This window comes from Rhabdobacter roseus (assembly GCF_014202275.1).
GTDB classification, from domain to species: Bacteria; Bacteroidota; Bacteroidia; order Cytophagales; family Spirosomataceae; genus Rhabdobacter; species Rhabdobacter roseus.
In genome coordinates this window covers 57,672-115,342 of the sequence record NZ_JACHGF010000003.1, presented here as the reverse complement: position 1 = coordinate 115,342, position 57,671 = coordinate 57,672, and the positions used below count along the sequence as shown (strand labels likewise).

The 57,671-nt window shown below is 53.7% G+C and carries 50 protein-coding genes (2 of these 50 cut by a window edge); 26 read left to right on the top strand and 24 right to left on the bottom strand.

Going from position 1 to position 57,671, the window contains the following annotated elements; all coding sequences use genetic code 11:
• From HNQ92_RS10500 to HNQ92_RS10480, 5 genes are all read right to left on the bottom strand, one after another.
• A protein-coding gene (locus tag HNQ92_RS10500; RefSeq protein WP_184173981.1) for a L,D-transpeptidase family protein crosses the window boundary here: on the bottom strand, nt 1-1,039 show its 5' portion. The gene continues 128 nt to the left of window position 1, outside the view; 1,039 of the gene's 1,167 nt are visible here — the first part of the coding sequence; the start codon lies at nt 1,037-1,039; the stop codon falls past the left edge of the window.
• 182 nt (nt 1,040-1,221) lie between these two features.
• The gene (locus HNQ92_RS10495; RefSeq protein WP_221307431.1) at nt 1,222-2,412 is read right to left on the bottom strand and encodes a L,D-transpeptidase family protein; all 1,191 of its coding nucleotides are present in this window, start codon (nt 2,410-2,412) and stop codon (nt 1,222-1,224) included.
• Between the two features lie 26 nt (nt 2,413-2,438).
• On the bottom strand, nt 2,439-4,622 hold the full coding sequence (locus HNQ92_RS10490; RefSeq protein ID WP_343062983.1) for a carbohydrate binding family 9 domain-containing protein: 2,184 nt from the start codon (nt 4,620-4,622) through the stop codon (nt 2,439-2,441).
• Nucleotides 4,623-4,847: 225 nt separating this feature from the next.
• Nucleotides 4,848-5,144: a DUF3817 domain-containing protein gene (locus tag HNQ92_RS10485; protein WP_184173977.1), complete on the bottom strand. Its 297-nt coding sequence runs from the start codon at nt 5,142-5,144 to the stop codon at nt 4,848-4,850.
• A gap of 69 nt (nt 5,145-5,213) precedes the next feature.
• The gene (locus tag HNQ92_RS10480; protein ID WP_184173975.1) at nt 5,214-5,786 is read right to left on the bottom strand and encodes an immunoglobulin domain-containing protein; all 573 of its coding nucleotides are present in this window, start codon (nt 5,784-5,786) and stop codon (nt 5,214-5,216) included.
• Between the two features lie 676 nt (nt 5,787-6,462).
• On the opposite strand from HNQ92_RS10480, the gene HNQ92_RS10475 reads away from it, so the two are divergent.
• The 4 genes from HNQ92_RS10475 (at nt 6,463) to HNQ92_RS10460 (ending at nt 11,387) form a co-directional block, all read left to right on the top strand.
• Entirely contained in the window at nt 6,463-7,737 is a 1,275-nt protein-coding gene (locus HNQ92_RS10475; protein WP_184173973.1) for an acetyl-CoA hydrolase/transferase family protein, read from the top strand.
• A 1,150-nt stretch (nt 7,738-8,887) separates the two neighbouring features.
• Nucleotides 8,888-9,418 (top strand): nucleoside monophosphate kinase, encoded by a 531-nt coding sequence (locus HNQ92_RS10470; protein WP_184173970.1) that lies wholly within the window; start codon nt 8,888-8,890, stop codon nt 9,416-9,418.
• A gap of 936 nt (nt 9,419-10,354) precedes the next feature.
• Entirely contained in the window at nt 10,355-10,855 is a 501-nt protein-coding gene (locus HNQ92_RS10465) for a DUF6985 domain-containing protein (RefSeq protein WP_184173968.1), read from the top strand.
• A 205-nt stretch (nt 10,856-11,060) separates the two neighbouring features.
• Complete coding sequence (locus HNQ92_RS10460) at nt 11,061-11,387, top strand: hypothetical protein (protein ID WP_221307430.1); 327 nt, start codon at nt 11,061-11,063, stop codon at nt 11,385-11,387.
• A gap of 58 nt (nt 11,388-11,445) precedes the next feature.
• On the opposite strand, the gene HNQ92_RS10455 is transcribed toward HNQ92_RS10460, so the two are convergent.
• Nucleotides 11,446-13,848, bottom strand: coding sequence for an outer membrane beta-barrel protein (locus HNQ92_RS10455; protein WP_184173964.1), 2,403 nt, complete (start codon nt 13,846-13,848; stop codon nt 11,446-11,448).
• Between the two features lie 257 nt (nt 13,849-14,105).
• Here HNQ92_RS10455 and HNQ92_RS10450 point away from each other — a divergent pair, with 257 nt between their 5' ends.
• The 6 genes from HNQ92_RS10450 to HNQ92_RS10425 all read left to right on the top strand — a co-directional run bounded on the left by HNQ92_RS10450 (nt 14,106) and on the right by HNQ92_RS10425 (nt 21,508).
• Complete coding sequence (locus HNQ92_RS10450; protein ID WP_184173962.1) at nt 14,106-14,885, top strand: hypothetical protein; 780 nt, start codon at nt 14,106-14,108, stop codon at nt 14,883-14,885.
• A gap of 45 nt (nt 14,886-14,930) precedes the next feature.
• Nucleotides 14,931-16,133, top strand: a complete 1,203-nt coding sequence (locus HNQ92_RS10445; protein WP_184173960.1) for a DUF6807 domain-containing protein — start codon at nt 14,931-14,933, stop codon at nt 16,131-16,133.
• A 632-nt stretch (nt 16,134-16,765) separates the two neighbouring features.
• Nucleotides 16,766-17,110, top strand: coding sequence for a hypothetical protein (locus HNQ92_RS10440; RefSeq protein WP_184173958.1), 345 nt, complete (start codon nt 16,766-16,768; stop codon nt 17,108-17,110).
• A gap of 433 nt (nt 17,111-17,543) precedes the next feature.
• Nucleotides 17,544-18,338 carry a 2Fe-2S iron-sulfur cluster-binding protein gene (locus HNQ92_RS10435; RefSeq protein WP_184174619.1) on the top strand — a complete coding sequence of 265 codons (795 nt, stop codon included), beginning with the start codon at nt 17,544-17,546 and terminating at the stop codon, nt 18,336-18,338.
• Nucleotides 18,339-18,358: 20 nt separating this feature from the next.
• Nucleotides 18,359-19,366, top strand: coding sequence for an FAD binding domain-containing protein (locus HNQ92_RS10430; protein WP_184173956.1), 1,008 nt, complete (start codon nt 18,359-18,361; stop codon nt 19,364-19,366).
• Between the two features lie 21 nt (nt 19,367-19,387).
• On the top strand, nt 19,388-21,508 hold the full coding sequence (locus HNQ92_RS10425; protein WP_184173954.1) for a xanthine dehydrogenase family protein molybdopterin-binding subunit: 2,121 nt from the start codon (nt 19,388-19,390) through the stop codon (nt 21,506-21,508).
• 37 nt (nt 21,509-21,545) lie between these two features.
• Here the strand turns inward: HNQ92_RS10425 and HNQ92_RS10420 are convergent, their stop codons facing one another.
• The gene (locus HNQ92_RS10420) at nt 21,546-23,009 is read right to left on the bottom strand and encodes a M20 family peptidase (protein WP_184173952.1); all 1,464 of its coding nucleotides are present in this window, start codon (nt 23,007-23,009) and stop codon (nt 21,546-21,548) included.
• 119 nt (nt 23,010-23,128) lie between these two features.
• On the opposite strand from HNQ92_RS10420, the gene HNQ92_RS10415 reads away from it, so the two are divergent.
• Complete coding sequence (locus HNQ92_RS10415) at nt 23,129-23,539, top strand: VOC family protein (protein WP_184173950.1); 411 nt, start codon at nt 23,129-23,131, stop codon at nt 23,537-23,539.
• A 125-nt stretch (nt 23,540-23,664) separates the two neighbouring features.
• On the opposite strand, the gene HNQ92_RS10410 is transcribed toward HNQ92_RS10415, so the two are convergent.
• The 6 genes from HNQ92_RS10410 to HNQ92_RS10385 all read right to left on the bottom strand — a co-directional run bounded on the left by HNQ92_RS10410 (nt 23,665) and on the right by HNQ92_RS10385 (nt 29,681).
• Entirely contained in the window at nt 23,665-24,870 is a 1,206-nt protein-coding gene (locus tag HNQ92_RS10410) for an MFS transporter (RefSeq protein WP_184173948.1), read from the bottom strand.
• Nucleotides 24,871-24,955: 85 nt separating this feature from the next.
• Nucleotides 24,956-27,562 (bottom strand): cytochrome c biogenesis protein CcsA, encoded by a 2,607-nt coding sequence (gene ccsA / locus HNQ92_RS10405; RefSeq protein WP_184173946.1) that lies wholly within the window; start codon nt 27,560-27,562, stop codon nt 24,956-24,958.
• Nucleotides 27,559-27,993 carry a cytochrome c maturation protein CcmE domain-containing protein gene (locus tag HNQ92_RS10400; RefSeq protein WP_184173935.1) on the bottom strand — a complete coding sequence of 145 codons (435 nt, stop codon included), beginning with the start codon at nt 27,991-27,993 and terminating at the stop codon, nt 27,559-27,561. Before HNQ92_RS10400 ends, ccsA (HNQ92_RS10405) begins: the two co-directional genes overlap by 4 nt.
• A gap of 6 nt (nt 27,994-27,999) precedes the next feature.
• Complete coding sequence (locus HNQ92_RS10395) at nt 28,000-28,233, bottom strand: CcmD family protein (protein ID WP_184173933.1); 234 nt, start codon at nt 28,231-28,233, stop codon at nt 28,000-28,002.
• Between the two features lie 57 nt (nt 28,234-28,290).
• Complete coding sequence (ccsA, locus tag HNQ92_RS10390; protein ID WP_184173930.1) at nt 28,291-28,971, bottom strand: cytochrome c biogenesis protein CcsA; 681 nt, start codon at nt 28,969-28,971, stop codon at nt 28,291-28,293.
• Nucleotides 28,972-29,018: 47 nt separating this feature from the next.
• Nucleotides 29,019-29,681, bottom strand: a complete 663-nt coding sequence (locus tag HNQ92_RS10385; RefSeq protein ID WP_184173922.1) for a heme exporter protein CcmB — start codon at nt 29,679-29,681, stop codon at nt 29,019-29,021.
• Nucleotides 29,682-30,044: 363 nt separating this feature from the next.
• Here HNQ92_RS10385 and HNQ92_RS10380 point away from each other — a divergent pair, with 363 nt between their 5' ends.
• Nucleotides 30,045-30,272, top strand: coding sequence for a FeoA family protein (locus HNQ92_RS10380; RefSeq protein ID WP_184174618.1), 228 nt, complete (start codon nt 30,045-30,047; stop codon nt 30,270-30,272).
• Nucleotides 30,273-30,311: 39 nt separating this feature from the next.
• Nucleotides 30,312-32,447 (top strand): ferrous iron transport protein B, encoded by a 2,136-nt coding sequence (gene feoB, locus HNQ92_RS10375; RefSeq protein ID WP_184173920.1) that lies wholly within the window; start codon nt 30,312-30,314, stop codon nt 32,445-32,447.
• A gap of 9 nt (nt 32,448-32,456) precedes the next feature.
• Here the strand turns inward: feoB and HNQ92_RS10370 are convergent, their stop codons facing one another.
• Nucleotides 32,457-32,621 carry a hypothetical protein gene (locus HNQ92_RS10370; RefSeq protein ID WP_184173918.1) on the bottom strand — a complete coding sequence of 55 codons (165 nt, stop codon included), beginning with the start codon at nt 32,619-32,621 and terminating at the stop codon, nt 32,457-32,459.
• A 259-nt stretch (nt 32,622-32,880) separates the two neighbouring features.
• Nucleotides 32,881-34,362, bottom strand: coding sequence for an NAD(P)H-hydrate dehydratase (locus HNQ92_RS10365; protein WP_184173916.1), 1,482 nt, complete (start codon nt 34,360-34,362; stop codon nt 32,881-32,883).
• Between the two features lie 291 nt (nt 34,363-34,653).
• Here HNQ92_RS10365 and rplS point away from each other — a divergent pair, with 291 nt between their 5' ends.
• Both rplS and dapF read left to right on the top strand, forming a co-directional pair.
• Nucleotides 34,654-35,016 (top strand): 50S ribosomal protein L19, encoded by a 363-nt coding sequence (gene rplS / locus HNQ92_RS10360; protein ID WP_184173915.1) that lies wholly within the window; start codon nt 34,654-34,656, stop codon nt 35,014-35,016.
• A 165-nt stretch (nt 35,017-35,181) separates the two neighbouring features.
• On the top strand, nt 35,182-35,961 hold the full coding sequence (dapF, locus tag HNQ92_RS10355; RefSeq protein WP_184173913.1) for a diaminopimelate epimerase: 780 nt from the start codon (nt 35,182-35,184) through the stop codon (nt 35,959-35,961).
• 98 nt (nt 35,962-36,059) lie between these two features.
• Here dapF and HNQ92_RS10350 read toward each other — a convergent pair whose 3' ends face one another.
• From HNQ92_RS10350 to HNQ92_RS10325, 6 genes are all read right to left on the bottom strand, one after another.
• Nucleotides 36,060-36,365: a rhodanese-like domain-containing protein gene (locus HNQ92_RS10350; RefSeq protein WP_184173911.1), complete on the bottom strand. Its 306-nt coding sequence runs from the start codon at nt 36,363-36,365 to the stop codon at nt 36,060-36,062.
• On the bottom strand, nt 36,343-37,572 hold the full coding sequence (locus tag HNQ92_RS10345) for a DEAD/DEAH box helicase (RefSeq protein WP_184173909.1): 1,230 nt from the start codon (nt 37,570-37,572) through the stop codon (nt 36,343-36,345). Before HNQ92_RS10345 ends, HNQ92_RS10350 begins: the two co-directional genes overlap by 23 nt.
• A 129-nt stretch (nt 37,573-37,701) precedes the next feature.
• Entirely contained in the window at nt 37,702-39,438 is a 1,737-nt protein-coding gene (locus HNQ92_RS10340) for a M14 family metallopeptidase (RefSeq protein WP_184173907.1), read from the bottom strand.
• Nucleotides 39,439-39,536: 98 nt separating this feature from the next.
• Nucleotides 39,537-40,013, bottom strand: a complete 477-nt coding sequence (locus HNQ92_RS10335) for a hypothetical protein (protein ID WP_184173905.1) — start codon at nt 40,011-40,013, stop codon at nt 39,537-39,539.
• 77 nt (nt 40,014-40,090) lie between these two features.
• Nucleotides 40,091-40,306 carry a hypothetical protein gene (locus HNQ92_RS10330; protein ID WP_184173902.1) on the bottom strand — a complete coding sequence of 72 codons (216 nt, stop codon included), beginning with the start codon at nt 40,304-40,306 and terminating at the stop codon, nt 40,091-40,093.
• A gap of 147 nt (nt 40,307-40,453) precedes the next feature.
• A complete protein-coding gene (locus tag HNQ92_RS10325; protein WP_184173900.1) occupies nt 40,454-41,545 on the bottom strand; it encodes a lipase family protein in 1,092 nt (363 codons plus the stop codon).
• 180 nt (nt 41,546-41,725) lie between these two features.
• On the opposite strand from HNQ92_RS10325, the gene HNQ92_RS10320 reads away from it, so the two are divergent.
• Nucleotides 41,726-41,947, top strand: coding sequence for a hypothetical protein (locus tag HNQ92_RS10320; RefSeq protein ID WP_184173898.1), 222 nt, complete (start codon nt 41,726-41,728; stop codon nt 41,945-41,947).
• Between the two features lie 358 nt (nt 41,948-42,305).
• On the opposite strand, the gene HNQ92_RS10315 is transcribed toward HNQ92_RS10320, so the two are convergent.
• Both HNQ92_RS10315 and tilS read right to left on the bottom strand, forming a co-directional pair.
• Nucleotides 42,306-44,570, bottom strand: coding sequence for an OmpA family protein (locus HNQ92_RS10315; RefSeq protein WP_184173896.1), 2,265 nt, complete (start codon nt 44,568-44,570; stop codon nt 42,306-42,308).
• A 134-nt stretch (nt 44,571-44,704) separates the two neighbouring features.
• The gene (gene tilS / locus HNQ92_RS10310) at nt 44,705-46,057 is read right to left on the bottom strand and encodes a tRNA lysidine(34) synthetase TilS (RefSeq protein WP_184173894.1); all 1,353 of its coding nucleotides are present in this window, start codon (nt 46,055-46,057) and stop codon (nt 44,705-44,707) included.
• 64 nt (nt 46,058-46,121) lie between these two features.
• On the opposite strand from tilS, the gene HNQ92_RS10305 reads away from it, so the two are divergent.
• The 8 genes from HNQ92_RS10305 (at nt 46,122) to recN (ending at nt 54,456) form a co-directional block, all read left to right on the top strand.
• Nucleotides 46,122-47,798 (top strand): OstA-like protein, encoded by a 1,677-nt coding sequence (locus tag HNQ92_RS10305; protein ID WP_184173892.1) that lies wholly within the window; start codon nt 46,122-46,124, stop codon nt 47,796-47,798.
• A gap of 220 nt (nt 47,799-48,018) precedes the next feature.
• Nucleotides 48,019-48,651: a T9SS type A sorting domain-containing protein gene (locus HNQ92_RS10300; protein ID WP_184173890.1), complete on the top strand. Its 633-nt coding sequence runs from the start codon at nt 48,019-48,021 to the stop codon at nt 48,649-48,651.
• Between the two features lie 73 nt (nt 48,652-48,724).
• Entirely contained in the window at nt 48,725-49,645 is a 921-nt protein-coding gene (locus HNQ92_RS10295; RefSeq protein WP_184173888.1) for an outer membrane protein assembly factor BamD, read from the top strand.
• 55 nt (nt 49,646-49,700) lie between these two features.
• A complete protein-coding gene (locus HNQ92_RS10290; RefSeq protein ID WP_184173886.1) occupies nt 49,701-50,015 on the top strand; it encodes a DNA-directed RNA polymerase subunit omega in 315 nt (104 codons plus the stop codon).
• A 155-nt stretch (nt 50,016-50,170) separates the two neighbouring features.
• Entirely contained in the window at nt 50,171-51,379 is a 1,209-nt protein-coding gene (gene coaBC / locus HNQ92_RS10285; RefSeq protein WP_184173884.1) for a bifunctional phosphopantothenoylcysteine decarboxylase/phosphopantothenate--cysteine ligase CoaBC, read from the top strand.
• Entirely contained in the window at nt 51,376-52,293 is a 918-nt protein-coding gene (gene porD / locus HNQ92_RS10280) for a type IX secretion system protein PorD (RefSeq protein WP_184173882.1), read from the top strand. The genes coaBC and porD overlap by 4 nt, the downstream gene beginning before the upstream one ends.
• Nucleotides 52,294-52,339: 46 nt before the next feature.
• Nucleotides 52,340-52,567, top strand: coding sequence for a hypothetical protein (locus HNQ92_RS10275; protein WP_184173880.1), 228 nt, complete (start codon nt 52,340-52,342; stop codon nt 52,565-52,567).
• 194 nt (nt 52,568-52,761) lie between these two features.
• A complete protein-coding gene (recN, locus tag HNQ92_RS10270; protein WP_184173878.1) occupies nt 52,762-54,456 on the top strand; it encodes a DNA repair protein RecN in 1,695 nt (564 codons plus the stop codon).
• 264 nt (nt 54,457-54,720) lie between these two features.
• Here the strand turns inward: recN and HNQ92_RS10265 are convergent, their stop codons facing one another.
• Entirely contained in the window at nt 54,721-55,308 is a 588-nt protein-coding gene (locus tag HNQ92_RS10265; protein ID WP_184173876.1) for a hypothetical protein, read from the bottom strand.
• A 148-nt stretch (nt 55,309-55,456) separates the two neighbouring features.
• On the opposite strand from HNQ92_RS10265, the gene fabG reads away from it, so the two are divergent.
• Nucleotides 55,457-56,203: a 3-oxoacyl-[acyl-carrier-protein] reductase gene (gene fabG, locus HNQ92_RS10260; RefSeq protein WP_184173874.1), complete on the top strand. Its 747-nt coding sequence runs from the start codon at nt 55,457-55,459 to the stop codon at nt 56,201-56,203.
• Between the two features lie 167 nt (nt 56,204-56,370).
• On the top strand, nt 56,371-57,671 hold the 5' portion of the coding sequence (locus tag HNQ92_RS10255; RefSeq protein WP_184173872.1) for a VWA domain-containing protein. Its footprint extends 778 nt past the window's final position; the window shows 1,301 of its 2,079 coding nt (coding positions 1-1,301); the start codon lies at nt 56,371-56,373; its stop codon lies beyond the right edge, outside the window.

The window sequence follows — 57,671 nt, the reverse complement described above, 5'->3', positions numbered from 1 at the left end:
CGTCGGGATCTTGCAAGAAATCATTTTCCAAGATCTTTTTACCAGCCAGGTAGTTAGCCAGCTCTACGGGCTTCTGAACGCGTACGCAGCCGTGGCTACGCCAGCGCTTGCCGCTATTAAACAGGTAGCGCGCGTTGGTGTCGTGCAGGTAGATGGCCAGCGGGTTCTTTATATCTATTTTTAATAAGCCCAGCGAGTTGTCTTCGCCCGTATCTTGCCGAAACCGGTAGGGGAAATTCTCTTCCGACAGCTCCTCCCAATTGACGCTATAAGGATCTATGCGTTCGCCTTTGGCATCGATCACTTCTATGTTATTACTTCCCAGGTAAGCCATGTTTTGCTTCACGCGGGGCAGCATTTCCTTAGTCGCAATACTTTTTGGTACATTCCAGTAAGGGTAGGTAATGATCTGGGTCGCGTAGGTGTCTATTTGGGGCGTAGGAGTGGTGTTTTTACCGACAATCGTACGCATCCGTATTTCTTCCCGACCCGTGGAGTCCATCCCTATCAGGTACGCGCCCTGGGTGTTTACCAGGATCATGCGCTCGGCTCCCTGGGCCTGGCGGTGGATCCAGCGGTAGGCATTCAGTGTTTCTCCTAAATGCAGCAGACTATCCATTTGATTGCGGGCCACGAAACCAATATGTAGGTTTTTGATGGTCTGATAAGTAGGGAAAGGAGGCTCTACCAGCGCCACTACTTTTTCTATGGCTTCGCCTTCAATGAGCGCCCAGCCCGCCTGCCGCAACCGGACCGAATCCGCCGGCTTTACTTTTTCTAAATGTTTCAGGTTGCTGGGCTGGTGGCCAAAGCCAATCTCTTCCAGCAGCTTAAGTACGGGGGCTTCTCCTTCTTTAACGTCAACCTTGCCTACCCCAATTTTCCGACTATACTCCAGAAGCTGCTCGTAGTAGGGTTTCTCCTGGAGCTGTTTTACTAATTCTGCGTCTGTCTTTTCAACTTCTTTCTGTCTACAGGCCTGTGTTCCCAACAGCAGTATCAATACTACCAGGAAAGCGTATCTTGAAATCAAGGTCATCTATGAAATAGGTTGTTTCTGAGATGTTATGTATTAAATTATTATGCTAGGTACTAGCCAGAAGAATTTTTGCCGAATAAGGGGTTGATTCACTTACGGCTAAGGCCTAAAGGCCTATTTTAGTGTGCAGGCAAAAAGCAATAGTGGCTTTTCTGGGGAACAATATACACAAAATTAACGCATCAAAGCTTCCAATTATAAATATTAGGTGACCATCGAAGATTTCCCTGACGGTCCAGGTCTACCAGCAGGTACATCATAAAGACGGGAAAAGGGCGGTTTAGCGCTAGCGAAGTGGGTTTAGCATCAAGCTGGCATTTCGTCAAAAAATCATCATTCATCCGGTTTTCTCCGAGCATTAGGTTGGCCAGTTCAATGGGTTTTTGGAGGCGAATGCAGCCGTGGCTGAGCCAGCGCGCTTCGCGGCCAAAAAGGCTCCGGGCATTGGTGTCGTGGAGGTAGATGGCGTAAGGACTTTGCAAATCAAATTTGATCAGGCCCAGCGCATTATCACAGCCCGTAGACTGGCGGAGGCGGTAGGGGAAATGCTGGGCGTTGAGTTCCGCCCAGGCTACAGTAGCGGGGTCCACCGGCTGGCCGTCGGCTCCCAGTACCTGGAGGTTCTGGCTTTCCAGGTAGTGGGTACTTCTCTTGATCTTGGGTAGCATTTCGCGCACAGCGATGCTTTGGGGCACGTGCCAGTAGGGGTAGGTGATGATCTGTGAGCAATACGTAGCAAAAGAAGGAGTCTGATGGGTTTTAGTGCCTACAATGACCCGCATCCGGAGTACTTCGCCCGTATCGTGCAGCACCACCAGCTCCGTCGCCGGAATCGAAACAACCGCGTAGGGCTGGCCATCGGTGAAGCGGCTCATCCAGCGGTAGGCATTCAAGGTTTCGCGCAAGGCGGCAAGGCTATCGGGCTGGCCCGTCTGGCGTAGGCGCTGGTAGTGGCGCAGCAGCTGGCGGTAATGGGCCGATGGGGGCTGAGGTACTGCTTCCGCCAGGGGAGGCGCAAAGGTAAGTAGTTGCTGGTGCGCCGTCCGTAGGGTTAGCGTATCAAGATGTTCCTCCAGGCCCAGGTACCTAAGGTACTTCGGTGGGTGGCCGTACCGGATCTCACGCAGCAGCGCGCGGATCGAATCGGCTCCGGCAGGTACCTGAAAGGTACTCGTATCCACGCCCACCGAATCGGCGAAGGCCAGGAGTCGGGTCCGGAGAGTCGGACCGTTAGCAGGGGTACTTGGCGCGTCCTCGACAGACCCGCCAAGGTCGGCTCGTTCGGCTTGGCGGCAGGAAACCCAGGGCGCGACCAAGACTAGTAGACTCACTAAAAAACCAACGTTGAACATAGCGTCGGCAAGGTACTTCAAAAGGTACTTTCAGGTTATGACCATCATCATACATTCCACCAATAGGTGAACTTAAGCACGATGGCGCGGTTCTTGACCCGGAAATTTTCGGGTAGGTAGTTGTCGGTATACACAATAAAAAGATCCGACGCGGGCTTGTAGCGCCACTGTAGGCGGGTATTCAGGTTGACGTTCTCGGCCTGGTTGTTGTACTGCAAGAAGGTCGTCAAAAACAGGTTGTTGCGGAAGGTGACGTCTACCCTAGGGCCCACCAGCCAAAACTCCGTGCGGTGCCAGGGGGCAGGCAGGCTGATGTTGTTGTAGTTGCTACTGAGCGTGACGGCTACGTAGGGCTGGAAGCGGTAGCCCAGCTCGGTACGTAGGTTGGTACGGTTGCCGTTTTCGTAGTAACCGCCAAACCGGCCCGCCAGGGCGTAGGTAAAGCTCCGCTGCGGCCCCGAAATAAATTCGAAGCCCGTGGATTTCCAGCGGTGCTCGGTACCGGCGGCCAGCCTTTGGCCGCCAAAATTGGTGGGGTCGAAGGGCAATAGCAGCCGCACGTAGTCGCTGGCTACCCACACGGCCGCCGAAGCCCGGCTGATAAAATTAAGGGTGTAACTCAGGTAAAGCTCGTTGTCGCTCAGGCGGCGCTGCTTGTCCCAGTAGGTGGTAGCTACCAGGCGCGGACCGTGGCTGATGAAAGTGGGCGATTTGACAAAGAATAGGTACCCTACACTGGGGTTTATCTTGTAGTAGCCGTTCCGGACGGCATTGGGAACGTAGCCCACCTCGGCGTTGTAGTTGGCCCCGACGTACTCGTGCTGCCACCGCCACGACAGGTTGGCTTTGGTAAAGGTGAGGTCAGCGGCCTGGGCGAAGTCGTCGCCCGAACGATTACTTTCGTTCGGACTAAATGATTTGAGCAGGAGTACTTTGCCCGTCCAGAGGTTATTGGCCGAGGCCAGGTTAAATTCTCCCGCCAGGTTGCGGTTGAAGCGGTTGAAGGCGGCATTGGTCTCCGGGGAGTACCTTAGCGCCTCCTTGTTCACCATCATGAAGCGCAGGTTGGAGCGGGCAAATACCTTTCGTTGCAGCGCCACTACCGCAAAGTTATGGCTGGGCAGGCTATCCTGGGCGGCGGTTTGCACGTCCAGCAGCCCGATCCGCCAGTTTTTATCCAGCTTGCCGCTCAGTCGGGTACCAAACTGAATAGGTACCCCCAGCCCGATCCGGCGCGAAAAGAACGGACGGAGGGTACTGTAGCCGAAGTTGGCAAAGAGGTCGGCATTTTCGAGAAAGAACTGCCGTCGCTCGGGGAAAAAAAGCTCGAAGCGATCCAGGTTGGTTTGCTGTACGTCCACGTCTACCTGTGAGAAATCCGGATTGACCGTAAGATCCAGGTTAAGGGAAGGCGTGATCCCAATCTTGACGTCACCACCTACGTCCACGGCGCGCCGGGAAGAAATCTCCTGGCGGAAGTCGCGGGTGAGGCGGGTGGCTACGTAGGGAATCACCGAAATGTTAGGGCCCGGATTGGGCGGCGGCTGATCCCACACCAGCACGCCCGTGTAAGCCAGCGACGCGCTCGGAAACTGCCGGGGTACCGGTGCCCAGGCGGACTTCTCGGAAATGGCCAGGTCGAGCCGACTGAAGTTGATGCCCCAGCGGGTGATTCCCGGCTTGTACCGAATGCTTTTAAAAGGAATCGCTGCTTCCCACACCCACTTCTCGTCGTCGTTCTTCGTAGCCGTACGCCAGCGGTTGTCCCAGCTGAGGTCCACGGTACCTCCGTCTACCTGTTGCCCGTCCCAGGGCGCACCCACGGCGTTGGACCCAAACGAGAAGCCGTTGGTGCGGTCGTCGAAGGTATCCATGAACAGCAGAAAATTGTCATTCTTACCAAAATTGAAATCCCGCCGTAGCGACTCCACGATGAGGGTACCTGGTATGGGCTTGTAGTTGACTACCAGAATGTAAAGATTTTGCTTGTCGTACGTCATGCGCACGTCGGTGCGGGCGCGGGCGTAGCTGGTATCCATGGGCTGGATCATGAAGAAATCCGAAGCTACCTCCGTGGTGAGCCAGGCGTCGTCGTTGCCGATGCCGTCAATTTTTAGGGCCGCCGTAGCCGGACGGATGTGGTATTGGTAATTTTCGTTGGGTTTTTGGCTCCAGCCAGGCGTGGCCAGCCAGGTAGCCAGCAAAAGTGCAACAAAGTAAGGTTTCAACACAGGTTGGTAGAGTAAGGATCGAAAGGCAAAGCTAGCTGGGGATACATTCTACTGCAAGCGCTGAGGGTAGTTTAGAGTTCAAAGTACCCTCAGCTTGCTTAGGCCGCAATGGGATGGAGGCCATTATAAAGCCTCTATCCCCGGCCCTTTCTCCGCGAGAGAAAGAGAGCTTGGACGGGTACTTTCCAAAAGTACCCTACGCCCACGGCCCTACACCCATTGCCTTTATTCCCGAAACCACTTCACATCGGCGTAGAAGGTGCCAAAAGGAATCAGCGAAGCCACAAACGCCAGAAAAGCCTTCCGCCACGACCAGCCCAGCTCAATCGTTACCTGGATGACCAGCAGCACGTAGGCGACAAACAGCAGCCCGTGGGCCATACCCACCACCCGCACGGCCTCGGGTTGTCCGGCCAGGTACTTGAGCGGCATGGCAATACCCAGCAAAACCAGGTAGGATATACCCTCCAGAAAACCCACAATGCGCAAACGCCCCAGGGAGGATTTTAGTAAAGCAATCATTTGAAAAAGTTGTTTTAAAAGTACCTAAGATAAGAAGGATATTGAACCGCTTCTAAAACACAAAGGTACCTAACGGAGGCGTTCTCCGGACGTGATAATGCATAAAGTTTTGGGAAGTACCTCTACCTGAACCGCACTCCGCTCGGTGCTGCGGTTGAAGCAGCTACGGGTTGTATCGCGGGTTTCGGCGTAGTAGCGCCCCGGTGCAGCGGGGGTGAATGTTAAGCCAGTACCCAAAAGATTTCCGTCCGTAGGGGCATCGTACCAATCAACCGTTTGATTTTCACCTACGAATGCACTCAGGGGCGGCGTGGGGTCTTCGGAGCAAAGTACCTGGCTGGCTACCAGGGGTGGAAGAAGAGGGGCAGGCTCCACAACCGGCACCAGGTACTCAAGACGAGCCGTATCCTGAGCCGAGACAGCCTCGATAAGCACCAGCTCACCGGCGGCGAGGCCTTTTAGCGTGTAGTTACGACTTCCGTTGGACACGAGCGTTCCGGCGCTGGCCGTAACCTGCCCCGCGCTTTGAAATTCTACGTCAATACCAAGATTACCGTCTACGCAGCTAAGGTAAACGCGGGAGATGATGATAGTAGGTGTTTCGGAGTACGCAACTACTCCTACGAGGTTAAGTACTGCCAACAGCAGAACTTTTCCAAAAGAACCTGGCTTCACTAGAATGTGTGTGTATAGTGTTAAAAACAATCGAGCTACAAATCTAAGTAGCATTCGATCCAATATCTTCACCAAATAGTAAGGAAACTAACTAGTGATCTCAGTTACCCGATGCACCAATGAATAGCAGTAGTTAGTATAGTAATTGCGCTAGGAATACTAGCAGAATGTTTGGCGGACGTGAGATTTTGGCAAAACTGCTTTCTCTAAGGAGAAAACAATGTGTTTATAACGTCGAGTGGTAGGCCATTCTTTCAAATGGTAAACAAATGTAAGATACTTTTTTTTATCTGAAAAGATAATTTCGACTATTTTAACAAATATTCTTATAAAAAATCCTTATCTGGTGTGCCATTACCGGTTTTCTAATAGTAATGGAAAGTTGTATCTGTAAGATAGTCAGTAGGTTGAGGCTGGGGAGGCTGTTTTGAATCAGTTTATGTAGATAGGACAAGGCCGGACAGGCTGCACAATGACATCCCCGCTATTTCTTACTGATAATGCTCATAAAGGCTCCGGGCAGGAGCCAACACCTTTGCAGGATGAATTGTTAACTTACTGTATCAAGAACTGATCAATCCCTGGCCGGGCAACGGGTCGGCCTTCGATCCAGCCCATTCGTTTAGACCATTTGTAACTACCCATGCAAAATTTCGTTAGTGCCGAAGAAGCCGTAAGCCAGATCAAAAGCAACGACAATGTCTTCATCCACGCTGCCGCCGCTACACCCACGCCCCTCATTGAAGCGCTGGCCGCTCGTAAGGACGAGCTGCGTAACGTCCAGACCATCCACCTGCACATGGAGGGCCCCATGCCCATCGCGGAGCCGGATTGCCAGGACGCCTTTCATCCCAACGCGCTATTTATCGGAGCCAATCTGCGCCAAGCCGTGGCGGAAGGCCGCGCCAGCTACATTCCTATTTTTCTGAGCGAAGCCCCAAACCTGTTTCGGCGGGGAATCTGGCCGCTCAACGTGGCCCTGGTGCAGGTATCGCCGCCCGACCGCCACGGGTACTGCTCCCTGGGCGTGTCGGTGGATGTGGCCAAGGCCGCCGTCGAAACCGCCAAAACGGTTGTGGCGCTGGTGAACCCCATGATGCCCCGCACCCACGGCGACGGGCAGGTACACGTGAGCCGGTTTAGTGCCATGTACTACGAAGAACGCCCCCTGCACGGCCACGCGCCCAAGGAACCCAGCGCGATCGAGATGGCCATTGGGCGGCACGTAGCCGACCTCGTGGAAGACGGCGCTACGCTCCAGGTAGGCATCGGGGGGATTCCCAACGCCACGCTGCGCTGCCTCACCCAGCACAAAGACCTGGGCCTTCACACGGAGATGTTTTCCGATGGCGTGATCGAACTCGTAAAGTCGGGGGTAATTAACGGCGCCCGCAAGAAAAAACACGCGGGCAAGCTGGTATCCAGCTTCCTGATGGGCAGCCAGGCGCTCTACGACTTCGTCGATGACAACCCGATGGTATCCATGCTGGAGGCCTGCTACACCAACGACACCGCCGTGATCCGGAAAAACCCCAAGGTGACGGCCATCAACAGCGCCATCGAGATTGACCTGACCGGCCAGGTCGGGGCCGACTCCATTGGCTCGCGGTTGTATTCGGGCGTGGGCGGGCAGATGGATTTTATCCGGGGCGCTTCGCTTTCGGAAGGAGGCAAGGCCATCATTGCGTTGCCGTCCGTGACTACCCGGGGCGAATCCAAGATCGTGTCCATGATGAAACCCGGCGCTGGGGTGGTGACTACCCGCGCGCACGTTAACTACGTGGTGACGGAGTACGGGGCCGCCAGCCTGTACGGCCGCAACCTCACCCAGCGTGCCCGCGCCCTGATCGACATCGCGCACCCCGACCACCGCGAAGAGCTGGAGCGCGCCGCCTGGGAGCGCTTCGGGAAAGGGTGATGAATTTGTAGGTTTATAAAGTACCTTGTAGGGTTTGCTTTACGATTCAGAAGCGTTTGCAATTAATTTACGGATCCCTACCTATAAGTGGCCGCGTAGCGGTCTAAGGTGTATAGAAAAGATCTTAGGGAGGGAGTCGGTGTGCCGTAGGTACGCAACCCCACCGCTCGTTACGTACCTAACGGCACGTGGGCGGATTTGGGTGGGCTCTTAGCTATAAACATCGCGGGCCTACGGCCCTGATTCGGCAGGCTTTTTGATGGGTAAATAAGAAACGCGGCCGTGTATTCAACGATCCATCAGGGTACCCTATTCAACACGACCACGCGCACAGGAGCCGCAGGATAAAATTTTCTTTTAGAAATGAAAAGGAAAATGCCAGGGATTTACGCTTTTACTAGGACAAAGGATATATTTGATACGCAGCCGTAGGTACTTTTAGTTGTCGGCTACTAGTTACAAAGGGGTTAAGGGTGGTTGTGATCGTTTGTAAATGATTGTAGCGGATATACACGATCCTAGGTTCGTATATACAGATGTTGTATGGCATTGATAGAAAAAATAAATAAATGACAGCTAAAGAAATAATAGAATTAATATTTAGCAACACTCTCTTTATAGCTTTTTTTACTTTGATTAGCGGGTTTTTCTTAAATCACTTTCTGGTGGAATGGAAAAAAAAGAAAGTGTTTTATATTATTAATGCTATAATACTTTTACTTTATTCCATCTATTTCATCAACGGCAGAATTTATCATTCCGAATATGGAGGCGCTTTAGTTTGGGAATTGTATTTTTATTTTATTGTCCTTTTTCACTTCGTAGTACTTCTAATATTTGCAATAGTTAAAAGTTATACGCTAAAAACAAAGTTACCAGACCTCGACCAGAAGTCGGAGCAGAAGTTGATGAAGAAGAATTGACGTTGCGTTTGAGCAGGAATTGGCGCAAAATGCATTCAAAGCGTCGGACGGACTTGATTGCATTTTCGGGCTACTTTTCTGAAATCAGGCTAAAAACAGAAAAAGAAATGCGCGTGGCAACCTGTAAAGAACAACGCCATACAACACTGTATAAGCGGCATCTCGGCCGACGGCCTTCGTCGCCGCTTATACTAACCGTTAGCGGTCATACAAAATCGATAATATAAATGACAGAAATCAAAATAATTTTCCGTTTTAACATTTCCGAAATTGTGTTTCCGCCAATTGAACAATTGCTTGTGTCAGATAAGGAAATAAATATTGTTTCGGGAAATAAAATAAGAAATGATTTTTTGAAGAGTGAAAGTGAAATTGCTTTGAAGATAAATAGCTTTATTAATGATGGCAAAATAATCCCAAAAGAATATTGGTGCCCGTTTTGGACTGCATTAATTAAAGAGCAAAGAATCAATATTTTTACAGCTTTTTTTGGTGAATTAGATCAATTTATAGAATTTGAAAAATGTATTGAAATAAAAAAATATAACTTGTCTGAAGTTATTTACCTTAAAGTAAATGACTTGACTGAATTATCAGAGCTAGCGAAAAAGAAACATAGTAAAATATATGACCGAACGGATATTATCAAAAAGCGGGTTCAAGACTATCAGAAAATAAAGGAAGAAATTATTGAATATGCTAAAACAAAATATAAAATAACTGAAATGGATTTTTTTGAAACAGAAATTTTAGTTTAAAGGTACGAACCGCTAACAGCAGCTTGGCAAAAGGCGGGCAGACATGCTTCGTAGAAAATTTGTGCTAAAATCCCGCCCTTTGCCAAGCCTAAAACGTTAGTCGCAATTCACTCAGAATAGTTTAGTGCATGGAGAATAACTGGAGACAAAAATCAATTTAAAACTCACTGCTAAGCGTAGTCTCCGACTACGTTTGTGCGTCGTCGGTCTCAGACCGAGGGCAGTCTACGCCATCCCGTCCTTCAGTCGGAGACCGCGTGACACCAGGACGTAGTCGGAGACTACGCCCAACGAGTGAGACTCCTCTTTGCTCGATAGCCGCTAAAAAACCATTCCTTAGGTAGTTGTAGTAGTTCCAAACGATTCTAAATGGCTATGGTTATAGCGGATATACACGAAACTAGTTTCGTGTATACAAATGTTGGCAGTAATTAGGCAGACTGGTGGACAGAAATTTATATAATGACACACATAGTCGACAATGACAGGCAGTAAAATGAACCTAGTAAGGCGAATTCTAATGGTAATTTTTACATTATTAATACTGGCGGACCTATTCATATGGATGATGGCAATTGCTTCAGGACATAATCTTCCTCAAGGGACACACACAAACTTTTTGGCAGCGGCTTTGATTATATCAATACTGACATTTCTTGCCTACAAATACATGAGATGAAGGGCTTTTATTTAGATAATGGTTAATTCAACCTAAAAAATAACTGGATAAATCGAGCTCACGACAGACAATGGTTGAAGGTTAACTACTGCCAACACAATATAAAATCAATGGCTGGTATTCTGGAGTAGCAAAGTTTACCGCCTTTTATTATCTTAAGTTTTGGCCGAAGCAGCAGCGCTGTTAACCCAGCCACTGCTTTTATACGCGGCCGTTGTAGATAATTAGATAAGAAGGTATAAATCAATATTTAAAATATGACACGAGATGAATTCTTAGAAAATTTAGAGCATGTGGAAGAATTTGGAGTGTATCAAACTAGCCTATATTCTAAACTCTTTAGCCGAATTGTTAAAATTTGGATTTATTCTGAAAAGGATGATAAAGAAAATGATATTACAGAATTAGAAGTTAAACGATTAAATGGATTCTTAAAGCTAGATATTTCAATAGAAGAAAAAATAAAAACTGAAATTTGGGACCACTTCAATGTATGCGTTTCTAATATTGATTATGGTTTTGTTCCTCAAGTTTTAGTTGATAATTATGGCGGCAATACTGAATTGGCAAATAGGGAATACTTTCAATGTTTAGACTCAAATGATTCATTTAAAAAAGCAGAATTGGATTATGTTTTCTTTTCTGACGTTTCAAACAAAGAGGATATTATATTCCAGCTTATATTTAAAGTGCCTTGGGAAAATGAACATGGCCTAACAATGACATTGATAAATGGAAGAATTGAATTCATTGATTAAATAAAAACAACTACCTACAACACTATGCTATAATCTAAGGCCGTTGTCTAGGCGACGAATACTTTTCTGCTTTTCACTACCTTTATCTCGGGCGAATAGCGAACTAGCTTTAAACAGGCCATAGGTGATAACTCAATCGTTAGCGGCAAGCGAGCGAGAGCTAAAAACGAGCATAGTAATGATTTAATTTTGAATAATTGATAAAATGGGATATAAATCAGTTTGCCTAGATTGTAAAATAGCATTTAGCCAAGGAACAGATTTTACGAAATTCAAGTACGATAAAGTTTGTCCTCATTGCGGAAAAGCTATGGCATTTTTGTCCGAGAAATTTAAACCACCTCAAAAATCGGATGACAAAAAATGGGAAGTAGTAAAATTTTTTGTTGAAAATGGATTTGACTATTCCACAAAAATAGGAGGAGACGTCTCTATTAGTTACGACGAAACCTTTAAAGAAGCAAAGGAAATAGTTCGAAAATACAAAGAAATAAAAATACGGGATGCGCTGCGGACAAATAACAAGAAATGAGAATAGCCAGCCACGAACGGGGTTTGGTAATTAGATCGTACTTTCACATAAAGTACCCCTACCGGCTGTTGCGTTCCAGCGAGTCGAAGTCGGGCATGCCCGAGCGTTCTTCTTTTTTACGAATGCCGAAATTGTACCGCAGGCTGAGCCCCACCCGGCGGGTGTCGTTGATGCGCGCCCCGCTGGCCGAAACCGACCCCTGGTTGAGCGTGAACTCATACTTATTGGTAAAAAACAAATCGGTGACGCTTAGGCTCGCCAGGAGTTTTTTATTCAGGAGCTGGCGGTTGAGGTTCAGGTTGAGGTTGCCAAAATTGCTGAGCTCGTAGAATTGCAGCTGCCCCTTCATGCGGTAAAACCCGTTGAGGCTGAGCGTGGTGAGCGGGTCGATTTTGAGCTGGTGAAAGGTGAAGAACGACATACTACCCCGCTGAAACTCCAGCGGCCGCTCTTCGTAGACGCCCCGGTAGTCGTTGTAGTTGTACTGCATGCCCACCACAAAGAAGTACTTTCGGCCGGGCGGAATGGCCCCCAGCAGCCGGAAGTAGGTCTCCGAGTTCCGCCCCAGGTTGTCGTAGGAGCGGTAGGCTAGGGCGGGATTTTGCGGGTCCTGGTAGAGTACGTTGGTGAAAATATCCTGCGTATAGTTACGACCGACGGCAAAAATGGGCCGTTCTTCCACGCTGATGTTTACTTCGAAATTTTGCGTGAACTGGGGCCGCAGTGCCGGGTTGCCCGTTTCGTAGAGGTACTGATCCACGAAGCGCGCGAACGGATTGAGGTACTCGTAGGCCGGGCGCGTGATGGAGCGCCGCGCCACGAGGTAGCTACGCATCTCCCAACCCGCTATTTTGCCAATGCTCCGGCTCAGGAAGAGGTAGGGGAAGAGGTCGGTGCGGTTGATGCGGAAGGAGGTATCCGCCGGAATGCGCTGCCGCCCGTGCATGATGGTGTTTTCGAGCCGGGTACCTACTTTCAGGATGAAGGCCCCGAAGGTTTTGGAGCCCTGCACGTAGGCCGCGTTGATGTTGTCGCGGTAGGTAAAGGTGTTGGTGCGGAAATCGTCCACTTCCAGCTGGTCGCCCTGCTGCACGAAGTAGTTAGTGCCGCTCTGAAAACCCTGAAAGGTACTTTTGAGCCCCGTTTCGAGCGTAATTTGCTTCGGTAGTTTGTAGCGCAGATCTACCTGTCCGGCCCAGACGTGGCGGCGGTTGGTCCAGTGCCCGTTGCCCGCCAGCTCCGAAACCTGGGGGAGTTCAAAAAGCGTCTGGTAAGCCTGGGTACCTTTGTTTTCAAAGTACCCGTACGAAAAATCGGTGGTGAGCTCCGAGCCCGCTTCGTTGATCTTGTACTTGGTGGTTACGCCCTGGCTCATCGAAAACACGTTGGAGCGGTTCTGGAGGTAGTTGGTGTTGTCGCTCAGCAAGGTACCTCCGCTGGCCGCGCGGATGACACTCTCGTTCACCGAGGCCGAGTTGTTGAGGTTGTAGTTGATCCGGCTGTCGTAGTTGACCTCCCACTTGGGCGAAAATTCGTACCCAAACCCAAAACCCGCGTAGGCGACGTCGGACGGGAAAGTGGTAAAGGCTTGCTGCGCAATGCGGTTGCCGTTGGGCAGCAGGCGCTGGGTTTCTACTTTTTCGTAGCTGTTGCGGTGGGTGTAGTTGAGGTTGAGGTAGGAGTGGCGGCGGCCCTCGTGGTTGGTGAGGTTGACGCCCAGCATCTGGTTGCCGTAGCGGCCCTGGTGCAGGGCGGCGTTGACCGAGCCCGTCAGGCCTATTTTTACGCCCTTCTTAAGGACTACGTTCACCACGCCGCCGCTGCCACTGGCGTCGTACTTGGCCGAGGGCGTCCGCAGAATTTCTATGTGTGAGATGCTGTTGGGCGGCAGGCTTTTCAGCATGGAGGCAATGTCGGCGGTACTCATGCGCTGCTCGCGGCCGTTGATGTAAATGGTGGCCGGGGTGGTGCTGCTCAGGTACACGTTGCCGTCGGGGTCCACGAAGAGGCCCGGCGTTTTTTCCAGGAGCTCCAGCGTGCTGGTACTGGTACTCACGAGTGGCTCCGGGTCCAGGATCATCTTGTCGTCTTCCTGCCGCAGCAGGGGCCGCGCCGCCGTGACCCGCACTTCCTGTAGCTGCTGGTTTTCTTCGTTTAGGATAAAGGTAAAGGTACTTTTGGCGGTCGTGACGGTGAAGGTTTGCCGGAGCGTGCGGTACCCTACGGAGCTCGCCACCAGCCGGTACGGCTTGCCCGCCGTCAGCGAAAGCGTGAGGGTACCCAGGGTGTCGGTGAGGCCGTACTGCACCACGGTGGTGTCGGGTACCTGCATCACCTGAACGGTAGCGGCAATGACGGGTAACTTGGAAGGCTCGGTGAGTTTGAGGTGGACGGGTACCTGCTGCGCCAGCAGGCGAAAAGTACCTAAGAAAAAAAGAGCGAAGAGGGTGATTTTTTGCATGAAAACGGAAAACCTAAAAACAACTACACAAAGTACCTACACGCAAGCCTGAAGTACCTGGCAATAGTGATGAACGGTCGATGCGTACTTGAGAATGGTAGGGGGCCGGTCAGGATAACGTTGGGAAGGGCTTTTTGGGGGTACTTGGGAGAAATTTCTTTGGGTACCTTGCCACGAATTCCGCCGCCCGAAAGTAATGATTAGGCGCTCGTTTCGTTTCTATTAATTGAAGATGAACAATACCATAAAGAACCCACATGAAAAATAATCGGAATAGCTGGCTGCTCTTGCTGTTGCTTGGGCTGGCCGGTTGCAGCTCCTCTAAAGTAGTACCGTATGAGTCGAAGTGGAATGCGCCTTTTTCCTACGTAGACGAGGTCAAGCCCGACCGCCAGGACCAGCGCTCGCGGCTGCAATACGGCATCATCAACGACGATCAGTACCTGTATATCACCCTCAAAGCCCGCGACCCGCAAACGGTCCAGCAGATCATCACCAACGGCCTGCGGTTATCGTTCAGCCCGGCGGGCAAGCGCGGCGGCGCTACCTCGCTGCTGTTTCCGGTGGTAACCCGGGACGACAAAAAAGCCCTGCGCCGCATGGACGTAGACCTGCCCAATAGCCTGGGTATGGCCCGAATGCTGGAAGCCTTCAACAAGGAGGCAATCTGGAAAGATCAGCGCGGCGAGCGCTTCATCAACCTCGTCAACGGCAGCACGGGCATCCGCTCGCACATTGCCCTGGCCGACGGCGAGCTTACCGAACAAATCTCCATTCCTTTCGCCATGCTGGGCTTCAACCCGCAGCAGGTAGCTAGCCTGGATATGGGCATTAAGGTAGAAGGTACTTCGTCGCAGGGGGGCGGTATTTCGCCCCGCGTGAGCATTGGCATGGGTGGCATGGGTATGGGGGGCATGGGCATGGGCGGCGGCGGTGTCGGAGTAGGCGTGGGGGGCGGCGGTCGCAACAATCCCAACGACCGGGCCGTGGACATACGCCTTCAGGTACGGCTGGCCCGCAGCGATTTTGGCGGATAAATAAGATGCTTATCTTTGGGAATTCCTTATCCCTTAAAGAAAAGCATGAAAAAAGTACTTTTTGCGGCCTTGATCGGGTGGCTGTCGCTACCGGTTCAGGCCCAGTCACTTCGCATCGAAGTAGAAGCGGGGCCGCACGCCCGGCGGCAAACGCCCGTGTACGTAACGTTGCCCGAGGGGCAGTCTACGGATTACGATTATTACCTGCAATCCAGCCAAACCAAAAAGAGGGTAGAGGCCCAGCTTCTGGATCCCGCTACCCTCTTTTTTGTGCTGGACTCCCTTCCCGCCCAAAGCCGGGCTACCTTTACGCTCAAATCGGAACGGTTAAAAAAGAATCCTAAATCCAAGGTACTTTTGGATGAGCAGGCGGAGGGTATCCGGGTGAGCGTAGGTACCAAGCCGGTCTTTTTTTACCAAACGAAAGAAGCCCTTCCCCCCGCTGGCAAGCCCGACTACTACAAGCGCAGCGGCTTTATTCATCCGCTCTATAGCCCCGCTCAGCAGGTACTTACCGACGATTTCCCCGTGGGACATACGCACCACCACGCGCTTTTTTCGGCCTGGGTCAATACGACCTACAAAGACAGCCTGGTGGACTTCTGGAACCAGCACCTGCGCAAAGGTACCGTGGAGCACGTACAGGTACTGGATTTCTTCCACGGTACATTGGTGTCGCGGTTCAAGACGCAGTTGCGGTCGGTCAGTACGGCCTTCGGGGAGGTACTTCGCGAAAACTGGACGGTGACGGTCTATCCCTTCAGCGACTACTTCCTCTTCGACATTGCCACCGAACAAACCAACACCAGCCGCGATACGCTGTTTTTGAACAAATACACCTACGGCGGCATGGCGTTTCGGGGTAGCCGCGAGTGGAACCGCACCGACAGCGCCCACTTCACCAACCGCTGGCAGATCCTCACCGACCTCGGCCACGATAACCAAACGGCCAACCACACCCACGCCCGCTGGGTGGATGCCACGGGTACGGTGGCGGGGAGCCTGGCGGGACTCACGGTCTTTGGCTTCCCCGACAACTACCGCTATCCGCAGGCCATCCGCGTCCACCCCGACATGCCCTACTGGTGCTACGCGCCCATCGTCGACGGCGCTTTTTACATCCCGCCCGGAGGTACCTACCAGGCCCGCTACCGCTACTACGTCCACAACGGCGCGCCTAACTTGGACCAGATCCGCCGGATAGCGCAAGATGTGGTAGAACCCGTGACGGTGCGGGTACTTGAATAGGTAGGTACTTTGAAAAGTAAAAGGTACTTTCAAAGTACCTAGTAGTTGGAAGAGGTACTTGGGCTCGCTTTGGTGAAAATGTATCGGAAATTTAATTTTTTAAAAAACGATCTATCAGTACGTGGGTTAGGTACTTTATTGATTGGTGAGTAATTCTGCAACTATTTTTCTTAAAGACGTGACATTTGTGCCTGTATACTCACGCCCGGCGGGAAAGCTTTATGAACGAATTCACCCATCCATCATCATGAGCCGACTCAGTGCCGTAGGCACGCGATGTTTATAGCTAAAAGTACCCCCCATGTCCGCCCGCGTGCCGCTAGGTACGCAACCCCACCACTGGTTGCGTACCTAGCGGCACGCGAATTCCCTTCCTATAGTTCTCTTCTACATACATTCAACCGCTACGCGGCCACGAAGGCGCGTTATTGTTCCGTAAGTTAGTTTGTATGTACTTTTGATTCGTAACGCAGGGCAATACTACCAGGCACTTTATAAACCTATTCACTTATCAATAAAACAATTTTTTAGTTGAAATTCAGTTGTGAAAGTACCTGCTTCTCAGCAAGTGAAGTGGTACTTTTAAAGTACTTCCCAAGTCTGTTCTTTCAACCCCTAACCAACTACTTGCTATGACGATCCAATCCACCACCTTTCTCCGGGTCCGGCTACCGTTATTGCTGGCCTTAGCGTTGCTTTTGAGTACGCGTGTCTTTGCCCAACAGACGCCGACCGCTACCCCCAACCAACGTACGGAGCAAGAAAATGCCGAATTAAAAGTTCCGCAAAAAGAGCCGGTTTTGAAAGTATCCATGCTCAACCTCAAACAGCTGGTGGCGAAACGCCCCGAAAAACCGGCCAGAATTACTTCCGAAGGGTATAAAGTATACTACCTGGACGCCTCGGAAATACCCGTGACGATTCAGGAAGTACCGATTCAAAAGGAGAATATAAGGTACCTTCACAAGGAAAACTAGAGCCCAACGAAGAAAGCAGGCGTCATTCGGTCGGTAGATATTCAAAAATCACCGCTGGGATGCCGCTTTTTCGTAGGTCAAAAAGAAGTGCGTTCGTGCGGCGGCCGCGCTAGCCTTGTTATTTGTACTTAGCAGAAATGACATAGGGGAGGCCCTATGGCAGAAAGGTACTTGGCAGAGTATGGAAAGACCGAGGTACTTGCCAATCAGAGGCCGATTCCCGCGGAATTGCACGTTTATAGAAACCGACGCACGCCAATCATCCCCTCGACCCCAGCGGGGTCGCACCGTTCCGGCTTCCTTTCGTTTTGCTCTTTCAAAATGAACAAACAATAGCGACCTCCGCGCGTTAATGTACAAGGGTACTTGCCAGGTACCCTGTCTACCTTCCTTCGCTCGCTATTTATATTCCCTTTTCCTGCCTGATTTTATGATGGAAGAAAACGAAGCCCCGCAACTGACGGAGGACGAAAAGAAACTCTTTGAAGACCTTATGCCGGAAGACCTGGACGAAATCCTGGATACGGGCGTGAACCGTCGGCATTTTTTGAAACTCCTTACCCTGACGGGCGGCGGGCTGCTAGCCTACCAGGCCGCTGCGGCGGAGCAGGTACTGACGCGTCCGCTCAGCCTACCGCCGGAAGCGCTGCCCCCAAGTACCCTGGAAAACGCCGTAGATCTGTCACTCCGGATCAACGGTACCAGCCAGAAACTCACGGTCGATTCCCGCATGACACTCCTGGATACCCTGCGCGAGCGCCTGGGCCTGACCGGCTCCAAAAAAGGCTGCGACCACGGCCAGTGCGGCGCTTGCACGGTGCTGGTAGATGGCCGCCGGGTGTTGTCATGCCTCACGCTGGCCGCCAGCTGCGAAGGCCAGTCGGTAAAAACGATCGAAGGCATAGCGCAGGGAAATACGCTGCACCCCATGCAGCAGGCTTTTCTCAAACACGACGGTTTCCAGTGTGGGTTCTGCACGCCGGGGCAAATCTGCTCGGCGGTGGCCGTGCTGGACGAAGCCCAAAAGGGCGAAGCGAGCTACGTGACCGGGCCGGTACGTCTGAAAGCGGGCGCGAAGCCTAGCCCGGTCCGGCTCTCGGAGGAAGAGATCCGGGAGCGGATGTCGGGCAATTTGTGCCGCTGCGGGGCGTACCCCAACATCGTGGCAGCCATCCGGGAGGTACAGAGCGGCAAGCCCGTGGAGCAAACGTGGAATTTCGTCGGATAATAGTTTCCTAAAAGTACCCTATGAGACCCTTTCAATATACCCGCGCCCAAGACGTACCCACGGCCCTGAAACGCCGGGAGGCCAACCCCAACGCACAGTTTCTGGCGGGAGGTACCAACCTCCTGGACTTGATGAAGGAAGACGTGGAGCGACCGGATGAACTGATCGACATTTCCCGACTGAGCCTCAGCCAGATCAAAACCATCGCGAGCGGACCCAATGCCGGTGGTGTTTCCATCGGCGGGCTGGGCAAAAACACCGATGCGGCCAACCACCCGTTGGTGCGGCAAAACTACCCGCTGCTCAGCCAGGCCATTCTGGCCGGGGCGTCGGGGCAACTCCGAAACATGGCTACCAACGGCGGCAACCTGCTGCAACGTACCCGTTGCCCGTACTTCTACGACGTATCCATGCCCTGCAACAAGCGCGCGCCCGGCACGGGCTGCGGCGCGCTGGAGGGCATCAACCGGATGCACGCCATCTTTGGGTGGTCGGAGCAGTGCGTGGCGGTGTACCCGTCCGACATGGCCGTGGCCCTGGCGGCGCTCGATGCGGTGGTGAAGGTGCAGGGCGCCGAAGGGCCGGAACGCGCCATTCCGTTCGCGGATTTTCACCGCTTGCCCGAAAGTACCCCCGAAAAAGACACCAATCTGAACGCGGGCGAACTCATCACGGCCCTGGAACTACCCAAAAACCAATTCGCGGCGCACTCATACTACCTCAAAGTACGCGACCGCGCCTCGTATGCCTTTGCGCTGGTGTCGGTGGCGGTTGGGTTGGAATTGAACAAAAACCGCATCACCCGCGCCCGGATCGCGCTGGGCGGAGTAGCGCACAAGCCCTGGCGGGCGTACCGCGCCGAGGAGCTGCTCGTAGGGAAGGAGGCTACCGAGGTACATTTTGTGGCGGCCGCCGCCGCCGAAATGGCCGAGGCCAAACCGTTGGCTCACAACGGGTTCAAGGTGGAACTGGGGCGGCGGAGCATCGTCCGGGCGCTGCACATGGCTCTGAACGAAGGGAAGTCCTGATTTTTAGCAAAGTACCTTTTTATGGAAGATAAAAAACAACTCGTCGGGACGCCCGTCAGCCGGGTAGACGGCATCCTGAAAGTGACCGGCAAAGCCGATTATTCGACGGACCACCCCGTGAAGGATGCCGCGCACGCGGTTATTTTTAAAAGTACCATTGCTGCGGGAAGCATCAAACGGATCGACACGGCGGCGGCGGAAAAAGCACCCGGAGTACTGGCGGTGATTACGCACGAAAATATGCCCAAGCTCAACACCAGGGGCGGGATCCGGGGGGGAGCCATGTTGCAAGGGCCGGAGGTGACCTTCTACGGACAACACATCGGGCTCGTCGTGGCCGAGACCTTTGAACAGGCGCGCCACGCCGCGCACCTGGTGAAGGTAGAATATGACCCAAAAAACGCCCGCGTAGATTTTGAGAAACTGGCTAGCGAAGCCAAGGTACCTAAAGACAAAAAGGACGAGAAGCGCGGCGATGTGAAAGCGGCGCTGGCCGACGCTACCCACAAAGTGGAAGAGGTGTACGCTACGCCCATCGAGCACCACCACGCCCTGGAGCCCCACGCCACCATTGCCGAATGGCAGGGAGAAAACGTCATTCTGTACAACAGCGCCCAGATCGTTAACGGTGCCCAGAACGCCGCCGCCTCGACGCTCGGCCTCAAGCCCGAGCAGGTACGGATCGTTTCGCCCTACCTGGGCGGGGGCTTTGGCTCCAAGGGCGGGCAGTGGGCCAATCTGGTACTGACGGCGGTGGCCGCGAAAATGGTAAAACGGCCCGTGAAGCTGGCCCTGACCCGCCAGCAGATGTTCAATTCGGTGGGGTTGCGGCAGCGGAATTTTCAGAAACTAAGCCTGGCTGCCACGCCCGACGGCCAACTAACCGCCCTGGCCCACGAAACGACCACCCACGCCGCCATGCAGGACGAGTTTGTGGAGCCCTGCGGCGATTGCTCGAAGCTCATGTACGAAGTACCTAACTCGCTCATCAGCTACCGGGTAGTACCCATGCACCTCATTCTGCCTACCTACACCCGAGGACCGGGCAAATCAACCGGAAGCTTTGCGCTGGAATCGGCCGTGGACGAGCTGGCCTACAAACTCAACATGGACCCCATTGAGCTTCGGATCAAAAATGAGCCGGAGCGGGACCCTTCCAACGGCAAACCGTGGTCTTCCCGCACTACCGTACAATGCCTGCGGGAGGGAGCCAAAGCCTTTGGCTGGGAAAAGCGCCAGGCCAAGCCCGGGGAAAACCGGCAGGGAAACTACCTGGTGGGCTACGGCGTGGCCTGCGGTACTTACCCGGCCAACCAACGACCCAGCTCGGCGCTGGTGAAGCTCCACCGGGCAGGCAACGACGTGACGGCCACCGTGGAGCTGGCTGCGGCCGACCTCGGTACAGGTACCTACACCATCCTGGCCCAAACGGCGGCGGATGCGCTGGGGGTACCTTTGAACAAAATAACCGTCCGGATTGGCGATTCGGACTTTCCTTCCGCCGCCGGTTCGGTGGGCTCCGTGGGGGCGACCAGCTACGCCAATTCCGTGCAAGATGCCTGCGTGAAGCTGACCGATGAACTCATGGCAAAGTCGGGGAAGCAGTTTTTTGTTCGCCCCACAGCCGCGCAGCTTATGGTTTCTGAGAAAATCAACGATCACCAAACCCGGGTAGATTCCAAAGCGTCCGAAAAGGCGGAGGAATACTCTTCGCATAGCTTCAATGCCAACTTCGCCGAAGTCTGGGTAGATACCTCCACCGGCACCGTGCGCGTGGCGCGTTTTCTGGCGGCCACCGGAGCGGGCAAAATCCTCAATCCCAAAACGGCCCGTTCGCAGATTTTGGGCGGCGTGACCTGGGGCATCGGCATGGCCCTCACCGAGGAGTCGATCGTTGATCCCCGCTGGGGCAACTTCGTGACCCGTTCATTGGCCGAGTACCACGTGCCCGTCAACCTGGACATTGGGCAGCTGGAGGTACTTTTTATTCGCGAAGAAGATACCATTTCCAATAAGTTGGGCGTAAAAGGAATCGGTGAAGTGGGCATTGTAGGCGTGGCGGGAGCCGTGGCCAACGCCGTTTTCAACGCCACGGGCAAGCGCGTGCGGGAGCTACCTATCACGCCCGACAAGCTGCTTTAGGGTACTTTTGCCCCAGTAATGCTCTTTATCCAAGTACCTACTTAGTCCGATCCTGAATGAAGGTAGCGTAAAAGCGAATCATTTCTTTGAAAGTACCTACACTAATCCGCTCGTTGGTACCGTGCGGGCGCTTTAGGTCTTCTTCGTCGAGCTGGTAAGGCGTAAAGCGGTACACGTTTTCGCTGAGGTGGCGGTAGTAGCGGGCGTCGGTGGCACCCAGCACCAGGTAGGGCGTCACGACCACGCCAGGATAGCAGCTCTGGATGCTGCGCTGAAGTACCCGAAACGGCTCCGCCTCGGGCGGTGATACCGGCGAGGGCTCCGCGTCAAACTCAGCCAGCGACCGTACGCTGATGTCGGGGTTGTCGATGACGCGCTTCACGTGCTCGATCACGCCCTGCACCGAATCACCGGGCAAAATCCGGAAATTCACGATGGCCGTGGCGTCGATGGGCAGCACGTTGTCCTTGATGCCGGCATTCAGCATGGTAGGGGCAATGGTGGTGTGCGTACTGGCGGCGCCGGAGTTGGTACCGCTGAGCGCCCGGACCAGCACCGGCGCGAGTAGCCAGCGGTTGGCAATGGCCAGCTTCTGACCGAACGACATCTCAGGGCCGAGGTAGTTGAGCATTTCGCCGACGGTACCTCCCAGCGACGATTTAAAGGGTGAGCGCTGGAGGTTGTCCAGCGCCGTAGCCAGCATTCCGATGCTCGTCTTGCGCGGCGGCATGGATGAGTGTCCGCCTTCGCCCTGGGCGCGTAGCTCCAGGCTGGTGTAGCCTTTCTCGGCCACGCCAATGAGCGCCACGGGGGCTTTGAGGCCCGCCACGCCGTCGGTCTTGATGGTACCGCCTTCGTCCATGACCATATCCAGTTTAATACCCCGCTGCTGCAAGGTACTGGCGATGGTCTGCGCGCCCAGCTTTCCGCCGATCTCCTCGTCGTGCCCGAAGGCCAGGTACACGGTACGTGCGGGCTGGTAACCCCGCTGCAGCAGGTACTCTACGGCTTCCAGCAGGCCAATGACGGTACTTTTGTCATCCAAAGTACCCCTGCCGTACACGAAGCCGTCTTCCACCAGTCCGGCGAAGGGAGGCTTCTTCCACATGCGCTCGGTCCCTTGGATCACGGGCACCACATCGTAATGGCCCATCAGGAGCATGGGCGGCAGGGCCGGATTGGTCCCTGGCCATTGATACAGCAGCGCCAGGTCGTTGATGCGCTCGCGCTTCAGCTGCGCGTGCAGGCGCGGGTAGGTACTTTCCAGGAAGGCGATGAAGGCTTCAAACTGCGTGGTGTCGGTCAGGGCGGCGTCCTGGTACGATACCGTCCGGAACTGGATGGACCGGCTCAGGTGCTGAATGGCCGAGTCGCCCACGGGCACGGGTGCGGCCGGCGGTATATCGGTGAGCTGGCGTGAGGGGAAGCGGTAGGTATTCCAAAGAAGTACCACTACCAGGGCTAGAAAAGCGACCAGGAGGATTCGGAGAAATAGACGCATACGGCGGAGCGGGGTTAGACCAAAGCAAGATACGAGACATTTTTTATTTCTGCGAAAGCACGCTGGTAGAAGTACCTTTGTGCCTTCTTTTATCCTAAAAAAATAGCCTAAAACTACCCATGCGCATTGATCATATGGCCTTGTATACGTTTCAGTTAGAAGCAATGCGGGCGTTTTACATAAAGTACTTTGGGGCCACCTCCAACGAGAAGTACCTCAATCCCCGCAAAGGTTTTGCCTCCTATTTTCTGAGTTTTGGCCAAGAAGGTACCCCCGGCGGCGGGGCTCGTCTCGAAATCATGCAAAAGGAGCAAGTACCTGCTCACGGTTTGGGGGCCGGGGCCGAATACATCGGCCTGACGCACCTGGCGCTGGCGGTAGGTACCCGGCCGGAGGTAGACGCGCTGACCGAGCGGCTGCGGGCGGATGGCTATCCGGTGGTAGGGGAGCCCCGCACCACGGGCGACGGCTACTACGAAAGCGTAGTGCTGGACCCGGACGGCAATCGCCTGGAGCTGGTGGCGGAATAAGAGTACTTTGCCCTGAAAAAACCTGCCAAAGGTACTTGCAGGAAACGGCAGTGAATAATGTGACGGGTCAAACACACCGCTCCTTTTTAGCGGAGTAAGGAAGGCACTAATAAAAACAACCTGATTTAATAAGGGTAAGTTTTTCCTTTTACTTGATAACCTAGCGCCACTACTACCAGTAGCAAAGCGACGAAGCCCAAAGCCACCGCCAGAGAAAAATGGTGGGCAATAAAACCTAGTAAAGCCGGGCCCGCTAGTAAACCCGTATAGCCCATGGTTGTAATGGCCGGTATACTCACGGTGGGGGCAATACCAGGCAATCGGCCAGCTGCGCTGAAAAATACGGGCACAATGCTGGCGGCTCCCAGGCCCAGAAGTAAAAAACCCAGTAAAGTTCCGAATACCCAAGGACTCAAAACCGCGGCGACCAAACCAACCGCACCCAACAAACTACCACCCACTACAACCGTTCTGCCGTTCAATCGTACCACTAGTTTGTCCCCGACCAGCCGCATGGTTGCCATAGCAACCGAAAAGGCCGCATAGCCCGATCCTGCAAGCTCAGCGTCTATCCCTTTGCCGTCCCGTAAAAAGATAGCACTCCAGTCAAGAATGGCCCCTTCAGCTAAAAAAACAGCGAAGCACATCAACCCTAAGAATAGTACACTACTGTTCCACCAAGTGAAAGGCTGCTTGCCTTCCGTTAGCTTCTTTTCAACAGTAGCGAATTGAGCCATAACCCGTTGCTCAACATCAACGGGAAATAATTGCCTGAATTGCGTTATGGTAATGATGACCATCAGCAAAGCAATACTACCAATAGCATAGACAGGATTGAGCCCAAGCTTAATCAGAAAGCCTAATCCCAATGAACCGAACAAGCCTCCTACGCTAAAAAGCCCATGTAAGGATGACATGATTGGTTTCCCAGACAGATTTTGTACTTGTAGGCCGTGGGCATTCATGGCTACGTCAATTGCTCCGATGGCTGAGCCGAATACAAAAAGGGTTATGGCCATAGCCGTTGTCGAAGAAAGGAGCAACAGCAGCGGTAGGGTAAGGGCCATCACCAGCGCAGCCCAAGCCATTACAACACGGCTCCCGAAACGGCTCACCAGCCAACCAGAGGTTGGCATCATGAGCATGGCCCCAGCTCCCAGTAGCAGCAATAACATCCCCAAGCTGGCATCATTCAAGGCTAATCGATCCTTCGCAAGAGGAACCATTGGTGCCCAGCTAGCCATGCCAAGACCGCAAACAAAGAATATCAACTGAGTAGCTAAACGAGCCCTTAGCACTTCTGCAGTTGATGTTGCTAAGTTTGCATTCATTGCTGAAGCAGGTCGTTTTTATTAAGATGTAAATGAGCAACAAAATGATTCTAATACACACCCATAACCATTTTTTTAAGCACTTTTATACCTGCTGTGGTTTTAGTTTTGGGGCTTTCCGGGTAGGTACTTGGCCCTCTCTGTCTTCCTTATCGCGCATTTTGAGGAAGTCGCGGAAGCGGCGGAAGGCGGCCAGGGCAAAACCAATCACCAGTACGAAAGTACCTAGCCAAAGTACGTTAATGAAGGGCTTCTCGATGGCCTTCATCACGATGAAGTCGCGCTGGGTAGTATTGACCGCAAAGGTAAACTGCCCCGTTTTAGGATCAATTTCTCTAAACTGAATACGCAGCCCCAGGGCATCGTTGACCTCCGCCTTGCGGCCAATGGCGCGGTCGCGGATAATGAACGAGGGCGTCACCACAAACTCCTGCTCCTTATCCAGTATCCGAATCACGGCCTTCACGGCGGCGTCGTTGGCACCCAGCGTAACGCCATCGACCTGCTCGGTGCGTACTACGTTGTCCAGAATGGCTACGTAATCGTTGATAAAAAAGGTATCCTGCATGGCTACCGTGAACTCTTCGGTAGCGCTCCACTGGGTTTCGGCGGTGGGGTTGGTCACCATCGACACGTAGGTGTACAAATCCCGGTCTACCTTGCGCTGAATATCCGGCGAGGAGACGATACCGCCCATGCTGGGGTTGATCTGTACGCGGGGATAAAGCGTGAATACTTTACCCGAAGGCTCGCGGTACTCGATCTGGTAGTAGAAATTTTCGGGGCGAATCTCCAGGGTATCCCCTTTTTGGTAGTACGTTTTATCCTGCACCGTGATGTCGCGCTGGGCTACGGCCCGGTAGTCGCCCTCGATGATGTCGACCCAGCTTTTAGGAATGTACTCGGGTACCTTCAGGGGCTCGATGCGGACATCGCGCCATGTGAGCATGTAGTTGCCCATGCGCTCGGGTCTGTTGAGCCAGAGCGTCAGGTTTTCCTTGTTTTCCTTGTTGTCATTGGCCGTAAATTCCTCCGCGCGGGAGATCATCAGCCCCGAGTTGTTGAGCGAAACCACCCGCGTGTAGCCCGACGAAAACAGAATACCGATGAGCATAAGCGCCACGCCGATGTGCGTTACGGCCCCGCCCGACACGCGGTAGTTGCCCCGGATGATTCCGAACAGAATGGTGCCGTTGGCCACCACGGCAAAAATGGCCGCCGTGAGCAGGAGAATGTACGAGAGGGTTTTGATTTGGCTCACCGTGATAATGACCGCACTGATAATGAGGGTAATCATCAAAGGCGTGTAGAGCGTGTGGAGCTTGTCCTTGCCGGTGCGTTTCCACCAGAAGTACTGCCCCACGCCCGTCAGGATGGTGATGATCAGGAAGAACCACAGCTGAAACTTGTTGAAGTGGGCGATCTGATCCACGGGCAGGGCCAGATTTAGCACTACCCCAAAGGCTTCGGCGATGCTGTTGTAGACCGGGATGGAGGTCGTGGCCAGGATCTGAAAGCCGGAAAGGCAAAGTACCGTGGCGCCGATAAAAATCCAGAACTCGCGCGAGTAGCTCGAGACCTCTTCCTCATCGGAAGGAAGGGTTTTCCAGCGGTAGATCAGCAGCCCTACCGAAAGTACCAGGAACGTGAGCAGGTAAATGAGGAGTTGTCCCGAGAGCCCCAGATCCGTGAAGGAGTGGACGGAAGCCGTTCCCAAAATCCCGCTGCGGGTCATGAAGGTGGAGTACAGGATCAAGACGAAAGTAGCAATGGCCAGGATGAACGACGTTTTGAGCGCCGTGGCGTTTTTACGGCCAATGATCATGGTATGGATGGCCGCCACCAGAATGAGCCAGGGTACAAAAGAGGTGTTCTCGACGGGGTCCCAGTTCCAGTAGCCGCCGAAGTTCAGGGTTTCGTAGGCCCAGTAACCGCCCATCAAAATCCCAACGCCCAGGATCAGGGCCGACACCAGCGACCAGGGCAGGGCCGGACGAATCCATTCCTGCGATTTTTTGAGCCACAGCCCCGCCATCGCAAACGAGAAAGGAATGAGCGTGGAGGCAAAACCCAGGAACAGCGTCGGCGGGTGAATCACCATCCAGTAATTCTGCAAAAGGGCATTTAAGCCTTGTCCGTCTTTGGGGATAAAGTCAGGATTGCTTTTCCAGACGGGCAGGTTGGGCATGGATTCGCGCAGCAGCAGGAAGGGCGTCGAACCAATCTTGAGGTCAATACCGGGAATAACGACCCCCAGTACCATCGACATCAGGAAGGCTTGTACCAACGCAAAAATCGCCATCACCGGAGCTTCCCAAAAGCGATTGGTTTTGATCAGAATGAGGCCCAGGATGACATTCCAGAAAATCCAGAGCAGAAAACTACCCTCCTGATTTTGCCAGAAGCTGGAAATCAGGTACTCCGTAGAAAGCGCCAGGGAAGTATTGGCCCAGGCGTAGTGGTACTCAAAGTAGTGGTTGCCAATGATCCAGTACAGGCAAAATACCACGGCCAGGACCGCGCCCGCGTGCACAAAGAAAGTACCCCGCGCAAAGCGCCGCCAGGCCACTTGGTCGCTGGGGGACGTAGACGGAATAACCGCTTTGAAGTACCCAAACGTGGCCACGAGCGCCGTTACGAAGGCTAGGATGACAAATAAATGACCTATGTTACCAATAGCCGTATGGATCATAATGCAGCAGTTTTGGACTCGATGACTTCGAGCTTATCATTTTCGTACTTGGAGGGACATTTCATGAGGATTTTCTCGGCCGCAAAGTGGTCGTTTTCCATGCGCCCGATCACCACCACCTGTTCTGACTTGTCAAAGTCCTGCGGTTTGGCACTTTTATAAACTACCCGTTGGGCTTTGTTATTATTGTCTACCAGCGTAAACGCAAAGTAGTTGGGATCTACTTCGGGGCGGTATTCCATTTCCAGGATCTGACCCTGGGCGTCTTTCCGCAGGGTACCTACTACGTGAATACTTTTGGTGTCGCCGTCAGCGGCCATGGCCTGAGCCTTCCCGAAGTCCACGTAGGTACTGGCATCACCGGCGGTAGACACGATGATGCCAATCGCTACGGCTATGATGAGGAGTCCGAATATTTGAATTTTTTTCATGTCAGCTTATTTGATATTTAATTCCTTTTCCATTTTACCAATCCGCGATTCCAGCCGCAGCATGTTGGCCACGATGCCCAGAAAAACCACGGCCACCACGGCCACTACTACCCATATTTTCCCGTCGGCGCGCAGGCGATCCGCCATTTCTACGGACTCACCCGGGGCTTGGGCCATTAGCTTAGCGCCGGTGGCCAGCAGCATAAGTACTAACAAAGAGCATTTTTTGAGGGTATTCATGTCGATTTTACTTCCTAACAATAATTGGTATTAAAACGTTAATTCACAGCAAAAAAATCAGCGGGGCGCATTCAGAAGGCGGTCCTGCTGCGCGCGCTGAATAATCTTCAGCCGTACCCGGAGCTCGGCCAGCCAAAGTCCCAGGAGTATCCAGCCGATGACGGCCGGGTAAAAAACCATCCTCAACTGGCTATCCAGGTCAAAGGAGGCAAAAGTACTGTTGCCGCCACTGCCGGGGTGTAGCGAGTCGGTGAGGCGGGGTAGTATGTAAATCAAAGGTACAAACACCGCAAAGGCAAAAATATTGTATACCGACGCGATGCGGGCCCGGCGTTGCTCGTCGTCAAAAGAGCCCCGCAGCAGGAAGTAGGCCAGGTACATCAGAATCCCCACGGCGGCTCCGTTCAGCTTCGGGTCGTTGGGCCACGGGTCGCCCCAGGTAAAGTTGGCCCAAACCGAGCCCGTGAGGCAGCCCAAAATGCCGTAAAACAGGCCCGACCGCGCGAGCTCACTGGCAATGTCGTCGCTTTGGGGCTTGCCGTCGCGCAGGTACTTGAGGGAAAAAAGCATGGAAGCCAGCAAAAGGGTAGTCATCGCCAGCCACAACGCCACGTGAAAGTAGGTGTTCCGGACGGTTTCGTTGACAATGGCCAGGCGGGGTACTGGCCCCACAAAACCCATGATCACCACGTACAGCAGGAGTAGGATGCACAGGATTTTCCACCATTTTTTTCTCATTGCATTCGGTTTAAAGCGTATCTTTTTTCTCTTTTAGAAAGCCCTGACTAGCTTCGCCACAGGTACGGAAACAGTAAATAGCTGAGGGTTATGACAATGGCGTCCAGGGCCAGTAGGGTGCGGATCTCATCCATGCTCACGTCCCAATCGAGGCCGTCGAGGGCATTTTTGGACAGATTGATGGTCATCAGGAGCATCGGCAGCAGGATTGGGAAGCTCAGGACGGCCATCAGCGTGGCGTTGTTTTCGGCCTTGGAGGCGATACCCGCCACCAGCGTCAGGACCGACGCAAAACCCACCGCAGCCAGCAAAATGCTGATCAGGTACAGGCCAAGATCACCCACCGGATTGCCCATCACGAGCGCATAAAAACCAAAGCCCGTCAGCGACAGGACCACCATGAGCAGGCCGTTGTAAATGATCTTGGAAAGAATGATCGACTGCGGGCTGCACAGGCTGTAGTAGTAGATCAGGCGGCCGTAGCGCTCCTGCGAGAAACTCTTGGCGATGGCATTGACCGCCGTAAACAGCAGGATGATCCAAAACAGCGTATTCCAGACGATGGGCGTCAGCTGGTTATTTTTCAGGGCAAAACTCAGATAACACACGAACACCGTGCTGACCATGTACAGCAGCATCCCGCTGAGGGCGTATCGTTGCCGCCATTCCAGGGTTATTTCTTTCCAGAGGAGTGCTTTTAGTTCGCCCAAGAGTTTACTGCTGAAAGTGGAAAAGTACGCTGCGTTGCCGACAAAGCTACCTGACTAAAGTACCCCGCGTGGGGTCCGTAGCCCGGCAAACCCAACCGCGCGGCCAGCGAAATGCAACGCGATACGGAAGCCCGGCCGGAGCCCGGAAGGGACCTTACACCAAGCCCTTCTTAGCCAAGTACTACGCCCGTACTTATTGGTGCCACAAAAGTACGGCATAAAGCAATAGGGTAGTGGCATGGCGGTCAGGTTTTTCTACGACTTTCATCATCCGGGTCCAAATTCCCTTTGGGGGTCATTTGATTATGTCGGCTTCTTGGGCTTACTTTGTACTTCTTTATATTGAATCTAAATAAACTTCCGATGGCGAGCCGCAGCGTAGCAAATTTGGAAAAAGGCGAACGGGCCGTGATCAAGGCTTTTCGGGACCGGGCTATGTCGCTCAAGCTCCTGGAGATGGGCTGTGTGCCCGGCACCGAAGTACGGCTGGATGCGGTGGCTCCGTTCGGGGACCCTATTTGTATCAACATCGGTGGCTGGTACTGCCTGGCGCTTCGCCGCGACGAAGCGGCTAGTATTGAGGTAGAGTAGGGCCGACGTTTAGGAAGTGAACCCTCTTTTGAGAAACCATTGAAACAAAAAAAAAATAGAATTGCGCTGGTGGGAAACCCCAACGCCGGGAAATCGTCCCTTTTTAACCAGCTCACGGGCCTGCGCCAGAAAACCGGGAATTTTCCGGGGGTGACGGTGGAGAAAAAATCGGGTACCTTTCGGCTAACTACCCCCGACCAAGGAGCGGTGCAGGAAGTGCTGCTCATCGACTTTCCGGGTATTTACAGCATCTACCCCAAGTCGGCCGACGAGCAGGTGGTCATGAACGTACTGGCCAATCCCAGCCATCCCGACTACCCCGACGCCGTCATTGTGGTGGCGGATGCTTCCAATTTGCAACGAAACTTGCTGCTCTTTACCGAGATCGCGGATCTGGGCCTACCCACCGTACTGGCGCTGAACATGCTGGACATCGCCAGGAGCATGAACCAGGAGGTGAACGCGGTGCCGCTGGCGATGCAGCTGGGGGTACCTGTGGTGAAAATCAACGCGCGCACGGGAGAGGGGCTGGCCCATCTCCGCCAGGCGGTGCAGCAGCTCCTCGATCACGAAAAAGCGGCCCTGCCGTATTTCTTCGACCCCAGCGAAACCCAGGCGGCGCTCATTGAGGAGGTGAAGGAATCTTACCAACTCACGAACAACTACCTGGCGCTGCAGTACGTCTGCCAGCACGACAGCTTCGCCTTCCTGGACCAGCCGCGCCGCGCTCGGCTGGATGCCTTCATTGATAAGCACGGCTTTGACCAAACGGACTTCCTGGCCCGCGAAACCATCACGCGCTACGAGCGGCTGAAGCCCATCGTCGAGAAGGCCGTGAAGGTAGATGGTTTCGGCGCGCAGCCCCGCTGGACCCAGCGGCTCGACCGCGTCCTGCTGCACCCGGTTTGGGGGTACCTGAGCTTTATGCTGATCCTGCTCGTGATTTTTCAGGCGGTATTTGCCTGGGCGCAGTACCCCATGGACTGGATCGACGCGGGCACGGCCAGCCTCATTGGCTGGACCAAGGAAGCCCTGCCCGCCGGGGTACTTAACGAACTCCTCACCGATGGCCTCATGGCCGGCATTGGCGGCGTCATTATTTTTATCCCCCAGATCGCCTTCCTGTTTGCGCTGGTGGCTTTGCTGGAAGAGTCGGGCTACATGGCCCGGGTGATGGTGATCATGGACCGTATGATGCGTCGGCTGGGCCTGAACGGCCGCAGCGTGGTACCGCTTATTTCGGGCGTAGCCTGCGCCGTGCCGGCCATCATGACTACCCGTAGCATTACCAACTCCTACGAGCGCCTGCTCACCATTTTGGTAACGCCCCTCATGAGCTGCTCGGCGCGGCTACCCATTTATACCATCCTGATCGCCCTGGTGGTGCCGGAGCAAACGGTGCTGGGGGTACTTAACTTGCAGGGACTGGTACTTTTTGCGCTGTACTTTCTGGGGCTCGCGGCGGCGCTGGGCTCGGCCTGGTTGCTTTCTTTTTTTATTAAGCGAAAAGAAACCAGCTACTTCATGCTCGAAATGCCGACCTACAAACTACCCCGCTGGAGCCACGTGGGCATTACCGTCTACGACAGTGTTCGTTCGTTTGTGGTAGAAGCCGGGCGCATCATCGTGGCTATTTCCATTGTGTTGTGGGTACTGGCCTCTTATGGGCCCGGCGACCGCATGGAAGCCGCCGAGGAAAGCGTGCGAGCCCGCATGGCGCAGGAAGCTCCCGATGTACAGGAAGCGGCCGTGTCGTCGGTGCGGTTGGAATACTCCTACGCCGGGCATTTTGGGCGTTTTATTGAGCCCGCCATCAGGCCGCTGGGCTACGACTGGAAAATCGGAATTGCGCTCATCAGTTCGTTTGCGGCGCGGGAAGTGTTTGTGGGTACCATGGCGACGATTTACAGCATCGGTGGGGATGCCAGCGAGGACGCCATGACGGTAAAAGAAAGGCTACGAGCCGAACGAAATCCGCGGACGGGCGGACCCATGTATACCCCGGCCGTTTCGTACTCGTTGTTGGTGTTTTATGTATTTGCCATGATGTGCATGAGTACTTTGGCCATAGTATACCGCGAAACGCGGGGCTGGAAATGGCCGCTCATTCAGCTGGTATACATGATGGCCCTGGCCTACGGAGCGGCCTTCGCCGTGTACCAGCTCATGAGCTAGTACGCGGAGCTACCAAAGTACCCCTTTGGAAATCATGGGATAAATAAAACGAAAAATGATGTAGGCAAAAATCAGCAGAGAGAGTCCGCCCAGCAGGGTAGATTGATCCAATGCAAAACGGCCACTTTTTTTGGAGGGAGTCAACCCTTCCCAATTGCGTTGAACTACTTTCATGGTCTTATGTAAATAGGCTTATATAGATGTGTAAGGCGTGAATAAGGATACTACAAATCTCGTTCCTTAAGTCGTAGCATTGCTGCGTAATATCCCCCGTTTTCAAAAAACAAGTAGTACTACGTATACAAATCAGCTACGATAAAAGGAGTAGAAAGGATGCAGGAGGGTTGGAAAGGGAGCAAAATAAATTTTCTTAAAAAGGTACCCCTGGCTCGGGTTGGGTAGGTTTTTCAACAACATTAACGGAACTACCTTTTCACCATCCCAGATTTTCCACAACATCCGAAGCGATGAGGGCCGTTTGGGTACGTTGTTCAGCGGCGCGGTCACCCGCTGCACCGTGTTGGTACACACCGAGTTGGGCGGCTTGCTCGGCGGGGTACTTCTGCGCCAGCAGAGCCGTAAGAACGCCCGTGAGTACGTCGCCGGTACCTCCCGTGGCCATGCCGGCGTTGCCCGTCGCGTTGAAGTGCACCGTTCCGTCCGGAAATACCACCGCCGTATGCCCGCCTTTCAGGCAAAGTACCACCTGGTACTTGCGCGCGAAGCGGCGCGCCAGCGCCAGCCGCTCGTAGTCATGGGCCGCATCACCAGCCAGCCGCTGAAACTCCTTGGGATGGGGCGTCAGGATGGTACCTTGGGGTAGTTTTTGGAGCAAAGCCGGATTCTCGGCCAGTAAATTCAGCGCGTCGGCGTCCAGCACCAGGGGTACTTGGGCCTGGGCGATGAGCGCCTCAAGTACCCGGAGCGTTTGCGGATCTTTGCCCAGGCCGGGCCCCATGCCCACCACCGAATACGGCTCCAGCGCGGGTAGGGCAGTAATAATTTCTTCGTGGGGATCTACCTGCGTCATGGCTTCGGGCATATAGGTTTGCACAATACTGTAGCCGCAGCGAGGTACATGGGCCGTGAGCAGTCCCACGCCGCTGCGCAGGCAAGCGCTACCCGCCAGCAGCGCCGCGCCCATTTTGCCGTAGCTGCCCGCAATCAGCAGCGCGTGCCCAAAAGTACCCTTGTGCGAGAACTTGAGCCGCGGACGAATGAGCGCCCGTGCCACCGCCGCGTCGGTGAAGTAGTAAGGGGTACTTTCCTGCTCGATAAAATCGGCGGATAGCCCGATGTCCACGACCTGCCAGTCGCCAATGAACCGGTTGTTCTGCGGCAGCATGAAGGCCAGCTTCGGCAGCTGAAAGGTGACGGTATAGTCGGGCTGCACAATCACGTCTTCGGGGCCGTTGGGCTGGTCGGCGTACAGGCCGCTGGCGATGTCCACCGAAAGTACCGTAGCTTCGCTTTGGTTGATGGCCCGGATTACGGCCGCCAGCAAGCCCTCCACGGGTCGCGACAAGCCGGAACCCAGCAGGGCGTCAATCAGGATGGTACCGGGTGCGGGGGCCGGGAGCTCGTCTTGTTTTTTGATGAAATGGAGTGGCGCTCCTTGCGGCATTCGTTCCAGGTTGGCGCGAAAATCGTCCGAGGCCTGCTCGGTGTAGTCCACTACGTACACCTGCACCAGGTACTCTTTGTGGTGAAGTAGCCGGGCAATGGCCAGGCCGTCGCCGCCGTTGTTGCCTTTTCCGCAGAAGATCCGTACGGTTTGTTGATGGTCGAAGCGGGCGCAGTACCAGCACACAAACGCCTTGGCCGCGCGTTCCATCAGGTCTAGGGAAGTAATGGGTTCGTGGGCTATGGTGTGGGCGTCCAGCGCGCGTATTTGGGAAACGTTGAAAATCTTCATAAAAGAGCCTATGCGCCATAAAGTAGAAGGTAAGCGAAGGTACCTAAAAAATGCTGCCAAACCCACGGAGGTACCTACTAGGTACTTGAAAGAAGTACTTAAGGTACCCTCAAAGGCTCGTTTTTCTTTTCTTTATCTGATAAAAATGCCGGGAATTCTTTTAGGTAAAAAAGGAAAACCTTACCTTTGCACTCATTTTTCGCGAAGGCTGTTTTGAATGAAGGGGCGCCACCCCGTCCGCTGGAGGCAGACCGACGTACCTACTAACATCTTTTTTATTTACAAATACCCATGAGCGAATTAATTAAACTCGTTGAGGCTACGGTAGAAAACCGTAGGGCCGAGTACCCTAATTTCAAGGCGGGCGACACGATCAATGTGCACGTTAAAATCAGAGAAGGAAACAAAGAGCGTATTCAGCAGTTCCAGGGAACGGTGATCCAGCGCCGCAACGCCGGTAGCGTGGGCGAAACCTTCACGGTACGTAAAATCTCCAACGGCATTGGTGTAGAGCGGATCTTCCCGATTCTTTCCCCCAGCCTGGCCAAGATTGAGCTACTACGTCGCGGTAAAGTACGCCGCGCGCGCCTGTTCTTCCTACGCGGACGCCAGGGCAAAGCGGCTCGTATCAAGGAACTGAAAACGGCGAAATAACGAATCGTTTTCGATCTCCTCATAAAAAAGCCCCGCAAGCGATTCTTTCCTTGCGGGGTTTTGTTTGGAAAAAAGCGGGGCTTTTCAAAGTACCTTATATTGAAGGTACCCGGCCGCTCAATTTGGAATTGCAATTTTAAAGTACCTTGATTTCCCTGCCTAACCATGACGATCCCCTTTTATAAGTACCAGGGCACCGGCAACGACTTTATCCTGATCGACGACCGGGCCGCTACCTTTGCGGCTACGACCGAGCAAATAGCCCGGCTCTGCCACCGCCGCTTCGGCATCGGGGCCGACGGCCTCATCCTGCTCCGGAACGAGCCGGGCTACGATTTTCGGATGGTGTACTTCAACGCCGACGGCCGCGAAGGCAGCATGTGTGGCAACGGAGGCCGCTGTACGGTGCAGTTTGCCCACGACCTGGGGCTTTTCACCAGCCGTACGTCGTTTCTGGCCGTAGACGGTCCGCACGAAGCCACGGCCAGCTACGACCTCATCAGCCTGCAGATGGGCCCCGTACATGGCCTCGAGCAGCACGATACCTACGACTTCCTGAACACCGGCTCGCCGCACTACGTAGCCTACGTGGACGACGTGGCGCAGACGGAAGTGGTGGCCATTGGCCGGGCGGTACGCTACGGCGACGTGTACGGCCCGCTGGGTGGCACCAACGTCAACTTTGTGCAGGTACTTAACGAAAACCACCTGAAGGTACGTACCTACGAGCGCGGCGTTGAAGACGAAACCTACTCCTGCGGCACGGGCGTGACGGCCTGCGCGCTGTCGGCCCGGGCGCATTTTGGCTGGGAAGGCCCGGTGCTGATCGAGACCGTGGGGGGTACTTTGCAGGTTACTTTCCGGGAAACCGCGCCGCGGCAGTTTGAGGATATTTACCTCATTGGCCCCGCCCTGCGGGTTTTTGAGGGGACGGTGGAACTGTAACGTCTTCTGAACAAGGTGCCTGTCCATACAACAAAGCCGCCGTATCAGGTTATGAATACGGCGGCTTTGCTATTGGTAAAAGAAGTACCTCGGCGGGGTTACTCGGCTTCCAGAATTCCCCCTTTGAGGTGATAAATCGTTTTTTCGGACCACTCGGGTACGCGGCAGTAGTCCATGGCGGCTACTTTGCTGCGCGTGCCGTTGGTACAGATCACCAGAACGGCGTCATAAGGCTCCAGCAGGGGCCGCTGTTCCCGGATATGGGCGAGGGGAACGTTAATTCCCCCCAGGTTAAATTCCTCAAACTCCCAGGGTTCGCGTACGTCCACCACCAAGGTACCTGGTTGCTCGCGCAGCGCCTTAAACGCCGGAAGCGAAATATCAACGTACTCTCTGCGGGCCACGACGACGGAAATTGTTTTGCTTTCTGGGCGCCGCCTTGGCCTCCGGGGCTCCGCCCACGGGCGCGGCCGACTTGTCCGGATAAGGGTGGTCGTGCACCACGGGTATCTGCCGGGCAATCAGCTTGTGGATGTCCTTGAGGTAGGCGCGCTCTTCGGCGTCACAGAACGAAAACGCGGTGCCGTTGGCACCGGCCCGGCCAGTGCGGCCAATGCGGTGCACGTAGGTTTCGGGGATGTTCGGGATCTCGAAGTTGATCACGTGCGTGAGGTCGTCCACGTCGATGCCGCGGGCGGCAATGTCGGTGGCAACCAGGATGCGGGTTTTGCGGTTTTTAAAATTGTTGAGCGCGTTCTGACGGGCGTTCTGGGATTTGTTTCCGTGGATAGCTTCCGCCCGGATATCGGCCTTTTGAAGTACCTTCACTACCTTGTCGGCTCCGTGCTTGGTGCGGGTAAAAACCAGCGCCGTTTCGATGGAGTGGTCTTCGAGGATGTGAATCAACAGCGCGTTTTTATCCGATTTATCCACAAAATACACCGACTGCTGAATGGTATCGGCGGTGGAGGATACGGGCGTTACTTCTACTTTGGAAGGGTTGGTCAGGATGGTATCGGCCAGCTTCACGATCACGTCCGGCATGGTGGCCGAAAAGAACAACGACTGCCGACGGCTGGGGATCTCCTTAAGTACCCGCTTTACGTCGTGTACAAAGCCCATATCTAACATGCGGTCGGCTTCGTCCAGTACAAAAATTTCGAGTTGTTTCAGGTTGATGAAACCTTGCCCCATGAGGTCGAGGAGCCGGCCGGGCGTGGCAATCAGGATATCCACGCCGCGCGCCAGGGCGTCGGTTTGGGGCTTCTGGCCCACGCCGCCAAAAACCACAGTGTGGGTCAGGTGGGTATGCCGCCCGTACGCGGCAAAGCTCTCGCCAATCTGGATCGCGAGCTCGCGGGTGGGCGTCAGGATCAAGGATTTGATCGCCTTACGGCCGCGCTCGGCCTGGGGCCGGTTGTACAGCAATTGCAGGATCGGGATGGCGAAAGCGGCGGTTTTGCCGGTACCCGTTTGGGCGCAACCTAACAAATCGCGCCCGGTAAGAACGATCGGGATAGCTTGGGCCTGAATGGGAGTAGGAGTAGTGTAGCCTTCGGTTTTCAGTGCTTTCTGAATCGGCTCAATGAGGTTTAATTCTTGGAATGTCATGAGTAACTTATAAAAAGGCTTTCCGTAGTAGTTAGTGAGCAGAAAGCCTTACAAAATCGAGGGGCCCAATGCAGGCCGTGGTAATAACGCGTAATTGCCGCCAAACGTTCGTCGGGCCGGATTTAAGCCTTACTTTCTTCGTAAACGGAACACCGGGTACCTCAAGTACTCCTTCTCGGCATGGGGGGAATGCTCGTAAATATACTGTAACTGCGCCTCGGCACTCTTGGCAAAAGCGGCGTCGGTTTTTTTCTTCTCGGCCAGGGCCTGCCGTAGCTCGGGCGACTTGCTGAGCAGCTCCGCGGCCAGGTCTTCAAAAACGTAGGCCGAAAAACCTTCCTTGGCCTGTAAGATGGAATCAAAGAAATTCCACTTAAAAAACGAATCAACACCCTGCGGCTCCAGCGTCTCGATGAGGTACCTATTGGTCCACTGGTTGGCCGGAATGTACCAGTCGCCCCGCCGGAAGGGTACTTTTTGGCGCTCGGTGCGGAGCGTCACGCTGGTGTGCCAGTAGTGGCCTTCGTAGGGCCGGGCGGCGGTTTTGTAATCGGCGATGTAGTAGGTCTCCACGTCGAGCAGGGTATCCTGGGGCAGGGGCGTCATCTGGACCTGATTCAGTTGCAACAGCTCAATGACGTGGTGCCAGCCCTGCGGAATGACGTAGGCCTCGGGCCTTTCTACCACCTCCAGGGGTAGGTACTTGTCGTAAAAAGGGATCATTTTGGTGAAGGGTTTCGCGCGGTTATAGTGCAGGCGCGGGAGGCCGCTTACCTGACTGGGCAAGTACTCCGCTTCGTAGCCCTTGAATTCAAGCTCGCTGTGTTTGCTTTTATCCACCTGCCAGCTGACGGCAAAGGTACCTTGGGACTTTACGGCTTCTTTGGTTTCCTGCCGGATCTTCAACAGGTACTTGCGGTGCAACGCCAGGGCTTTCAAAGTACCCTGTAGGTAGGCGTAGGTAGCCTGCACCCGTTGCGGGTAGGGCTTCAGCATGTGAGTTTCGGTCATGACGCCGATGGTGTGAAACAGCGCCGCGTAGCCCGTAGAGTAGCGCGGCCAGTCCGGAAACTGCACAAAACCCTTGTCGGGCGTGTCGCCCCAGGCATTTACGTAGGGCGTGGCTTCGTAGCCGGCCTCCTTCATATGCTGGTACAAAAACGGCAGCAAGGTACCCTGGTGAAAAGCCCCGAGCGGCCCGCCGAGCTTGTCTTGCTGGGCGTAGTCGAGCGTCATGACGTACTGGTAGTCGGCGCCGTTGCTCACGTGGGTATCCACAAAAAGATCCGGATCGAGCTCGTGAAAGAGCGCGGCGAAGCTACGGGCGTTGCGGGTATCGGCCTTGATGAAGTCGCGGTTGAGGTCGTAGTGGCGGGCGTTGCCCCGAAAGCCGTACTCTTCGGGACCGTTTTGGTTGGTACGGGTGGTGGCGTTGCGGTTGAGAGCCCCACCGATGTTGTAAAAAGGAATGATAGCCACCACCACGCTATCCAACTCCGGGAAGCGCTCCGGGTGCAGGGCCATGTCGCGCAGCAGAAGCTGCGACGCGTCCACGCCGTCGGGCTCGCCGGGATGGATAGCGTTGTTGATGAGGTAGATGGCCTTGCCCTGACTTTTCAAAGTACCTATGTCAAACGTCCGGTTTTTGGAATAAAGTACCAGGTGGAGCGGGTACCCGCTGTCAGTGGGGCCTTTGGCCGTGAGCTGGATCTGCGGGAAATCCTGGGCCAGCCGGGCGTAGAACGCCATCGCCTCCGCGTAAGTGGGGGTTTGGGTACCCTGGCTTTTTTCAAAACGGGTTTCGTACTGGCCGAAAGCCAAAGTACCTATGCCGAGCAATAAAAAGAGGAGGAAAGACCGATGCATAGCGCCAGATAAAACGAATGTAGGCTCAAGGTACGTCGATTCGTCTTGTTGGCCAAAAAAATAGGGTGGGGAAGGCGGTGGAAATTCAGCCCAAGTACCTACCGTACCAAGAGCTTCACCACGTAGTTTTCTTTTTGAGTGTGGGTCGTTTTGGGATCGGAGTAAAAATCAGACACGGCTAGCTCGATCGGGCCGACCTGCCGAATGTACCGATCCTGTGCTTTCTTTTTACCCTCCCAACTCCAGGGTAAACGCTGCCCATCTTGACCCGACTCAATGGAAGCCGGAAGTATTATAACGTCTGAATTTACAACTAAAGATACATCGATTGATTGGTACATTCTACCTGTGTTGTCTTGTGCAAAAACACCTTCCGAGAACTTTACATGAACATCCTCGAACTTGATGGTATAAAGTGTATCATGGAGCGTGATAGAGATTTCCTGCCCGTACCGTAGCGTAATCACAGAGGGGTCTATATCGGGTGCTTTTCGGCAGGAGAAAAGGAGCAGGGGCATGAATAAAAAACCGAGTACGAAGGTACCTGGGCGTTTAAGGTTGGTGAGGTGTGCCATGATATTGATTTTTGATTCATCATCAAACAGACCTGGGTACTTGCTAAAAGGTTGGAACGGAGGAGAAAAATAAGAAATTATTTGTGGCTTGAAATCAGGATGTCTTCCATATCCTGTTGCGTCCAGTGGTTACGATCCCAGGCGGCATCGGCCAAGCCGGAAAGACGTTCCGCAAAGTATTGGCCTATCAGCTCTTTAATATTTACCAAATCTTCCTCACTGACGTCACGCGCGTAGAGTTGTAGCAGTTCTTGCTGAAGGTTGGTGAAAGGTGTTTTAAGGATCGACGGCATAATCTATTATCTATTTCTTCATCAACAAAAATAGTAAATAAAAGGAGCTTTATCCAGTATGCCAACCAGATTATCGTCGTCCTAATTAAGCGTTTACTACTCCATGTTAGGTACTTTCGATAGTAGCATTGGCCAAGCCAAAGTACCCTACCATTTTTCCAACAGATACAGGTACGGCTCGATGAGGTGGTGTACGAATACGTTTTCTTCGGAGTCGGGGAAAAGCTGGTAGTAGGCGTCGTCGGCCAGGAGCGTGATGGAAGTACCCGTCCGGACGTAGTCGCTGGTTTTGGCGTAGGCCGGTACTTCAAATTCGGGCAGGCTTTTCTTAATAAACTGCGACGCCATGCGGCCGAGGTACTTCTCGTAGTTGCGCTGGGCGCGCTCGCTGGGTTTGCGAAGCTGTTTGTACGCCCGCTTCATGACCAGTCGCGCCGGAAATTTTTGCTTCCGGATGATCTGGTCGGCGTTGGTGAAGGGATTGGTTTTATTAAAATCGCTAATCGTCTGGACCGAGAACGGCGTTTCGGGTACCCAATCGGCGGAGTTGACCACGTTGAAGGCCCAGTCGCCGCGGGTAGTGTACTCAAACTCGTGGGCGTAGTAGAGGTTGCCGGGCTTGGGGCCCGCGCTGCAGTAGGTTTTGAAGCGGATGTCCTGGGGCAAAGTACCCTGCTCCTGTAGGGAGTAGAGGTGAGAAGTGAGCAGGAACGTCAGCGCGCCGCCCTGGCTGTGGCCCATCAGCAGAAAATCCTTAATGCCCGCGCGGTAGCAGGAGTCGATCTTGGGCAGAATATCCTGCGCCAGAAAGGCCATGCCGACGGTCCAGCCTATGTGTACGGCGGCCTTGGGGTTTTTGGCTAGCTGGTACTTGAAGGTATAGCGGTTGGTGAGTTTGAGCTCACCCTGGGCGGGAATCATGGCCGCGTAGAAATTTTCGAGCCAGCTCACGGAGTTAATGGTCGTACCACGCACGTTGACGACGGCCAAAGGTACCTTGGTACTTTTCCAGAGGTCCCAGCGGTTGTCGAGCCCCACGACGGGCGAGCGGTAAACCGTCTGAAACGAAGTGGGGTCGGGGATTTGGGTCGTTACGCCTTCGTAGTGTTTGACGTACATCCGCATCAGCTCGGTGTACTCTTGCCTGTCAAAGCCGGGCTTCAGCACGTGCGTCTGAGCCAAGGTACCTTCTACCGCCAAAGCCAGCGTAGCAATCCATACAAGTAGTGACCGTTTCATAGTATATCAGGAGGTTGAGAACTACCTATTTGTGGCTAACAATGCAAAGTAGAGGGAATTTGTTAGAACTAATTGGCCATTTACTAAAAGGGCTGATCGGTGAAAGTACCTTATCTGCCTAAGGATCTGCTTTGGACGTCATTTTTGAAAATGGTATCTTTGAAAAAACAACTCTGGATCATGCAAGCGATAACCATTCATTCTGATAAAGATCAGTATATCATTAATATTGACAAAAAACGGTTCGACCAGGACACGCTACTAAAAATGATGGAATGGCTGAGGCTGGAAGAGCTGGCGATGAAAATGAATACCAACGAAAGCATCCTTGACATTAGTGAAGAAATAAAGTCAGACTGGTGGGAGCGAAATAAGGAGCGCTTCGAAGGGACGTTTTTTTGATGTGTCAGAATTATTCTGATTCTAAGACTTTTACTAAAAGTACCCCATCCAAGGACCTCTCCGAAGCCTTCACGGCTCCCAGTTAAAGTACCTACTACGACGTGAATTAGGGACAAAAGCCCATGTCGCCCCTTCGCGGTTTTCCTACCATTCGACTAGCTGATTCTCTATCTTACTACTCGTCCTTCGAATTTCTTTTCGCCACGAAGTAGTGGCAGGATGATAGCCAACGAAGAAATTAAATGTTCTAAAACCCGGGAAAGGGGATACCGCAAAAGAAAAGCCTTATTCCCAACTAGAAAAAAAGACCCGCCGGTTGGGGCGGGTCTGTGAGCTCTGGGTGAAGCAAGAAGGTACTTTACTGCACCGACAAAATCTTAAACTCTGTCCGGCGGTTGAGCTGGTGCTCGGCTTCGGAGCAAGGTACCCCGTTGGCGCATTTGTTGAGTAGCTCGCTCTCGCCGTAGCCCTTGGCCACCAGCCGCATGGGGCTGATACCCCGCCGTACGATGTAGTCGTAGGCGGCGCGGGCGCGGCGCTCGGAGAGTTTGGCGTTGTAGTCGTCGCTGGCGCGGCTGTCGGTATGAGAACGCAGCTCGACGGTGAGCTCAGGGTACTTGTTCAGGAGGGCTACCACGCGGTTGAGTTCCTTGGCCGCATCCGACCGGATCGAGAACTTATCCAGGTCGTAGTAAATGTTATTGAGCTGGTACACGTCCCCTTCGCCGTAAATCCCGATGTTGTTTTCTACTACCCCCGGTTTCTTCTTGGTTTTTAGCTGGTTCTGGTCCTTGGCGTAGCGGTCTTTCTCGGCCGTGATGGTGTAGTTGGCGTTGGGGGCTACGTCAAACTCGTAGCTGCCGTCGGGGCCCGTGGTGGCGGTTTTCTGCGCGTTCGTTTTCTCGTCGCGCAGGGTTACTTTCACGCCGTCGGCGGGTTTCTGATCCACTTCGCGGCGGATGGTCCCTTTCACAATGGTGGTATTCTCGCTACGTTCCAGGTAGATAGACAGCCCCACTTCCGGATTGGATGATTGCGAGAGCGTCGAAAAGCGCAGGCTGTTGGCGGCGTAGCCTTCCTTGATGGCCCGGAACTCATACTCCGAAACCACGTCCAGACAGGTACGGATGCTACCGTCCAGCCCGGTTTGTTGCAGCGCTTGGTTAACCCCGCTCTTTACAATACGCACGTCGGCGGCTTCGATGGGTTCCTTGGTTTTGGCGTCGTAGACGTAAATATTGAGCTGCTTGCAGAGCCGCCGGAAGCTGTAGATATTATCGTCGTACGAGCCCCGCTTGCGGTTGGAGCTCAGGTACCCGGAGGTACGGTTGGCGTCGGTAATGAAGCCGAAGTCGTCGCGCTCGGAGTTGATGGGTGCGCCCAGGTTTTGTACACCCCGGACGGGAATGTCGTCTTTGAGCTCGGCCATAAATACGTCCAGGCCGCCCAGTCCTTCGTGCCCGTCGGACGAAAAGTACAAGGTACCGCTGGCGTCCACGTAGGGGAACATCTCGTTGCCTTCGGTGTTGATCTCGCGGCCCATGTTCACGGGGGTACCCCACTTGCCGTTGCGGTACTCTACCACGTAGAGGTCGGTGCCGCCGTAGCCGCCGGGCATGTCCGACACAAAGTACAGCTTGGTGTCGTCGGGAGCGAGCGCCGGGTGGCCGCAAGAGTAGTCTTTGTTATTGAACGGCAGCTCCTGTACGTTGCCCCACTTGCCGTCGGGCTTCTGGTCGGCGTAGTATAATTTCAATTTTCGTATTCCCTGATCACTTTTTCCTGACTTTCCCTTGTCGTCGTTATTTCGGGTAAAAATAATTCGCTTTTGGTCTTTGAAAAACGTCATGGGTCCCTCGTGGTACTTGGTGTTGAGGGTACGGCTAAACTGCTCGGTTTTGCTCAGGGGTCTGTCGCTGGGAAGGTCTTCGGGTTTTAGGGTACTTTCGCCGCCGCCCAGCGCAGCCTCCGCCCCAAGCGGGCTACGCAGCTCGGTGGTGTCGGGGTGAAAGTACAGGTCCAGGAAGGGGGTCTGGTTCCAGTTGAATACCCGCTTCACGGGCCCCTTTTCGTCGCGGGCCGACACAAACACCAATCCTTTCTGGTAGTACATAGGGCTGAAATCGGCCTGTCGGGAGTTGATCGGCAGGTAGTCGAGCCGGTAGGAGGAGGAGTCGCGGTAGAAGCGGTTGAGGTCCATGTAGGATACCGTGAAGCGGCGCCCGCGCAGGTCTTCGGCCTGCATTTCGCCGTACTTGGCGTACATTTTCTGCGACTCGCGGTACTTGCGGTTGGAGGCCAGCGCCTGCGCGTAGAAGAGGTAGGCTTCGCTGGGGGCGTCCGTAAAAGTCTTTACCAATTCCTCGTAAACCCGCTCGGCGTTGCGGGAATCCTGTAGCCGCCGGTAGCTGTAACCTAGCTTGGTGAGGGCGTCGCGGGTTTCGAGAGGATCTTTGCGCTTTTCAATACGCAGAAATTCTTCGTACAACCTCACCGCACTGGTGTAGCTCATGTCATCAAACTGTTTGTTGGCAGCCCGGAGACGCGCGCTTTGGGCCATGGTTCCTAGCGAAAATAGTAGCATGGACACCGCCAGCAGCAGGGTATGTCGGCAGATTTTCATAGATAAAGGTCGTTTCAATAGGATAGTGTTGTCGATTACAAGTAGCAGCGAAGCAAATAAAATGCCAATTTTAAATTTTCCTCAAAAATAGGACAGAAAGCGCTGCCGTGCAACCGCCACGAAGGGCAAAGTACCTAGGCATGAACGGAAATGGAAAGGATGGCCCGGCTGTGGGGCGTGACCCGGAAGCGGTGGTCGGTGCGGAGGCCAAGTACCCAGGCAATACGGCCGGTAGCGTCCAGCAGTACCTTTATCTTTTCTTTTTCGGGCAGGGGTACTTTGGCATTGATGAGTAGATCACTGACTTTTTTTCGCTTCCCGGCCATCCCGAAAGGCTCGAAGGAATCACCCGTTTGCCAAGGTCTTATTTTTAGAGGAAACACGAGCGCGTCGGCGTCGAAGAAAGCCGTGGTGGGGGCAGCACCGGAATGAAAAAAAGCCGTGGCTGGCAAAGTGCGGAGCTGAACGCGCCCCCAAGGAGTACTTAAGGTACCTTCAGGTTGCTCCAGAACCACTTCGGTGGCCGGTGGCGGCTCGGTGCGAGGTACTACGATGAGCTCAGTGCGGTCTTTGGTCAAAACGTGCGTCGGAGACACAAACCGCTTGCCCGACTGGCCGCTCAGCGCCGCCGCGATCCATAGCGCCTGCTGGTACGTAAATCCGTAGGGCTCAAGGAGCCAGGCCAGGCGGTAGGCGGGCTCAGAGTTACTTTCCAGCATGGCGATCGAAATGTACGTGGTACTTTGCTGGTGTCGCAGGGCTTGCGCTTGCCACGGGCGCAGGTACTCGGCCAGCAGGGCGTCTGCGGCCGCCAGGCGGGAGGTAGTGAGCCGGTGGGTACTTTCCAGCGACGGGTTGATTTGCTTTAAAATGGGAATTACTTCCTGCCGGATGAGGTTCCGTCGGTAGTAGGTCGAGGCGTTGGAGCTGTCTTCGCGCCAGGGTAATTGACGCGCCCTGGCGTAGTCCAGAATCTGCTCTTTGGAGGCAAAAAGCAGCGGACGAATCAGCGGACCTTTCTGCACGGCGATGCCCCGAAATCCCGCCAGGCCGGTGCCCCGCGAGAGGTTGAGCAGGGCCGTTTCCAGGTTGTCGTTGGCGTGGTGGGCGGTGGCCAGGTAGTCGTAGGCGTGCTGCTGCCGTACCTCCTCAAACCAGGCGTAACGCAGCTCGCGGGCGGCCATCTGGATGGATATACGCTCGGCGTCGGCCTTCTGCTGGGTAGCAAACTGCGTGCCGTGGAAAGGTACCTTGAGCCGTTCGGCCAGCTGCCGTACCAACTGCTCATCGCCGTCCGACTCGGCTCCGCGCAACCCGAAGTTGCCGTGGGCAATCCCGAAACGAAAGCCCGCTTGCTGAAACAGGTCCACCAGTACCACCGAATCCACCCCGCCACTCACCGCCAGGAGGGTTTTGGTCCCCGACAGCGGCAGTTGGTTTTCGTTAATAAAGGTTAAAAAAGCATCCAGCATACCCGGCTGCAACATTATTGCTGTATTTTTGCGTAAGAGTCATTAACGTAGATCAAAGGTAGTGAGAAACCGCCGTTGCATGAAGCACGAAAAAATATTCGCCCTGGCAGGCAACCTTTTTAAACGATGGGGAATCATTAAGGTCAAAGAGGCCATGAAGGTTCTGACGTTCTTTGTTTTCTTGTTTGCTTCGTCCATCGCCTGGGCCCAGCGCCCCGCGGCCCCGACCGAAAAAGTGGAGCTACTACCCGGCTCTGACAGCCTGGTGATTTTTAACGAAAACGGCCTGGAAATTCGGCGCGTGGTGAACAACGTCCGGTTTCGGCATCAGGGCTCGATCCTGTACTGTGACCTGGCCATCCATAACGTAAGTACCAACCTCATCGAGGCCTACGGCAACGTGAAAATCGTGCAGGGCGATACCATCACCGTGACGGGCGACACGCTGTTTTACTACGGCAATACGCGCCTGGCCATTATGTCGGGCCGGAGGGCCGTCCTCAAAGACAGCAAAAGTACCCTTACGTCCCGCCGCCTCGAATACGACATGGCCGGTGGGATAGCCAGGTACCCCTTTCCCGGCCGCACGGTAGATAAGGAAAATGTCCTGACCAGTAAAGAAGGAATTTACGACACGCGCACGAAGATCTTTACCTACTACCGGGACGTAAAGCTGGTCAACCAAAAGTACACACTGACCACCGACACGCTGGTGTACAACTCCTTAACGAAGTGGTCATACTTCAACGGAGCCACTAAAATTGTGAATAAGGATGGTACCATCGTAGCCAAGCGAGGCCGGTATAATACCGAGACGAGTGAGTCGATTTTTGATAACCGTACCAGCGTCGAGAATGAATCCTATACCCTTACGGGCGACTCGCTCTCCTACGATGGTCAGCGGGGATTTGCGAGGGGCGACGTGGAGATTCTTGATAAAAAAGACAACACGCTCCTGACGGGTGACGTGGGCTTGTACCGAAAAGAGGAGGGGTTTTCCAAGGTATACGGCCACGCCGTGGTGCGCAGCATCGTAACCGAAGATACGCTGTTTATTCGGGCGGATACCTTGTACCGCTTTGAGAACCAGCTGGACAGTACCCAGCGCCTGATCGGAAATAAGAATGTTTATATTTTTAAATCCGATTTTCAGGGTAAGTGTGACTCCATTGTGTACAATACGCAGGACTCCACGGTGCTGTTTTTTCGGAATCCTATTTTATGGAGTGATAACAACCAGATGCAGGCCGATACGATCAGCGCTTTTCTGGTGAATAATAAGCTGAATCGGATGCTGTTGAGGAGCAATTCGTTCGTGATCTCCGAAGACACGCTGGTGAGGCAGCACAACCAGGTAAAGGGCCGTACCATCAACGCGTTGTTTGATACCACGAGTAGTTTGCGGCAGGTACTGGTGGACGGAAACGGGCAAAGTGCGTATTACGCCATCGGCGACGACCTGAATCTGATCGGGCTCAACCGGGTGGAATGCGCCAAAATGAACCTGCAGTTTTTGCAGAACCGCGTCAAGCGCATTGCGTTCATTGGACGGCCCGAGGGGAAACTAATTCCGCCCCAGTTCATTACCTCCGCCCAGCGACAGCTGGAAGGGTTTAACTGGCGGGTGACTGAAAAGCCGACCCGCGCCCAGGTCACCTGGCAGGAGGAAGTACCTCCGCCGGAGCCCAAAGAGAAGAAGGAAGCAAGCAAAGAAACGGCCAAAGCCCGACTTGCGCCGAGTCAAATCATTAGGTAATTGCAAAACCTTCTTCTGTCTCAGGAGTTTATTTTTGTAAGTACTTTACATTTCAGTAGTACCTGGCATAAAATTTATAGTATATATTACCAGTAATAAAAATTTATTGCCGTTTATACAATAAATTTTGATAGTCCAATTTTTTCTGTATATTTTTGTGAATCTTAATAGTTGGGGATTTCCTGCCGGGAAAAAAGACCAATTTCTACTAACCAATGCCATGAAGAGAATTATACTTTGTACATATATTCTTTTAACCGCCTGCTTAGCAGTAGCTCAGGCACAAACGACGGCCACCAGTCGCAGTCGTTTGAACATTGCTTACCAAAAACAGCCCGTGGGCTTTGATCGCCCGTCGCTGGTGCGCCAACCTTCGGTACTTGAGTACAAGCCACTTTCGCTACAAAAGCCCCAGGCACTTACCAGCTACTACCGCTCGTTGCTGTTTGCCAGCGCGTCAACGGCACCCCAGCCAACGGTACGTGAAGTGTCGTCGGCGTTAGCCACGGTAGATGCCCGTGAGCGTCGCAGTCCGGGGTTTGAAGAAAAAGCGCAGGGGCACATCGAAGAGCACCTTTATTCCAGCGAGCGTATCACAGTATCCAACATTTACCCCAACCCGGCCAGTGAGTATGCCGAGGTAGATTATACCCTTAATGCGTCGGTGCGGGATGCCAAGATTATATTTTATAATGTGCTGGGTTCTTCGGTTGCCGAGTATGCTTTGGATCGGACGGACCGTAAATTACGGGTCAATACCCGCGAAATGCCTTCCGGAATTTATTTTTACCAACTCGCCGTAGAAGGCAAAAAAGTAGCTACCAAAAAGATGCTTGTTCGCCATCAGCAATAGATTCCTACTTCATACTTTACAAGCTACGCATTCGTTATGGATGGAGTAGCTTTTTTATTATCTTTGCAGCCCTATGCATAAAAACATTCTTTTTCGCTATCTCCCCATGCTGGTGGCGGTACTGCTCCTTTCTTCGTGCGGTAAGTTTGCCAAGTTGCAGAAAACCGGCACCGACGAGCAAAAGTACGAGGCGGCCCTTAACTATTACAAAAAGGGCGATTTTTACCGGGCCGGGATACTTTTCGAAGAGTTAATTCCCCTGCTGAAAGGAGGAACCGAGTCGGAGATGGCGCAGTTTTACTACGCTTACACCCAGTACCAACAGGGGCAGTACAACATGAGCCAGTATCTGTTCAAGAAGTTCTACGATACCTACGCTCGTAGCGACTACGCCCACGAGGCCCTGTACATGCAGGCCTATTCGCTCTACAAGGACTCTGCCCCGCATAGCCTGGACCAGGCCAGCACCATGACGGCCATTTCGGCCATGCAGGATTTTATCAATACCTACCCGGAGAGTCCCTTTCGGGAAGAGTGTACGCGCTACATCATGGAGCTGCGCAACAAGCTGGAGCTGAAAGCCTACGAAAAAACCAAGCTGTACTACAAGATCAGTGACTTTAACCTGGGCTCACTCAAATCGGCCGTCATATCCATTGGGAACTTCCAGACGGATTTCCCTGATTCGAAGTACAACGAAGAGTTGGCTTACCTAAGGGTAGACGCCCAGTACAATTTATCCAAAAGTAGCCTGCCACAGAAACAAAAAGAAAGGTACCAGGATGTACTTAAGTACTACCAGGCCTTTGTCGATAAGTACCCCGAGAGCAAATTTGGGCGTGATGCCGAAAGGCTCTACGACGACAGCCAGAAAGAATTGACGCGCATTGCGGAGCTGGAAAAGACCCGTCAGGAGCTGAGAGAAAAGCAGGGCGATCCGGCTACGAAGCCTACCAAAATAACTACCTCTGCGGCCTCGTCGTCGTTGAAGTAAGCAGTGCCTCCTTTTGAAATATACGATATAGATAGTAGTAACCACTAAATAAACTATGGCAACGAATCCATCAATTGTAACCCGTGACACGGATAAAATAGCGGCCGTAACGGGCAATCTCTACGAATCAGTAGCGGTAATATCCAAAAGAGCCCGGCAGATTTCGAGCAAGATGAAGGAAGAACTCAACAACAAGCTGGCGGAGTTTGCGTCGGGGGTAGACAACCTGGAAGAGGTCTTTGAAAACCGCGAGCAAATCGAGATTTCCAAATTTTACGAGCGCATGCCCAAAGCCGGAAGTACCGCCATCGACGAGTTTATGGAGGGCAAAACGTACTTCAGCTACCGCGAGACGGAAGAGGATATTTAAGCGCTTTGCGTCAACCAACCAATTCTAGCCGTACGAACCCAGTCAGCGTTTGTACGGCTACTTTTATAGTAAGGGGGGAGCTAGGCAGCGTACAGACTGGGTTGGGCCGGATAGCTTACTGCCAATTTTGAGCGTACTCTAAACCAGCTAGTCCATTGTACCTACGAGGAAAAAAAATAATAGTGGGCGTAACGGGCAGCATTGCTGCCTATAAATCGGCGTTTCTGGTGCGGCTTCTGATCAAAGAAGGCGCTGACGTACAGGTGTTGATGACCGAAGCTGCCCGTACCTTTATTACACCGCTGACGCTGGGTACTTTGTCCAAACGCCCGGTGCTGTACCACTACGCCAATCCTGAAACCGGTACCTGGAACAACCACGTGGAGCTGGGGCTCTGGGCAGACGCGCTGGTCATAGCGCCAGCTACGGCCCATACGCTGGCCAAATGCGCGCAGGGCCTGAGTGACGACCTGCTTTCGGCGGTGTACCTTTCGGCCCGCTGTCCCGTTTTTTTGGCTCCCGCCATGGACCTGGATATGTACCAGCATCCGGCAGTGCGCCGAAATCTGGCGAGCCTGGCTTCTGACGGCCATACGGTGCTGCCCGCTGGCCACGGCGAGCTAGCCAGCGGCCTGGTGGGTGACGGCCGCATGGCCGAGCCGGAGGCGATCGTGGGGGTACTTCACCAGCATTTTGCGCGGCGTCCGGTAGCGGTGGGTAAGCGCGTGCTCATTACGGCCGGGCCTACCCAGGAAGCCATTGACCCGGTAAGGTACCTGAGTAACCACTCGACGGGAAAAATGGGCTACGCCCTGGCGCAGGCCTTTGCCTACGCCGGTGCGCAGGTTACGCTCGTCAGCGGTCCTACCGCCCTGGCCGTACCCGATCCCGCGATTCGGCTCGTCAAGGTGAAGTCGGCCCGGGAGATGTTTGAGGCGGTGGAAGGGTACTTTCCTGAAACGGACCTGGCTCTGCTATCCGCCGCCGTTGCTGACTATAGCCCGGCGCAGGTGGCCGACAAAAAAATCAAGAAAAAAGAAGATACCCTGAGCCTGCCGCTGCTGAAAACGGTGGATATTGCGGCTACCCTGGGAGCCCGCAAGCGAGCGCATCAGCTCCTGCTGGGCTTTGCCCTGGAAACCGACCATGAGCTCCCCAACGCCATGAGGAAGTTGCAGGAAAAAAACCTGGACTACATCGTCTTGAATTCACTGAATGATATTGGCGCGGGCTTTGCGCACGATACCAACAAAATTACCGTTATTGAGAAAGACGAGCGAATTCGGCATTTTGAGCTTAAATCAAAGCAGGAAGCCGCCCAGGATATTCTGGAAATCATAGTACAAAGGTGGAGTGAAGTATGAAAAAACAAGCTACGTGGTGGGTACTTCTGGGGCTCAGCCTTTTTGGGCCGGTACTGCGGGCCCAGGAACTGAACTGTACGGTAAGTCTTAACTACGACCAGCTGGTAGCCCAGCAGAAAACCGACGCTCAGTCCATGAGCCAGCTGAATACCTACATTCAGGAATTCATGAACACGACCCGTTTTACCAACGACCAGTTTGCCAACGAAGAGCGGGTGAAGGTGAAGCTCAACATCAACCTGGTGAGCTCAGGTACTCAGGGTAGTTTCCAGGCCAATGCCCAGCTGATCGTGACGCGGCCCGTTTTTAACTCCACCTATGAGTCTATATTGTTTACCTACGTAGACCGCAACTTTGCTTTTACGTACCTTCCCAACAACCCCATGTTCTTTAACGAGAACAACTACACAGACGAACTACCCTTTACGCTGGCTTTTTACGCCTACGTTGCCCTGGCGCTCGACTACGATTCGTTTAGCAAACAGGGCGGAAGTAACTACATGCAGCGCGCCTTTAACCTCGCAACGCTGGCTCGGAATGCCTCTCCGAATGTGAAGGCCTGGGACTCGAAAGGCGACAACCGCAACCGGTACTGGCTGATCGAAAACCTCATGAGCCAGCAATTTATTCCCTTCCGCGAAGGCCTGTATAACTACCACCGCCTGGGGCTGGACACCGCCACCGAAACCCCCGGACAGGCCCGCCAGCACGCGCTGGAGATGCTCTTGACGCTCCGGCAGGTAGCCCAGCTTCGGCCGGGCTCTATCATGATCAACTCGTTCTTTGATGCCAAGTCGGAGGAGTTGTATAGCGTTCTGCGCGAAGCCAGCCCGGAAGAACGGCAGCAGGCCTACACGCTGCTCTCGGCGCTGGACCCGGCCAAAACCCAACTTTACCAAAAACTGATTCAGTAAAGGTACTTTGCGCAAGTACCCTGAAAGTACCTTGGCGCCTGCTTCTATGGGAAAACGCTTAACCCGACTCTTTGCTCCTGACCTGGCCCTGCGGCTACCTAAACTCAACGGGTACGTACTCCACGTGGTACTTTACAGCGGTCATACGCACCTGGGAGAGCTCGTTTCCTGCGCCGAGGGCAGCCTTAGCCTCCGCGATGCCCGCGACCACCGGCATACCATTCCTCTGGCCGACATCGACACCATTATCTACGACCAAAGAAGTACCTTTTAGGCTTACTAATTCTTTCCTGTTTTCTGAAGGCCCGCCTGGCCCAAAATGTTAGAATTGTTAGCTAACTTCGCAAGGGAAAAGCGTTCGTCCTGCCGGGCCCCGAGCGAGTTTTTTATTTTCTAAATGGAGTGGTTTTTTCGGAGGGGAAAGATTGTTTTTAGTCCCTCTGTCCTGTACTCAATGACACTTCTTTCATGCTTGCAAATCTATTGATTAAGAATTACGCTCTGATTGAGCACCTGGAATTGTCACCCGACCCGCACCTGAACATCATTACGGGTGAAACGGGCGCGGGCAAGTCCATCATGCTGGGTGCGATTGGTTTGTTGCTCGGAAACCGCGCCGACACCAAATCGCTGTATGACCCCAGCCAAAAATGCATCATTGAAGGTACCTACGACGTCTCAGGCTACGCCGTAGAGCACCTCTTTGAGGAAGAAGAATTGGATTTTTCCCAGCACTGCATCATTCGGCGCGAAATCAGTCCCGCCGGCAAATCCCGGGCTTTCGTGAACGATACCCCCGTAAACCTGGAAACGTTGCGGCGCGTCACCAACCAGCTCATGGACATCCACTCCCAGCACGACTCCATTTTGCTGGGCAACAACGAATTTCAACTGCAGGTAGTGGATACCTACGCCACCAACGACGCTTTGCTAAAAAAGTACCGTACCGACTACCGCGCCCACCGGCAGGCCCGCGAGGCCTACGACCAGCTGAAGGCCCAGGCCGACCGTATGCGGAAGGAATTTGACTACAATAACTTTCTATACCAGGAGCTGGCCAACGCCAACCTACAGGCCGAAGAGCAGGAGCTGCTCGAGCGGGAGCTCACCCTGCTCGAAAATGCGGTGGAGATCAAGGAACGGCTCCAACTGGCCTATGAGTACCTGGAAAACCCCGAGCAGTCGGTACTGGAGCTACTCAAAGCGGCCATTGGAAGCCTCAACCAAGCCAGCAGACTGTTTGATGAATATACGGTGCTGCGGGAGCGGGCGCAGAGTAGCCTGATCGAACTGCGCGACCTGGCCGACGAGATAAGTACCTCCAGCAGCCAGGTTGAAGTAGACGACGAACGCAGCGTGATCGTTCGCGACCGGCTGGACCTGATTTATCAATTACAACAAAAACATCAGGCACGGAGCGTGGCGGAGTTGGTGGCCTTGCAGGAGGAGCTGGAAGCCAAGGTGAGCAAGGTACTTACCCTGGACGATGAACTGGTAAAAGCCCAAACTGCTGCCGACAAAGCCCAGGAACGCATGCTCCAGAGCGCTCGGAAGCTCTCGGCTTCCCGCAAGGCAGTTACCAAGTCCATTCAGCAGGAGATTTGCCGCTGGTTGGTAGAGCTCGGAATGCCCAACGCCAGCCTGTCCATCGAGGTGGCCGAAGTAGCGCCCACGGTCGATGGCGTCGATTTTATTTCGTTTCTCTTTAGTGCCAATAAGGGCATTCGTCCGCAAGAGCTGCGCAACGTGGCGTCGGGCGGGGAGTTTTCGCGGCTCATGATGGTGATCAAGTACATCCTGGCCGATAAACGCAAACTACCTACCATTGTTTTTGATGAGATTGATACGGGCGTTTCGGGCGAAATAGCCATCAAAATGGGGGATATGATGCACCACATGGCCCACAATCACCAGATTATTGCCATCACGCACCTGCACCAGATTGCCGCGCAGGGGGAGGCGCACTACTTTGTGTACAAAGACCACTCCGCCGCCCGGACCGTCAGCCGCATTAAAAAGCTGACGCTGGAAGAGCGGGTGATGGAGATTGCCCAGATGATCGGGGGGCGTCGCCCGTCGGAAACCGTAATCCACAACGCCCGCGAAATCCTGACCCAAACCGCCAGCCGCAGTACGGAGAAGAGCCAGCCGAAATTGTTTTGAATATCTTGGTTAAAAAAAGGGGTACTTTCGAGAAAGCAAGAAGGTACTTCCTGGGCACCTAGGGTACTTTCGAAGGTGGTATTCTGTAGCCTCCGCTGAGGAGATAGTTGGCTGTATCACCGGATTTCGGAGAAATCCCACGTTTATAGAAAAGCCGACACGCGATCAGGAGGCTGATTCCAGAGGAATCACACTAAGGATGTAGTCTGAATTTTACGTCCAATTATGCTTTGGTTCGTTGATTTTCAATTTATGATTAACCCATTAGGTACCCTGTTGATTATTTCCCAAGAGTAATCCTCGTCGGTAATCGTTATCAATACAAGCTTTATAGTAAGCAGGATTATGGTACTTTCTAAAACCAGAGATTTTGGTTCTTAAAAGTTCACTTTGAACGGCACTTTTCCGTAAGTTCACCACTAGTGAGTCTAGCTCATCAGCCGAGTGAATGGCGAAATTAACCCATAAAGCCACCTGGGTACCTTGGCTATAAAAATAGCTATCTTCGGTTTCAGCAACGGGATAATCTTCTATGATTTCTTTAAATTCCAGAGGCATAATCAACCCAATGTTTCCTTTCTGCCCGGGGCGAATGACATATCTTTGCCCGATGGAGACAGGCATTATTAGGTCTTTCCTGATCGTCATTGCGATTTTATTGGAGGTAGGAGGAATATCCAGCTCAACTAGCATGTCGCCCACCAAACCAAAGTAGGCGTCCACCATTTTTCTATCGTATTTCAGAGCTACCATAGCATTGTAGAGCTTCACTTCGTCGTCCGTAGTTATACGGCGTTCGATAGCGTTATTTTCTTGCGGCGAGTTTTCTTTTTGATAAACTGGATTGAGCATAGGAATAGGAACAATGAACGGAAAATAGGTTTAGTTTTATACTCTGCTGATGAGGTACTTACAAAGGGTACTTCTCCATATTTTTGCGCACTACGGGCTAATCGCTTACTTTTGGCCCCGGAAAGTAATTGTTGAGTAATCCAACTTCATGAAACTAGTAGAAAATAAAGTAGCCCTCGTTACGGGGGCTTCGCGCGGGATTGGCCGCGCCATTGCCCTGCGGTTTGCGCAGGAGGGGGCTCACGTGGCCTTTACGTACCTTTCCAGCGTTGAAAAAGGCGAGGCACTGGTGGCCGAGCTGGAGCAGTACGGGATCAAGGCCAAAGGGTACCGCTCCGACGCCTCCGATTTCCAGGCCGCCGACGCCCTGGTAAGCCAGGTAGTAGCAGACTTCGGTACGCTGGACGTGCTCATCAATAACGCGGGGATCACCAAAGACGGCCTGCTGATGCGCATGAGCGAAGAGCAGTGGGATACGGTCATTACCGTAAACCTAAAATCGGTTTTCAACCTGACGAAGGCGGCCATCAAAACCATGATGCGCGCCAAAACCGGATCGATCATCAACCTGACCTCCGTGGTAGGAATCCGGGGCAATGCCGGGCAAGCCAACTACGCGGCTTCCAAGTCGGGGATCATTGGCTTCACCAAGTCGGTAGCACTGGAGCTGGGCTCCCGCAACATCCGCTCCAACGCCGTAGCACCGGGCTTCATTGAAACCGAAATGACCGACGCCCTCGAAGCAAAAGCCCTGGACGAGTGGAAGCAGTCGATCCCGATGAAGCGGGGCGGTCAGCCCGAAGAGGTAGCCGATGCCTGTATTTTTCTGGCGTCGGATTTGTCGCGCTACATTACCGGGCAGGTACTTCAGGTAGACGGCGGCATGCTTACCTAGGCCGTAGGATTGGTCGACATGTTGCTTCATTCTGGGCGAATACGGTGGTTTTTGGGACGGAAATTTACGGTCCTGAAAACCACCGGTAGGGTTTTATGCGTTATGGTTGTATCTTGTCGGAGCCATTCCTAACCAAACCCGACTTTTCCGAGACCTACGCCTCATCCATGCGATCCGAACTTTTCTTTCAATCTTCCCCCTGGTTTATTGTACTCTGCCTATTGGCCGGTGCGGCCTACGCGTATTTTTTGTACCAGCCGCACCCCTCGTGGAGTAAAAGACTCAATATTTTTTTAGCCTCGCTGCGCGGGATTTTAGTGGCTTTGATCTGTTTTTTACTGCTGAGCCCCTTGCTCAGAACCACCGAAACCAACGTCGACAAGGCCAAGATTGTCCTGGCCATTGACAACTCGCAATCGATGGCACAGCCGGGACAAGAGGCGCTCGGCGCGCTGGAAGAACTTCGTCGGCAGCTCACGGCCAATGGCTACGAGGTAAGTACCCAAACCCTGGACAGCCGCCAGGAACTGGAAGCGACGGACTCCGTAAAATTTGACCAGAAGGTTACCAATCTCTCGGGACTGCTCAATACGGTACGCAGCAATTTTGAGGGGCGTAACCTCACGGACGTCGTACTGGTGTCAGACGGGATCGTGAACCAGGGGATCTCACCTACCTACGGCAACTACCCTTTCCGGATTCATACCGTAGCGGTGGGAGACACCGTGGCCAAGCGCGATCTGCAGCTCCGGGCGGTGACCGCCAACCGGGTAGCCTACATGGGCAATGAGTTCCCGGTGATGGTGGACGTTACGGCGACGGGCCTGGCGGGCCGAAGTACCACGCTCTCGCTCCGGCAGGGTGGGCGCGTGATCGCCACCCAAAACGTGGTCATCAACCGCAACGACTTCTTTGGCTCCTATACCTTTACTACTTCCTCTAGCCAGAAAGGGGTACAACATTATACCGTAGAAACGGCGAACGTTTCGGGTGAACATTCGGCCCGCAACAACCGCCGCGAGGTATACATTGACGTGATCGACGGCCGGGAAAAAATTCTGCTGCTGGCCCTGGCCCCGCATCCTGACGTGAAAGCGCTGCGGAGTATCATTGAACAAAATGAAAACTACGAACTGGATGTTCGTTCCCTGTCGGCTTCCACTAACCTAAACGAGGTACTTGAGAAGTCCTACGACCTGATCATTTTTCACCAACTACCCGATGTGTCCGGGGCCGGAAACGAGCTCGTGCGCCGATTGCTACAAAAGAATACCCCCGCCTTTTTTATTCTCGGTAACCAGTCAGCAGCGGCCTCGGCCAGCGCCCAGAGCCGGGGCCTGCAGATTGCGGCCAATCCAGGGCAATTTGATAAAGTGACGGGACGCTTTAACGCCTCTTTCCAATTACTGAACCTCGACGCCGAACGGCTGTCGCTCCTGGAGCGGCTGCCGCCGCTGTCGGTACCGTT

Bases quoted from the DNA above. Each gene is read 5' to 3' on its own strand.
- rplS (WP_184173915.1), top strand. From the start codon at position 34,654: ATGAGCGAATTAATTAAACTCGTTGAGGCTACGGTAGAAAACCGTAGG.
- HNQ92_RS10455 (WP_184173964.1), bottom strand. From the start codon at position 13,848: ATGCAAAAAATCACCCTCTTCGCTCTTTTTTTCTTAGGTACTTTTCGC.
- HNQ92_RS10325 (WP_184173900.1), bottom strand. From the start codon at position 41,545: ATGAAACGGTCACTACTTGTATGGATTGCTACGCTGGCTTTGGCGGTA.
- HNQ92_RS10425 (WP_184173954.1), top strand. From the start codon at position 19,388: ATGGAAGATAAAAAACAACTCGTCGGGACGCCCGTCAGCCGGGTAGAC.
- HNQ92_RS10420 (WP_184173952.1), bottom strand. From the start codon at position 23,009: ATGCGTCTATTTCTCCGAATCCTCCTGGTCGCTTTTCTAGCCCTGGTA.
- ccsA (WP_184173930.1), bottom strand. From the start codon at position 28,971: ATGAGAAAAAAATGGTGGAAAATCCTGTGCATCCTACTCCTGCTGTAC.
- HNQ92_RS10295 (WP_184173888.1), top strand. From the start codon at position 48,725: ATGCATAAAAACATTCTTTTTCGCTATCTCCCCATGCTGGTGGCGGTA.
- HNQ92_RS10320 (WP_184173898.1), top strand. From the start codon at position 41,726: ATGCAAGCGATAACCATTCATTCTGATAAAGATCAGTATATCATTAAT.
- ccsA (WP_184173946.1), bottom strand. From the start codon at position 27,562: ATGATCCATACGGCTATTGGTAACATAGGTCATTTATTTGTCATCCTA.
- HNQ92_RS10395 (WP_184173933.1), bottom strand. From the start codon at position 28,233: ATGAATACCCTCAAAAAATGCTCTTTGTTAGTACTTATGCTGCTGGCC.
- tilS (WP_184173894.1), bottom strand. From the start codon at position 46,057: ATGTTGCAGCCGGGTATGCTGGATGCTTTTTTAACCTTTATTAACGAA.
- HNQ92_RS10290 (WP_184173886.1), top strand. From the start codon at position 49,701: ATGGCAACGAATCCATCAATTGTAACCCGTGACACGGATAAAATAGCG.
- HNQ92_RS10430 (WP_184173956.1), top strand. From the start codon at position 18,359: ATGAGACCCTTTCAATATACCCGCGCCCAAGACGTACCCACGGCCCTG.
- HNQ92_RS10460 (WP_221307430.1), top strand. From the start codon at position 11,061: ATGGGATATAAATCAGTTTGCCTAGATTGTAAAATAGCATTTAGCCAA.
- HNQ92_RS10445 (WP_184173960.1), top strand. From the start codon at position 14,931: ATGAAAAAAGTACTTTTTGCGGCCTTGATCGGGTGGCTGTCGCTACCG.
- HNQ92_RS10340 (WP_184173907.1), bottom strand. From the start codon at position 39,438: ATGCATCGGTCTTTCCTCCTCTTTTTATTGCTCGGCATAGGTACTTTG.
- dapF (WP_184173913.1), top strand. From the start codon at position 35,182: ATGACGATCCCCTTTTATAAGTACCAGGGCACCGGCAACGACTTTATC.
- HNQ92_RS10470 (WP_184173970.1), top strand. From the start codon at position 8,888: ATGACAGAAATCAAAATAATTTTCCGTTTTAACATTTCCGAAATTGTG.
- HNQ92_RS10370 (WP_184173918.1), bottom strand. From the start codon at position 32,621: ATGAAAGTAGTTCAACGCAATTGGGAAGGGTTGACTCCCTCCAAAAAA.
- HNQ92_RS10475 (WP_184173973.1), top strand. From the start codon at position 6,463: ATGCAAAATTTCGTTAGTGCCGAAGAAGCCGTAAGCCAGATCAAAAGC.
- HNQ92_RS10400 (WP_184173935.1), bottom strand. From the start codon at position 27,993: ATGAAAAAAATTCAAATATTCGGACTCCTCATCATAGCCGTAGCGATT.
- HNQ92_RS10380 (WP_184174618.1), top strand. From the start codon at position 30,045: ATGGCGAGCCGCAGCGTAGCAAATTTGGAAAAAGGCGAACGGGCCGTG.
- HNQ92_RS10410 (WP_184173948.1), bottom strand. From the start codon at position 24,870: ATGAATGCAAACTTAGCAACATCAACTGCAGAAGTGCTAAGGGCTCGT.
- porD (WP_184173882.1), top strand. From the start codon at position 51,376: ATGAAAAAACAAGCTACGTGGTGGGTACTTCTGGGGCTCAGCCTTTTT.
- HNQ92_RS10335 (WP_184173905.1), bottom strand. From the start codon at position 40,013: ATGGCACACCTCACCAACCTTAAACGCCCAGGTACCTTCGTACTCGGT.
- HNQ92_RS10265 (WP_184173876.1), bottom strand. From the start codon at position 55,308: ATGCTCAATCCAGTTTATCAAAAAGAAAACTCGCCGCAAGAAAATAAC.
- HNQ92_RS10415 (WP_184173950.1), top strand. From the start codon at position 23,129: ATGCGCATTGATCATATGGCCTTGTATACGTTTCAGTTAGAAGCAATG.
- recN (WP_184173878.1), top strand. From the start codon at position 52,762: ATGCTTGCAAATCTATTGATTAAGAATTACGCTCTGATTGAGCACCTG.
- HNQ92_RS10305 (WP_184173892.1), top strand. From the start codon at position 46,122: ATGAAGCACGAAAAAATATTCGCCCTGGCAGGCAACCTTTTTAAACGA.
- fabG (WP_184173874.1), top strand. From the start codon at position 55,457: ATGAAACTAGTAGAAAATAAAGTAGCCCTCGTTACGGGGGCTTCGCGC.
- HNQ92_RS10315 (WP_184173896.1), bottom strand. From the start codon at position 44,570: ATGAAAATCTGCCGACATACCCTGCTGCTGGCGGTGTCCATGCTACTA.
- HNQ92_RS10345 (WP_184173909.1), bottom strand. From the start codon at position 37,572: ATGACATTCCAAGAATTAAACCTCATTGAGCCGATTCAGAAAGCACTG.
- HNQ92_RS10485 (WP_184173977.1), bottom strand. From the start codon at position 5,144: ATGATTGCTTTACTAAAATCCTCCCTGGGGCGTTTGCGCATTGTGGGT.
- HNQ92_RS10440 (WP_184173958.1), top strand. From the start codon at position 16,766: ATGACGATCCAATCCACCACCTTTCTCCGGGTCCGGCTACCGTTATTG.
- HNQ92_RS10330 (WP_184173902.1), bottom strand. From the start codon at position 40,306: ATGCCGTCGATCCTTAAAACACCTTTCACCAACCTTCAGCAAGAACTG.
- HNQ92_RS10465 (WP_184173968.1), top strand. From the start codon at position 10,355: ATGACACGAGATGAATTCTTAGAAAATTTAGAGCATGTGGAAGAATTT.
- HNQ92_RS10450 (WP_184173962.1), top strand. From the start codon at position 14,106: ATGAAAAATAATCGGAATAGCTGGCTGCTCTTGCTGTTGCTTGGGCTG.
- HNQ92_RS10275 (WP_184173880.1), top strand. From the start codon at position 52,340: ATGGGAAAACGCTTAACCCGACTCTTTGCTCCTGACCTGGCCCTGCGG.
- HNQ92_RS10435 (WP_184174619.1), top strand. From the start codon at position 17,544: ATGGAAGAAAACGAAGCCCCGCAACTGACGGAGGACGAAAAGAAACTC.
- HNQ92_RS10300 (WP_184173890.1), top strand. From the start codon at position 48,019: ATGAAGAGAATTATACTTTGTACATATATTCTTTTAACCGCCTGCTTA.
- HNQ92_RS10365 (WP_184173916.1), bottom strand. From the start codon at position 34,362: ATGAAGATTTTCAACGTTTCCCAAATACGCGCGCTGGACGCCCACACC.